The 57,671-nt window shown below is 70.1% G+C and carries 46 protein-coding genes and 1 tRNA gene (2 of these 47 cut by a window edge); 34 read left to right on the top strand and 13 right to left on the bottom strand.

Annotation, left to right across the window (positions count from 1 at the left end; genetic code table 11):
- From nhaA to AC07AB_RS00500, 3 genes are all read right to left on the bottom strand, one after another.
- Window positions 1-1,381: the 5' portion of a Na+/H+ antiporter NhaA gene (gene nhaA, locus AC07AB_RS00510; protein ID WP_478557718.1), read on the bottom strand. Its footprint begins 17 nt before the window's first position; 1,381 of the gene's 1,398 nt are visible here — the first part of the coding sequence; it begins with the start codon at window positions 1,379-1,381; its stop codon lies off the left edge, out of view.
- Window positions 1,382-1,650: 269 nt separating this feature from the next.
- Entirely contained in the window at window positions 1,651-3,618 is a 1,968-nt protein-coding gene (gene acs, locus AC07AB_RS00505; protein WP_478557715.1) for an acetate--CoA ligase, read from the bottom strand.
- A 294-nt stretch (window positions 3,619-3,912) separates the two neighbouring features.
- The gene (locus AC07AB_RS00500) at window positions 3,913-6,495 is read right to left on the bottom strand and encodes a SulP family inorganic anion transporter (protein ID WP_478557712.1); all 2,583 of its coding nucleotides are present in this window, start codon (window positions 6,493-6,495) and stop codon (window positions 3,913-3,915) included.
- A 289-nt stretch (window positions 6,496-6,784) separates the two neighbouring features.
- Here AC07AB_RS00500 and AC07AB_RS00495 point away from each other — a divergent pair, with 289 nt between their 5' ends.
- Window positions 6,785-8,032, top strand: coding sequence for a polysaccharide deacetylase family protein (locus AC07AB_RS00495; protein ID WP_478557709.1), 1,248 nt, complete (start codon window positions 6,785-6,787; stop codon window positions 8,030-8,032).
- Here the strand turns inward: AC07AB_RS00495 and AC07AB_RS00490 are convergent.
- Window positions 8,013-9,005 carry an ATP-binding protein gene (locus AC07AB_RS00490; protein WP_478557706.1) on the bottom strand — a complete coding sequence of 331 codons (993 nt, stop codon included), beginning with the start codon at window positions 9,003-9,005 and terminating at the stop codon, window positions 8,013-8,015. The genes AC07AB_RS00495 and AC07AB_RS00490 overlap by 20 nt on opposite strands.
- A gap of 101 nt (window positions 9,006-9,106) precedes the next feature.
- Here AC07AB_RS00490 and AC07AB_RS00485 point away from each other — a divergent pair, with 101 nt between their 5' ends.
- On the top strand, window positions 9,107-9,928 hold the full coding sequence (locus AC07AB_RS00485) for a Fic family protein (RefSeq protein WP_478557703.1): 822 nt from the start codon (window positions 9,107-9,109) through the stop codon (window positions 9,926-9,928).
- A gap of 331 nt (window positions 9,929-10,259) precedes the next feature.
- Here the strand turns inward: AC07AB_RS00485 and AC07AB_RS00480 are convergent, their stop codons facing one another.
- Complete coding sequence (locus AC07AB_RS00480; protein WP_478557700.1) at window positions 10,260-11,105, bottom strand: HAD family hydrolase; 846 nt, start codon at window positions 11,103-11,105, stop codon at window positions 10,260-10,262.
- A 462-nt stretch (window positions 11,106-11,567) separates the two neighbouring features.
- Between AC07AB_RS00480 and ssd the strand changes: the two genes are divergently transcribed.
- The 7 genes from ssd (at window position 11,568) to AC07AB_RS00445 (ending at window position 16,453) form a co-directional block, all read left to right on the top strand.
- A complete protein-coding gene (gene ssd, locus AC07AB_RS00475; RefSeq protein ID WP_478557697.1) occupies window positions 11,568-12,674 on the top strand; it encodes a septum site-determining protein Ssd in 1,107 nt (368 codons plus the stop codon).
- On the top strand, window positions 12,671-13,828 hold the full coding sequence (locus AC07AB_RS00470) for a TadA family conjugal transfer-associated ATPase (RefSeq protein ID WP_478557694.1): 1,158 nt from the start codon (window positions 12,671-12,673) through the stop codon (window positions 13,826-13,828). Before ssd ends, AC07AB_RS00470 begins: the two co-directional genes overlap by 4 nt.
- On the top strand, window positions 13,825-14,727 hold the full coding sequence (locus tag AC07AB_RS00465) for a type II secretion system F family protein (RefSeq protein WP_478557691.1): 903 nt from the start codon (window positions 13,825-13,827) through the stop codon (window positions 14,725-14,727). The genes AC07AB_RS00470 and AC07AB_RS00465 overlap by 4 nt, the downstream gene beginning before the upstream one ends.
- 176 nt (window positions 14,728-14,903) lie before the next feature.
- A complete protein-coding gene (locus tag AC07AB_RS00460; protein WP_478557688.1) occupies window positions 14,904-15,515 on the top strand; it encodes a type II secretion system F family protein in 612 nt (203 codons plus the stop codon).
- Between the two features lie 69 nt (window positions 15,516-15,584).
- On the top strand, window positions 15,585-15,782 hold the full coding sequence (locus tag AC07AB_RS00455; protein WP_478559651.1) for a DUF4244 domain-containing protein: 198 nt from the start codon (window positions 15,585-15,587) through the stop codon (window positions 15,780-15,782).
- Complete coding sequence (locus AC07AB_RS00450) at window positions 15,769-16,119, top strand: TadE family type IV pilus minor pilin (RefSeq protein WP_478557685.1); 351 nt, start codon at window positions 15,769-15,771, stop codon at window positions 16,117-16,119. Before AC07AB_RS00455 ends, AC07AB_RS00450 begins: the two co-directional genes overlap by 14 nt.
- Before the next feature lie 7 nt (window positions 16,120-16,126).
- Entirely contained in the window at window positions 16,127-16,453 is a 327-nt protein-coding gene (locus tag AC07AB_RS00445; RefSeq protein WP_478557682.1) for an Rv3654c family TadE-like protein, read from the top strand.
- 205 nt (window positions 16,454-16,658) lie between these two features.
- On the opposite strand, the gene AC07AB_RS00440 is transcribed toward AC07AB_RS00445, so the two are convergent.
- Window positions 16,659-19,106 (bottom strand): DEAD/DEAH box helicase, encoded by a 2,448-nt coding sequence (locus AC07AB_RS00440; protein WP_478557679.1) that lies wholly within the window; start codon window positions 19,104-19,106, stop codon window positions 16,659-16,661.
- Window positions 19,107-19,160: 54 nt separating this feature from the next.
- Between AC07AB_RS00440 and bldG the strand changes: the two genes are divergently transcribed.
- The 11 genes from bldG (at window position 19,161) to AC07AB_RS00385 (ending at window position 37,834) form a co-directional block, all read left to right on the top strand.
- Window positions 19,161-19,502: an anti-sigma factor antagonist BldG gene (gene bldG / locus AC07AB_RS00435; RefSeq protein WP_098752640.1), complete on the top strand. Its 342-nt coding sequence runs from the start codon at window positions 19,161-19,163 to the stop codon at window positions 19,500-19,502.
- A gap of 114 nt (window positions 19,503-19,616) precedes the next feature.
- Complete coding sequence (locus AC07AB_RS00430) at window positions 19,617-20,087, top strand: ATP-binding protein (protein ID WP_478557676.1); 471 nt, start codon at window positions 19,617-19,619, stop codon at window positions 20,085-20,087.
- A gap of 722 nt (window positions 20,088-20,809) precedes the next feature.
- Complete coding sequence (locus AC07AB_RS00425) at window positions 20,810-23,203, top strand: sodium-translocating pyrophosphatase (protein WP_478557673.1); 2,394 nt, start codon at window positions 20,810-20,812, stop codon at window positions 23,201-23,203.
- 330 nt (window positions 23,204-23,533) lie between these two features.
- The gene (locus AC07AB_RS00420) at window positions 23,534-24,121 is read left to right on the top strand and encodes a small secreted protein (protein WP_478557670.1); all 588 of its coding nucleotides are present in this window, start codon (window positions 23,534-23,536) and stop codon (window positions 24,119-24,121) included.
- Between the two features lie 283 nt (window positions 24,122-24,404).
- Window positions 24,405-25,937 (top strand): DUF7059 domain-containing protein, encoded by a 1,533-nt coding sequence (locus tag AC07AB_RS00415; protein WP_478557667.1) that lies wholly within the window; start codon window positions 24,405-24,407, stop codon window positions 25,935-25,937.
- A gap of 712 nt (window positions 25,938-26,649) precedes the next feature.
- Window positions 26,650-29,511: a type I DNA topoisomerase gene (gene topA, locus AC07AB_RS00410; RefSeq protein WP_478557664.1), complete on the top strand. Its 2,862-nt coding sequence runs from the start codon at window positions 26,650-26,652 to the stop codon at window positions 29,509-29,511.
- A 252-nt stretch (window positions 29,512-29,763) separates the two neighbouring features.
- Complete coding sequence (tmk, locus tag AC07AB_RS00405; protein ID WP_478557661.1) at window positions 29,764-33,204, top strand: dTMP kinase; 3,441 nt, start codon at window positions 29,764-29,766, stop codon at window positions 33,202-33,204.
- A 145-nt stretch (window positions 33,205-33,349) separates the two neighbouring features.
- On the top strand, window positions 33,350-34,564 hold the full coding sequence (locus tag AC07AB_RS00400; RefSeq protein ID WP_478557658.1) for a DNA polymerase III subunit delta': 1,215 nt from the start codon (window positions 33,350-33,352) through the stop codon (window positions 34,562-34,564).
- Window positions 34,565-34,710: 146 nt separating this feature from the next.
- Window positions 34,711-36,285 carry an alpha/beta hydrolase gene (locus AC07AB_RS00395; RefSeq protein WP_478557655.1) on the top strand — a complete coding sequence of 525 codons (1,575 nt, stop codon included), beginning with the start codon at window positions 34,711-34,713 and terminating at the stop codon, window positions 36,283-36,285.
- A 97-nt stretch (window positions 36,286-36,382) separates the two neighbouring features.
- Window positions 36,383-36,456 (top strand) — tRNA-Thr (locus AC07AB_RS00390).
- Window positions 36,457-36,742: 286 nt separating this feature from the next.
- The gene (locus AC07AB_RS00385; RefSeq protein ID WP_478557652.1) at window positions 36,743-37,834 is read left to right on the top strand and encodes a hypothetical protein; all 1,092 of its coding nucleotides are present in this window, start codon (window positions 36,743-36,745) and stop codon (window positions 37,832-37,834) included.
- A gap of 72 nt (window positions 37,835-37,906) precedes the next feature.
- Here AC07AB_RS00385 and AC07AB_RS00380 read toward each other — a convergent pair whose 3' ends face one another.
- Both AC07AB_RS00380 and AC07AB_RS00375 read right to left on the bottom strand, forming a co-directional pair.
- Window positions 37,907-39,235 carry a tyrosine-type recombinase/integrase gene (locus AC07AB_RS00380; RefSeq protein ID WP_478557649.1) on the bottom strand — a complete coding sequence of 443 codons (1,329 nt, stop codon included), beginning with the start codon at window positions 39,233-39,235 and terminating at the stop codon, window positions 37,907-37,909.
- A 224-nt stretch (window positions 39,236-39,459) separates the two neighbouring features.
- The gene (locus AC07AB_RS00375) at window positions 39,460-40,107 is read right to left on the bottom strand and encodes a helix-turn-helix domain-containing protein (protein WP_478557646.1); all 648 of its coding nucleotides are present in this window, start codon (window positions 40,105-40,107) and stop codon (window positions 39,460-39,462) included.
- Window positions 40,108-40,221: 114 nt separating this feature from the next.
- Here AC07AB_RS00375 and AC07AB_RS00370 point away from each other — a divergent pair, with 114 nt between their 5' ends.
- The gene (locus AC07AB_RS00370) at window positions 40,222-40,446 is read left to right on the top strand and encodes an integrase (protein ID WP_478557643.1); all 225 of its coding nucleotides are present in this window, start codon (window positions 40,222-40,224) and stop codon (window positions 40,444-40,446) included.
- A 170-nt stretch (window positions 40,447-40,616) separates the two neighbouring features.
- Here AC07AB_RS00370 and AC07AB_RS00365 read toward each other — a convergent pair whose 3' ends face one another.
- Together AC07AB_RS00365 and AC07AB_RS00360 are read right to left on the bottom strand one after the other, a co-directional pair.
- Window positions 40,617-40,880 (bottom strand): DUF397 domain-containing protein, encoded by a 264-nt coding sequence (locus AC07AB_RS00365; RefSeq protein WP_478557640.1) that lies wholly within the window; start codon window positions 40,878-40,880, stop codon window positions 40,617-40,619.
- Window positions 40,877-41,842, bottom strand: coding sequence for a helix-turn-helix domain-containing protein (locus tag AC07AB_RS00360; RefSeq protein WP_478557637.1), 966 nt, complete (start codon window positions 41,840-41,842; stop codon window positions 40,877-40,879). The genes AC07AB_RS00365 and AC07AB_RS00360 overlap by 4 nt, the downstream gene beginning before the upstream one ends.
- Window positions 41,843-42,207: 365 nt before the next feature.
- Here AC07AB_RS00360 and AC07AB_RS00355 point away from each other — a divergent pair, with 365 nt between their 5' ends.
- The 13 genes from AC07AB_RS00355 to AC07AB_RS00295 all read left to right on the top strand — a co-directional run bounded on the left by AC07AB_RS00355 (window position 42,208) and on the right by AC07AB_RS00295 (window position 53,982).
- Window positions 42,208-42,576, top strand: coding sequence for an ATP-binding protein (locus tag AC07AB_RS00355; RefSeq protein ID WP_478557634.1), 369 nt, complete (start codon window positions 42,208-42,210; stop codon window positions 42,574-42,576).
- Between the two features lie 35 nt (window positions 42,577-42,611).
- Window positions 42,612-43,061: a hypothetical protein gene (locus AC07AB_RS00350; RefSeq protein ID WP_478557631.1), complete on the top strand. Its 450-nt coding sequence runs from the start codon at window positions 42,612-42,614 to the stop codon at window positions 43,059-43,061.
- Between the two features lie 415 nt (window positions 43,062-43,476).
- Complete coding sequence (locus tag AC07AB_RS00345; protein WP_478557628.1) at window positions 43,477-44,073, top strand: DUF6624 domain-containing protein; 597 nt, start codon at window positions 43,477-43,479, stop codon at window positions 44,071-44,073.
- 62 nt (window positions 44,074-44,135) lie between these two features.
- A complete protein-coding gene (locus AC07AB_RS00340; RefSeq protein WP_478557625.1) occupies window positions 44,136-44,519 on the top strand; it encodes a DUF6415 family natural product biosynthesis protein in 384 nt (127 codons plus the stop codon).
- Window positions 44,516-44,797, top strand: a complete 282-nt coding sequence (locus AC07AB_RS00335; RefSeq protein WP_478557622.1) for a DUF6082 family protein — start codon at window positions 44,516-44,518, stop codon at window positions 44,795-44,797. Before AC07AB_RS00340 ends, AC07AB_RS00335 begins: the two co-directional genes overlap by 4 nt.
- Window positions 44,798-44,809: 12 nt before the next feature.
- Window positions 44,810-44,953, top strand: a complete 144-nt coding sequence (locus AC07AB_RS00330) for a hypothetical protein (RefSeq protein WP_478557619.1) — start codon at window positions 44,810-44,812, stop codon at window positions 44,951-44,953.
- Between the two features lie 575 nt (window positions 44,954-45,528).
- Window positions 45,529-45,660, top strand: coding sequence for an FxLD family lanthipeptide (locus tag AC07AB_RS00325; protein WP_478557616.1), 132 nt, complete (start codon window positions 45,529-45,531; stop codon window positions 45,658-45,660).
- A 33-nt stretch (window positions 45,661-45,693) separates the two neighbouring features.
- Complete coding sequence (locus tag AC07AB_RS00320; protein ID WP_478557613.1) at window positions 45,694-45,852, top strand: FxLD family lanthipeptide; 159 nt, start codon at window positions 45,694-45,696, stop codon at window positions 45,850-45,852.
- 87 nt (window positions 45,853-45,939) lie between these two features.
- On the top strand, window positions 45,940-49,032 hold the full coding sequence (locus AC07AB_RS00315; protein ID WP_478557610.1) for a lantibiotic dehydratase: 3,093 nt from the start codon (window positions 45,940-45,942) through the stop codon (window positions 49,030-49,032).
- A complete protein-coding gene (locus AC07AB_RS00310; RefSeq protein ID WP_478557607.1) occupies window positions 49,019-50,278 on the top strand; it encodes a lanthionine synthetase C family protein in 1,260 nt (419 codons plus the stop codon). Before AC07AB_RS00315 ends, AC07AB_RS00310 begins: the two co-directional genes overlap by 14 nt.
- Before the next feature lie 16 nt (window positions 50,279-50,294).
- Window positions 50,295-52,385 carry a methyltransferase, FxLD system gene (gene fxlM, locus AC07AB_RS00305; RefSeq protein ID WP_478557604.1) on the top strand — a complete coding sequence of 697 codons (2,091 nt, stop codon included), beginning with the start codon at window positions 50,295-50,297 and terminating at the stop codon, window positions 52,383-52,385.
- Window position 52,386: 1 nt separating this feature from the next.
- On the top strand, window positions 52,387-53,532 hold the full coding sequence (locus AC07AB_RS00300) for a hypothetical protein (protein WP_478557601.1): 1,146 nt from the start codon (window positions 52,387-52,389) through the stop codon (window positions 53,530-53,532).
- A 36-nt stretch (window positions 53,533-53,568) separates the two neighbouring features.
- Complete coding sequence (locus AC07AB_RS00295) at window positions 53,569-53,982, top strand: DUF6086 family protein (RefSeq protein WP_478557598.1); 414 nt, start codon at window positions 53,569-53,571, stop codon at window positions 53,980-53,982.
- Window positions 53,983-54,024: 42 nt separating this feature from the next.
- Here AC07AB_RS00295 and AC07AB_RS00290 read toward each other — a convergent pair whose 3' ends face one another.
- From AC07AB_RS00290 to AC07AB_RS00280, 3 genes are all read right to left on the bottom strand, one after another.
- Complete coding sequence (locus tag AC07AB_RS00290) at window positions 54,025-54,729, bottom strand: ISL3 family transposase (protein WP_478557595.1); 705 nt, start codon at window positions 54,727-54,729, stop codon at window positions 54,025-54,027.
- A gap of 283 nt (window positions 54,730-55,012) precedes the next feature.
- Window positions 55,013-56,797 (bottom strand): reverse transcriptase/maturase family protein, encoded by a 1,785-nt coding sequence (locus tag AC07AB_RS00285; protein ID WP_478557592.1) that lies wholly within the window; start codon window positions 56,795-56,797, stop codon window positions 55,013-55,015.
- A gap of 438 nt (window positions 56,798-57,235) precedes the next feature.
- Window positions 57,236-57,671 carry the 3' portion of an ISL3 family transposase gene (locus AC07AB_RS00280; protein WP_478557589.1) on the bottom strand. Its footprint extends 374 nt past the window's final position, so only the last 436 of its 810 coding nucleotides appear in the window; the start codon falls outside the window, past its right edge; it ends in the stop codon at window positions 57,236-57,238.

Genomic DNA, 57,671 nt, shown 5'->3' with positions numbered 1-57,671 from the left:
CCCCGGCGGTGCGCGTGGAGGCGACTTCAGCCAGCCGACGGTGTTCGGCGGCCTTCGCATCGTGGATCGCCGCCATCCGAAGGTGGTAATCCGGATTGTCCTGCTCGTAGACGTCGGGGATGCCGTCCTGGTCCTCGTCGCGGTCCTCGTCCGCGCAGAGTTTCCTGTACTTGTTGTCGCGCATCTTGAGCAGCACGCTGGCCAGCACGGCCGCGATCAGCGAGCCGATCAGCACGGCGGCCTTCGCCTCGTCGGTCAGCAAGGGGTCGTCGGCGAACGCCAGCTCGCTGATCAGCAGGGACACCGTGAAGCCGATGCCCGCCAGTGAGGCGACGGCGAGTACGTCCGGCCACTTGAGGTCCGGGTTCAGTTCGGCCCTGGTGAAGCGGGCGGCGCACCAGGTGCCGCCGAAGACGCCGATCGCCTTGCCGACGACGAGCCCGAGGACGACACCGAGCGTCTCGGGCTTGCTGAACACGTCCGAGAGCGCACCCCCGGAGACGGCGACGCCCGCCGAGAAGAGCGCGAACAGCGGCACCGCGAGCCCGGCCGACAGGGGCCGTACGAGGTGTTCGATGTGCTCGCCGGGGGAGTGCTTCTCGCCGTCCCGGGTGGTGCAGCGGAGCATCAGGCCCATGGCGACGCCGGCGATCGTCGCGTGGACGCCGCTGTTGTACATCAGCGCCCAGTTGACCAGGGCCAGCGGCACGTAGATGTACCAGCCGCGGACGCCCTTGCGCAGCAGCAGCCAGAAGACGACGAGGCCCAGCACGGAGAAGCCGAGGGCGACGAAGTTGAGCTGCGAGGTGAAGAAGACCGCGATGATCAGGATCGCGAAGAGGTCGTCGACGACGGCGAGGGTGAGCAGGAACGCGCGCAGCGCGGAGGGCAGCGAGGTGCCGATGACCGCGAGGACGGCGAGCGCGAAGGCGATGTCGGTGGCGGTGGGCACCGCCCAGCCGCCGAGCGAGCCGCCGCCGATCTTGTTGACGGTGAAGTAGACCAGCGCGGGCGCGGCCATGCCGCAGACCGCGGCGACCACGGGCAGGATCGCGGCCTTCGGCTCGCGGAGCTCGCCCGCCACGAGTTCGCGTTTGAGCTCGATGCCGGCGACGAAGAAGAAGACGGCGAGCAGCCCGTCCGCGGCCCAGTGCTGGATGGACAGGTCGAGGCCGAGCGAGGAGGGGCCGAGGTGCAGGCCGCGGAGGGACTCGTAGCTCTCGCGCAGCGGGGTGTTCGCCCAGACGATCGCCGCGACGGCGGCGGCCAGCAGCAGGACGCCGCCGACCGTTTCGGTGCGCAGTGCCTCGGCGATGTAGTTCCGCTCGGGCAGGGACAGCCGTCCGAGGAAGGTGGAGCGGCGGTTGTTGGGCGCGGTCACGTCGGCGGCCTCCGGTGGGGTTCGGCAGCTGAGGGCACAGCTGAGGCAGTTGCCGACCAGACTTCCCGGCTCACCAGAGTGTTTTTCTTAGCGTTATGTTGACGCGCTGAACACTTTACCTGGTGTAGGCGGGAACGAATCCGGTGATCCGCACCTTACGGGCATAACGGCCGCACGGCCCGTCCTGAGAACGCGAACGGGGCACCCGGCGACAGCCCGGGTGCCCCTCGCTCGTACGGCCCTGATCTGTGACGGACCCTCGGCCCTGCCTAGTCCTCGCTGCCCGCGGACGGGAGCTCGGCCTGGATGAGGTCCATGACCGACGAGTCGGTCAGCGTGGTCACATCACCGAGGGTGCGGTTCTCGGCGACATCGCGCAGCAGCCGGCGCATGATCTTGCCGGAGCGGGTCTTGGGCAGCTCCGCCACCGGCAGGACGCGCTTGGGCTTGGCGATCGGGCCGAGCTGCTTGGCCACGTGCGCCCGCAGCTCCTCCACCAGACCCGCGTCCTCGGCGTCGACGCCGCCGCGCAGGATGACGAAGGCGCAGATGGCCTGCGTGGTCTGCGGGTCGGTCGCGCCGACCACCGCGGCCTCGGCGACCTTGGGGTGCGAGACGAGCGCCGACTCGACCTCGGTGGTCGAGATGTTGTGGCCGGAGACCAGCATCACGTCGTCGACCCGGCCGAGCAGCCAGATGTCGCCGTCCTCGTCCTTCTTGGCGCCGTCGCCCGCGAAGTAGCGGTTCTCGAAGCGGGACCAGTAGGTGTCCAGATAGCGCTGGTCGTCGCCCCAGATGGTGCGGAGCATGGACGGCCACGGCTCGGTCAGGACGAGATAGCCGCCCGAGCCGTCGGGAACCTCGTTGGCGTCGTCGTCCACGACGGTCGCGGCGATGCCGGGGAGCGCGGCCTGCGCCGAACCGGGCTTCGTCTCGGTGACGCCCGGCAGCGGGCTGATCATGATGCCGCCGGTCTCGGTCTGCCACCAGGTGTCGACTACGGGCGTACGGTCCGCGCCGATGTGCTTCCGGTACCAGATCCACGCCTCGGGGTTGATCGGCTCGCCCACCGAGCCCAGGATCCGCAGGCTGGAGAGGTCGAACTTGGCGGGGATGTCGTCGCCCCACTTCATGCAGGCGCGGATCGCCGTCGGGGCCGTGTAGAGCACCGTCACGCCGTACTTCTGCACGATCTCCCACCAGCGGCCCTGGTGCGGGGAGTCCGGCGTGCCCTCGTAGAGGACCTCGGTGGCGCCGTTGGAGAGCGGCCCGTAGACGATGTACGAGTGCCCGGTCACCCAGCCGACGTCGGCCGTGCACCAGAAGACGTCGGTCTCCGGCTTGAGGTCGAAGACGGCGTTGTGGGTGTACGACACCTGGGTGAGGTAGCCGCCCGTGGTGTGCAGGATGCCCTTCGGCTTACCGGTGGTGCCCGAGGTGTAGAGGATGAACAGCGGGTGCTCGGCGTCGAACGCCTCGGGGGTGTGCGTCTCGCTCTGGCGCTCGACGGTCTCGTGCCACCACACGTCGCGGCCCTCGGTCCACGCGACGTCCTCCTGCCCGGTGCGGCGGACGACGAGGACGCTGCGCACGTTCTCGGTGCCGGGGCGGGTCAGGGCCTCGTCAACGGCGGGCTTGAGGGCGGAGGGCTTGCCGCGCCGGTAGCCGCCGTCGGCGGTGATGATGACGCGGGCGTCGGCGTCGTTGATGCGGGTGGCCAGCGCGTCGGCCGAGAAGCCGCCGAAGACGAGCGAGTGCGGGGCGCCGATCCGGGCGCAGGCCAGCATCGCGACGACCGCCTCGGGGATCATCGGCAGATAGATGGCGACCCGGTCGCCGGTCTCCACGCCCAGCTCGATCAGGGCGTTCGCCGCCTTGGAGACCTCGCGCTGGAGCTCGGCGTAGGTGAGCGTACGGGTGTCGCCCGGCTCGCCCTCGAAGTGGATGGCGACGCGGTCGCCGTGGCCGTTCTCGACATGGCGGTCGACGCAGTTGTACGCGACGTTGAGCTTGCCGTCCGCGAACCACTTGGCGAACGGCGGGTTCGACCAGTCCAGCGTCTCGGTGGGCTCGGTCTCCCAGCTCAGGCGGCGGGCCTGCTCGGCCCAGAAACCCAGCCGGTCAGCCTTGGCCTGTTCGTACGCCTCCGCCGTGACGTTGGCGGCTGCGGCCAGCTCGGCAGGCGGTGCAAATCGGCGCTCCTCCTTCATGAGGTTGGCCAGGCTTTCTTTGCTCACGACATCTCCCATTCCCAGGGTGCCCGTTGTGTCCCGGGCCTAGCTCATCAGCCTGCGGCATGCCCTGACAAGGGTTGTCGGTAAAATTGGTTTAGACCTGTTATGCAGTCCGCCCCCGCCGGAGCCCGCCCGCGCCCGGCCGATGGCTGATCGGCGTCCCGCGAACGGGTGAACCAGCGAACGGGCGAGGGGCGAGGACCGGCGGCGGGAGAGAGGCCGAGGGCGGGCCGCTCGGGGACGAGTGGAGGCCGAGTGGAGGCCGAGCGGAGGCCGGGCGGAGTCCGAATGGCGTGGTCAGACCGGGTCGAGGACCTCGGGCCGTACGGCCGTGAAGGTCCTCTCCCGCTCGTCCAGCACATACGCCTGAGCCTCGGCCACATGGAAGTACATGCCGTGGAGCTGGAGCCTGCCCTCGGCCACCCGGCGGGCGACGCAGGCGTGCGCCATCAGGTGATCGAGCTGCTGCATCACGTTGACGAGGGCGAGCCGCTCCACGTCATCGCTCACCGGGCGGTCGGTGAGCGCGACTTCACCGCGCCCCAGCCGGCCGATGCGCTGGAGCCGGGCAAGGCTCGGGCGCCCGTGCCGCAGCCACCGGTCGAGCGGGGTCGGTTCGGACAGTTCGACGGGTGCGGCCGACTCGACTGGCGGGGCCGGCCCGAGCCGTACGGCTGCTGCGGGCTGCACGGTTGGCTCGGGCCGAATCGCCGGGACGGACTGCGCGATGGACGCGGGCTGCTGTGTGGCCGGCTCGGGTTGTGCGGTGGGGATGGGCTGCTGTGTGACTGGCTCGGGTTGTGCGGTCGGGACGGGCTGCTGTGTGGCTGGTCCGGGCTGCGTGGCAGGCCCGGGAACGTGAGCTGCCCCGGGCTTCCGGCCGGCCGGAGCCTTCGGCTCCGCGCTGGTCGCCGAGGTGCTGAGGAGCGCCTGCATCGCACCGCACCCGGAGTGGCCGCACACGGTGATGCTGTCGACCTTCAGCACCTCCACCGCGTACTCCACGGCGGCGGCGACGGAGTCGCAGGAGGCGTCGCTGCCGGGCGGCGGCATCAGATTGCCGACATTGCGCACGGTGAACAGATCGCCCGGCCCGCTGGAGGTGATCATGCTGGTCACCAGACGGGAGTCGGCACAGGTGAGGAAGAGCTGGGTGGGCCGCTGCCCCTCACGGGCCAGCCGCGCCAGTTCGGGCCGTACGAGCGCCGCCGTATGCCGCTGGAACGCGCTGACGCCGCCCAGCAGCTGCCGCCCGCCCCCTTGCGCGGGCGGGGAGCCGCTCGGCCGTACGCAGTGGTGGTTGTGCCAGGGCGTCCAGGGCCGGCAGGCGTGGGTGCTGGCCGGCTCCGCGATCGGCTGCCCGGCCCGGCCGCCCAGCCGGACCCAGCCGCCGCGCGCCGTGTGCCCGTTGGACCAGGAGTGCAGCGCGTCGTACGCGGCGTGGTCCATGAAGGAGCCGCTCAGCTCGATCACCGTGTCCGCGCCCGCCGGCACCTGCGCGAGCGCCCGGGTCAGCCTGGGGACCGCCAGAAACGTCAACTGCCCGTCGACCAGCACGCGGTGGCGTCCGTCCTCCTGCGTCACGGTGATACGGGTGTGGGCGAGGCGCCGCAGCGCGGTGAGAGCGGCCACCGCGATCCCGGCCGCCACGCCGTGCAGTACCCCGAAGACGACCACGGAGCCGAGCGTGGTCGCGTACACCGGGAACTCCCGGTGCCGCTGGACATGTCTGATGTGCGCGAAGCTCACCATCTGCACGCCGACCACCATGACCAGCGCGGCCAGTGCGGCCAGCGGGACCAGCTCCAGGACCCAAGCCGCCAGCCCCGCGCCTCCTACCACCCAGATGCCGTGCAGCACCGTTGAGTTGCGGGAGGCGGCACCGGCCTTGACGTTGGCGGAGCCCCGGATCGCGCCGCCCGCGATCGGCAGCCCGCCGAGCAGCCCGGACACCACGTTCGCCGCGCCCTGCCCGGCCAATTCGCGGTTCAGCCCGGAGCGGCCCACGCCGGGCCCGGGCCGTTCGGCCGCGAGCTTGTCGACCGCGACGGCCGAGAGCAGCGATTCCATGCTCGCGACGATCGTGACCGTCAGGACGGCCGCGACCACCCCCAGCACCGGCCCCGACGGGAGTGCGGGCAGCGCCTGGAGCTTCCAACCCGGCAGCGATACGCGGGGCAGCGCCATCCCGGCGCTCGCGGAGGTGGCCACGGCGACGGCGGCGAGCGGCGCCGGGACCGTACGGGCCCACCGGCCGATCCGGCCGGGCAGGCGGGGCCAGGCGACGAGCACGGCCACGGTCACCGCCCCGATCAGCACGGTGGCGGACTGCGGGTGCGACAACTCTCCGGGGAGGGCGGCGAGATTGCTCAGCGCCGAACTGTTCGGGCTGTCGCCGAGCACGACGTGGAGCTGGCCGATCGCGATCGTGACGCCGATGCCGGCGAGCATCGCGTGCATGATCGCCGGACTGACGGCGAGCGCCGCGCGGGCCACTCTCAGCGCGCCCAGGGCGAGTTGGGCCAGGCCGGCGAGGACGGTGATCGCGCAGGTGGCGCGCCAGCCGTACCGCTGGACCAGCTCGGCGGTCACCACGACGAGCCCGGTCGCCGCCCCGCTGACCTGAAGCGGCGCCCCGCCGAGCAGCCCGGCGACGATGCCGCCCACCGCGGCGGCGACGAGGCCGGAGCGGAGCGGCGCGCCGGTGGCGAGCGCGATCCCGAGGGAGAGCGGGACGGCGATCAGGAAGATGGTGACCGAAGCGGACAGATCCCGGCGCCAGCGGACCGCTGAAGGCCGGCGGCGAGGCTGTGGGAGACCGTGGGCCGGTGGGGAGTGGGCCGGGGAGGTGTGGGTCGGCTGAGGCGGCTGAGTCTGCATGGTCGTTCCCGTCTTCGTCGGGGCGGCGCGGTCGCGTGTGGGCGCGGCCGTGTGTCACGGCGTGCAGCGGCGGGAGCGGCTGCAAGGCTGGGTGAATCTCAACGCTCGGTAAACAGACCGTAATGGAGAGTAAAGGCGAGCGGAAGTCTCGCAGGTCGTTCGGGGGGCCTATTCCTCCTATCGGGTGAAGTTCCCTTGGTCGTAGCTTGTCGTCATCTTTTCCTTTTGTCATATATGTGATTTTTGTTCCCTCTGGCTCAACGGAGCGAACAAAGGAAGAGGTGGGCCGATGGCTACACCATGGAGAGCCGCAGTGGGGGTTCTCGTGACAACAGCACTGGCTACGGGGGCAGTCGGCTGCTCGGGAGACCCCGGTACCAAGGACGACGCACCACGCAAGGGCCCGGCCGCGCCCAAGGCCGCCCCGCGCCCTGCCCGGCTCATCGGCGACGGTTCGACCGCCGACACCGGGTCCCAGCCGCACCAGCCCAAGCCGCAGCGGCTGAAACCCGGCGAAAAGCCCCCGCAATTCATCGTCTTCTCGTGGGACGGAGCCGGCCAGGACAGGCAGCGGCTGTTCTCCCACTTCCGCGAGGTGGGCAAGAAGTACGACGCGACGATGACGTACTTCCTCAGCGGCGTCTATCTGCTGCCCGGGGCCAAGAAGGAGATCTACCACCCCCCGAAACACGCGGCCGGCGCCTCCGACATCGGCTTCAACGACGTCAAGGGAATCAAGGACACCGCTGAACAACTCGGCGGAGCCTGGCGCGACGGCAACGAGATCGGAACCCACTTCAACGGCCACTTCTGCGGGCCCGACCGGGGGGTCGGCACCTGGTCGCCGGAGGAGTGGAAGAGCGAGATCCGGCAGGCCGAATCACTCGTCCGGAACTGGAAGTCCAACTCCGGGCTCAAGGGCGAACAGCCGCTGCCCTTCGACTACAGCACGGCGCTCGTCGGCGGTCGGGCCCCCTGCCTGGAGGGCCAGCGCAACCTCATCCCGGCCGCCAAGTCCATGGGGTTCCGCTACGACTCCAGTTCCGTCGGCGGCCGCCAGGTCTGGCCCGACCGGATCGACGGGGTCTGGGACTTCCCCCTCCAGGAAATCCCCGTGCCCGGGCGGGCCTTCGAGACGCTCTCGATGGACTACAACTTCCTCGCCAACCAGTCCGGTACGACCCGCGGTGACCCCGCCCGCCACGCGGCCTGGGGCAAGCAGATGCACGACGGGCTGATCAAGGGGTTCAACCGCGCCTACAACGGCAACCGCGCGCCGATGTTTATCGGCGACCACTTCGAGTCGTGGAACGGCGGCACATACATGCGTGCCGTCGAAGACACGATCAAGACCGTCTGTCCGAAGGCGGGCGTGCGCTGCGTCTCCTTCAAGCAGCTCGCCGACTGGCTGGACGTGCAGGACCCGAAGACCCTCTCCCACCTGCGGAAACTGGACGTGGGAGAGCGGCCGAAGACCGGCTGGGAGCGGTTCCCCGACTCCCGGCCGCAGCGCCCGCTCAAGCAGGCTGCGGAGTAGCCGAACGCTCCTCGCCGAGCACAAAGGAGGGGTCGACCTGCGCCGCCAGGTCGGCCCCCGTCCGCTCGTTCCCCCAGCTCTCGGCGTTCTTCAGGTGGAAGTGCACCATCTGACGCGTGTACCGCTCCCAGTCGCGGCCCTCGTACGACCCGTCCGCGGAGTCCCGAAGGGTTTGCAGCGCAAGCCGGTTGGGCTCCTCAAGGGACTCGAAGCGGGGCGGGCGGCCCTTCTCCATGGCGCGGACCCAGTCGGAGTGGCCGACCGTGACGAGCAGGTCGTCGCCGACCTCGTCACGCAGAAAGGCGAGGTCGTCCGGGCCCTGCACCTTGTTGCCGACGACCTTCAGGCAGACGCCGAAGTCCCGCGCGTACTCCCGGTACTGGCGGTAGACCGAGACGCCCTTGCGGGTGGGCTCGGCGACCAGGAACGTCATGTCGAAGCGGGTGAACATCCCGGAGGCGAAGGAGTCGCTGCCGGCCGTCATATCGACGACGACGAACTCGTCGCGGCCGTCGACGAGGTGGTTGAGGCACAGCTCCACCGCCCCGACCTTGGAGTGGTAGCAGGCCACGCCCAGATCGGACTCGGTGAACGGTCCGGTCGCCATCAGCTGGACCTCGGCGCCGTCGTCCAGGTGCACGGTCCTGGCACACGCCGCGTACACCGGGTTGTCCTCGCCGACGCGCAGCAGCCGCGAGCCCCCGCCCGGCGGGGTCGTCTTGATCATGGTGGCGGCGGAGGCGATACGCGGATTCGTGCCGCGCAGGTAGTCCTTGATCAGCGGTAGCTGGGCGCCCATCGCGGGCAGCGCGGCGGCCTCCGCCTCGTCCAGCCCCAGGGCCGCCCCCAGGTGCTGGTTGATATCGGCGTCCACGGCCATCACGGGCGTACGGGCGGCGGCGAGGTGGCGGATGAACAGCGAGGACAGCGTGGTCTTGCCGCTGCCGCCCTTGCCTACGAAAGCGATCTTCATGTTCACCAACAGTAGGTGGGCACTCGCGGAAAGTGAGAGTGGTGAGTGAAGAAGACCACTCGTTCGGGGGGCGCGGGCGCAAAGTGCGTAGGGTCGTACCCATGAGTACGACAGTCGATCCGCTCGCCACTCTGGGCTCCCTCCCGGGTGTCGCCGACGCCGTGGACACCGTCCGCAAGGCCGTGGACCGCGTCTACGGACACCGCGTCATGCGCCGCCGCAGCAACGAGGTCACCTCGGAGGCGGCGCTCCGCGGGGCGCGTGGCTCCGCGGCGTTGTCCGGCGCCGACTGGGCGCTCGAAGAGGTGCGCCGCCGCACGGATTTCGGGGTCGGGGGCGAACCGCGCACGGTGGGCGCGGCGCTGCGGCTGACCGCTGAGGCCGGCACGCTGCTGAGCGTCTGGCGCCAGTCGCCGCTGCGGGTCCTCGCCCGGCTGCACTTGGTGGCGGCAGGCGGCGCGGAGCCGGACGACATGGTGGGGCGGCCCCGGCTCGCGGGCGAACCGGTCGAGGAGCCGCTGATCGAACTCGCCCTTCCCGGCGCGGACGAGGTGGCGGGCCGGCTCGACGGGCTGGCCGGGCTGCTGATCGCCGGGAGCGAGGCGCCGGCGCTGGTGACGGCTGCCGTGGTCCACGGCGAACTGCTGGCGCTGCGCCCCTTCGGTTCGTGCAACGGCCTCGTCGCCCGGACCGCCGAGCGGATCGTGCTCGTCGGCAGCGGTCTGGACCCGAAGTCGATCTGCCCCGCCGAGGTGGGCCACGCGGAGCTGGGGCGTGCGGAGTACGCGGCGGCGCTCGACGGTTATGTGTCCGGCACCCCGGAGGGCATGGCGGCGTGGATCGCGCACTGCGGCCGGGCCGTCGAGTTGGGGGTGCGGGAGAGTACGGCCGTGTGCGAGGCGCTGCAGCGCGGCGCGGCCTGAACATCCCCGGCACCCGAATTCACCCTGTCGTACACAGGGTTGCGGCGGTACCCATAAAGCTCTGGTACCGCCGCTGGCACGTCCGCCGGGTTACCAGTGCGTGCTCGATATTTGCCCATCAGGTCGGGGAACTTCGCCCGTTACCTGGTGCGGCTGGCCCGTAATCGACGGGTCGGCGTCGCGTGGGTGCCCGGAATTCGTGCTCGGTCCGTGGGGCCTTGGTGCGTTGAGGGCTTCCTCTCGGATGTCCCTGGTCTCGCGGGCCGTAAGTCCTTTCTACTCCTCTCGCGCCGCAAGCGGAACCCCTCGCCGCAGATATCTGCATTTGGATTCAAATGCTATGGATACGGGCATTGGGTGCCCGGCGGCGGCTGGCGTACCAGACCAGCCCCGCGGTGGCGGCTGCGGCGCCCACCGCGACCGCCGTGGCGAGCGCCGGGCGCGAGGGCACGGACAGCGCGGGAACGCGCTTCTTCAGCCGGACCGGGCGGGTGAAGGAGAGGACCGGCCAGTCGCGGGCCAGAGCTTCGCGGCGCAGCGCCCGGTCCGGGTTGACGGCGTGCGGGTGCCCGACGGATTCGAGCATCGGGACGTCGGTTGCCGAGTCGCTGTAGGCGTAGCAGCGCGAGAGGTCGTACCCCTCGGTCTCGGCGAGCTCCTTGATGGCCTCGGCCTTGGTCGGGCCGTAGGCGTAGTAGGCGATCTCACCGGTGAAGACGCCGTCGGCCATGACCATCCGGGTGGCCACCACCCGGTCGGCGCCGAGCAGCTCGCCGATCGGCTCGACGACCTCCGCGCCGGAAGTGCTGACGATCACCACATCGCGCCCGGCGGTGTGGTGCGACTCGATGAGGGAGGCGGCCTCGTCGTAAATGATCGGGTCGATGAGTTCATGCAGGGTCTCGGCGACGATTTCCCGGACCTGCTGTACGTTCCATCCTCGGCAGAGAGCGGAGAGGTACTCCCGCATCCGCTCCATCTGATCGTGGTCGGCTCCGCCCGCCAAGAACACGAACTGGGCATAGGCGGTTCGCAACACGGCACGCCTGTTGATCAAGCCACCTTGGTAGAAGGACTTGCTGAAGGTGAGAGTGCTTGACTTCGCAATGACCGTCTTGTCCAGATCAAAGAAGGCGGCTGTCCGGGGCAGCGAGTGGTTTTCCACGAGGCTGAGCATAGAGGCCCTCCATTCGGCGTAAGCTGGGGCGTGTGGGTTTGCCTGAGAAGGGTCTCGGGTACACCATGGAAGTCACGGATCGTTCGCGACCGTGTCTAACCCGGTCCGACTCCTCCCCCCCCGAGTCGGCCGTGGGGACGACCCCCGCTCTCCCCCCCGGCGGGGGTCGTCGCATGTCCGGACGTGTTTTTGCCGTCTGCGCCGACCCGTTGGGCCCCTCTCTCGCCTGGCTCCGAGCCTGTCGGCCGGGTGCTGTTTCTCAGTCATACCCGTCACGGACCGTAATCGCCATGCTGCACTCCGGAAGTCACTGGTATAGGTGACTGGGATATTCACAACGGCTGAGTTGTCCACAGTTTTGGAGCAAGATCCACACAATTTCCCACTTCGCTGCACGGTGATTCCTCGCGGCGTTCCGCGGAGTTCGCGGATGCGAGAACGCGTAGTGAGAGGGGATGGATCGTGGCCGGAACCAACACGTCCGATCAGAGGGCTGCCAGCGGCGGAGGGCCGGGCGCACCGCTGATCATCACCGAGGACGAGGAGCTCCTCGACGATCTGCTGCGCCTGTGCGCGGCGGCCGGCGCCGTACCCGAGGTGGCGCACGGGGCGCCCGCTCGGAGGGGCGGCTGGGAGGGCGCGCCGCTGGTTCTCGTCGGGGACGACTGCGCGCCGGGGCTGGCCGGAGCCGCGCGTCGTGAGGGTGTCGTCCTCATCGGGCGGGACCTCGACGACCCCGGCGTATGGCGCCGGGCCGTGGTGATCGGCGCCCGCAACGTGGTGCTGCTGCCCGACGGCGAGAGCTGGCTCGTGGACCGTATCGCCGATGTCGTGGAGGGGGTGGGCCGCCAGGCGCTCACCGTCGGGGTCATCGGGGGCCGGGGCGGAGCGGGCGCGAGCACCCTCGCGTGCGCGCTGGCTCTGACCGCGGCCCGCACGGGGCACCGGACCATGCTCATCGACGGTGATCCGCTGGGCGGCGGGTTGGACGTCCTTCTCGGCGGTGAGAAGGCCGAAGGTCTGCGCTGGCCGGCCTTCGCCCGCTCGCGCGGCAGGGTGGGCGGCGGGGCGCTGGAGGAGTCACTGCCCGAACTGCATTCGCTGCGGGTGCTCAGCTGGGACCGCGGCGATGCCACCCTCGTGCCGCCCGAGGCGATGCACGCCGTGCTGGCCGCCGCGCGGCGGCGCGGCGGCACCGTGGTGGTGGACCTGCCGCGGCGCGGCGACGACGCGACCATGGAAGCGCTCCGGCAGGTGGACGTGGGTCTGCTGGTGGTGCCGGGGGAGCTGCGGGCCGTCGCGGCGGCGCATCGGGTCGCGTCGATGGCCGGCATGGTGCTGGACGACCTGCGGGCGGTGGTGCGCACCCCGTGTGGGCCGGGGCTGGACGACGATGAGATCGCGCGGCTGCTGGGGCTGCCGCTGGCCGGGGAACTCCCGCCGGAGCCCGGACTGCCGGACGCGCTGACGGCCGGTGCGCCGCCCGGCAGCAGCGAGCGGGGGCCGTTGGCGCTGTTCTGCGGGGAATTCTGGGCGCAGGCGCTCGCCGACGGGGGCGTGGCCGCATGAGCGCCGAGCTGTTGGACGCGGTGCGGCTCAGGCTCGCGGAGAGCGGCGCGGAGCCGACGCCCGCGCGGGTCGCGGCGGCCCTGCGTCAGGAGGGGCGGCTGCTGGGGGACGCCGAAGTGCTCCAGGTCGTCGCGCGGCTGCGGTCCGAACTGGTGGGGACGGGCCCCCTGGAGCCGCTGCTGGCGGAGTCGCAGGTCACCGATGTGCTGGTCACCGCGCCGGACGAGGTGTGGGTGGACCGGGGGTCGGGGCTGGAGCGTACGAACGTGGCCTTCGCCGACGCCGCGGCGGTGCGCAGGCTCGCCCAGCGCCTCGCCGCGGTCGCCGGGCGGAGGCTGGACGACGCCCGCCCCTGGGTGGATGCCCGGCTGCCCGACGGCACCCGGCTGCACGCGGTGCTACCGCCGGTCGTCGTGGGTTGCACGTGTCTGTCGCTGCGCGTGGTGCGGCCGAGGGCCTTCACGCTGTCGGAGCTGGTGGCGGCGGGGACGGTACCGCCGGGCGGGGAGCGGCTGCTCCGCTCGGTCCTGGCGGCCCGTCTCTCGTACGTCATCAGCGGCGGGACGGGCTCGGGCAAGACGACGCTGCTGAGCACCCTGCTGGGTCTGGTCGGGCCGGGCGAGCGGATCGTACTGGCCGAGGACTCGGCCGAGTTGAGGCCGGACCATCCACATGTGGTGCGCCTGGAGACGCGGCCCGCGAACCAGGAGGGCATGGGGCAGGTCACCTTGCGGGATCTGGTGCGGCAGGCGCTGCGGATGCGCCCGGACCGCCTCGTGGTCGGAGAGGTCCGTGGGCCCGAGGTCACCGACCTGCTGGCGGCGCTCAACACGGGGCACGAGGGCGGTTGCGGAACGGTTCACGCGAATGCGGCGGGCGACGTTCCGGCGCGGTTGGAAGCGTTGGGGTCGTCGGCGGGCCTCGACCGGGCGGCGCTGCACAGCCAGTTGGCGGCTGCGCTGGCAGTGGTGATCCATCTGGTGCGGGGCGTCTCGGGGCGGCGGCGGATCGCCGAGGTGCATGTCCTCGACCGTGACGCGGCGGGGTTCGTCACGACCGTACCGGCCGCTCTGTGGGGCCCGGACGGGTTCCGGCGGGCGCGCGGCTGGGACCGGCTCGCGGCGCTGTGCGAGCGGGGCGGGGGCGTGTCATGACGGGGCCTGGGGCGGTGCCCGGGGCGATGCCGGTGTGCGCGGCGGCGCTCTGCGCGGGAGCGGCCCTCTGGTCGTTGGCGGGGCGTGACGAGAGGGTGCGGCGGGCCAGGCTGCTGCTCGTGGGCGGCGGCGAGGTCCCGCCGGTTGCGGGGGCTGTGCCGCCGTGGGCGAAGGAGTGGCTCCACCGGCTGCGGGACCTGTGGCGTACGAGGCGTGAGGTGGTGTGTGTGCCGGTCGGGTGCGTAGTGGCGCTGCTGGGCGCCTCGCTGTTGCCGCTGTTGGGTGCCGCGGCGGCCATGCCTCTCGTGCGGCGGTGGCTGCGGGCCCGGCGGCTGGAGCGGGAGCGGGAGCGGCGTGAGGCGGCGGTGATCGAGGTCTGCGGGGCCCTGGCCGGGGAGCTGAGGGCCGGGCGGCAGCCCGGAGAGGTGCTGTCGGGGCTCGCACCGCCGGAGCTGGGGGTGTCGTGGCCGGAGGTGGCGGCGGCAGCGCGGTTCGGCGGGGATGTGCCGGGCGCGCTGCGCGCGGTGGGGCGGCAGCCGGGGGCCGAGGGGCTGCACGGGGTGGCGGCGTGCTGGCGGGTCGCCGTCGACGGCGGGGCCGGGCTGGCGGACGGACTCGACCGGGTGGCGGGGGCCCTCAGAGCCGAACGGGATCAACGGGAGGAACTGCACGCGCAGTTGGCGGGCACGAGATCGACGGCCGTGATGCTCGCTCTGCTTCCGGCCTTTGGGCTGCTGATGGGGAGCGCGCTCGGCGCTTCGCCGCTGCGGGTGCTGCTGCACACCCCGGCCGGCCTGGGGGCCCTCGCCGTCGGCGGCCTCCTGGAATGTGCCGGGCTGCTGTGGACGGCGCGGATCGTACGGCAAGCGCGTGGGGTCAGTGGGGAGGGACAGGCGTGAGCGGAGAAATTATCCACAGGGTGGGGATAAGTATTGCGTTGGCGGCCGTGGTGGTCTGCGGAGTGGTCTCGGTGCTTGAGGCTCGACGGTGGCGGGCGGCGCGGCGGAGGCCGGCGGCGCTGAGGTTCGCGGAGGGCGGATCGGCGGGGGCGTGGAGCCGGTTTCGGGGATGGTCCGTGCGGGACGCGCGGATCTCGGGGCACTTGCCGGTGATCGGCGCTGGGCTTGCCGTGTTCATTCTCCTCGGTGGGGTGGTCGGCTGTGCGGCGGGACTCGCCGCGGCCTACGGTGCCCGGCGCTGGCAGCGGCGGCGCCGCGACACCGAGGGCGCCCCGTGTGCGGCGGAGGTGGAGCGCCAACTCCCGTTGGCGGCCGATCTCTTGGCCGCGTGTCTGGCCGCCGGCGCGGGCCCCGGAGTGGCGGCCGATGCGGTCGGTTCCTCCCTCGGCGGCCCGGTCGGCGAACGGTTGGTGCAGGCCGCCGCCGAGGTCCGGCTCGGCGGCGAACCCTCCGTCGCCTGGGGGCGCGTGGGTGCGTTGCCCGGTGCGTACGGCATGGCGCGCGCCCTGGAGCGGGCCCAGGCGACGGGCGTGCCGGGGGTGCGGCCCATGGCCCGGCTCGCGGGCGAGTTGCGGGCGGCGCAGGGCAGGGCGGCGGGCATACGGGCCCGGCGCGCGGGCGTGCTGGCGACGGCTCCGCTGGGGCTGTGCTTCCTGCCCGCGTTCCTGATGGTCGGCGTGGTGCCGGTGGTGATCGGGCTGGCCGCTGGGCTTTCGGCCGGCGGCTGAGGGACTGGCGGGACTGAGGGGTGGTTCGCGATGGCTGATGACAAGCGAGACGTGGGGAGCGCGACAGTGATGGTCATGCGGTGGTGTGCGCGGCGCTGTGCCGCGGCGAGGGAACAAGCCGAGGCCGGGATGACGACGGCGGAGTACGCGATGGGGACATTGGCGGCGTGCGGGTTCGCCGCGGTGCTCTACAAGGTGGTGACGAGTGGAGCCGTCAGTGCGGCGCTTCAGTCGCTGATCGAGAAGGCGCTCCATGCGCAGTTCTGATTCCGACGGGGGGTATGTGACGGCGGAGGCCGCCATGGTGATGCCGGCTCTGACGCTCTTCGGGGTCGCGCTGGTGTGGGGGCTGATGGCCGTGTCCGCCCAGATGCAGTGTGTGGACGCGGCGCGGGCCGGGGCGCGGGCGGTGGCCCGGTCGGAGCCGGAAGCCGCCGCCGAGTCCGCCGCCCGCTCCGCGGCCCCGCGCGGCGCCAGGGTCGCGCTGGGCCGGGAGGGGGACCTGGTGCGGGTGCGGGTGGAGACCCGCGCGACGGGGCCCGGCCCGCTGGCGCTGCGGCTGAGCGGGGAGGCGGTGGCCCTTGCGGAGGAGGCGGTGGGGTGAGGAGGGGATGGCGACGCTGTGGGTGACGGTGACCGTTACGGCGCTGTGCGCGGTGTTCGCGGCGGTGCTGGTCATGGGCCAGGTGATGCTGGCCCGCCACCGGGCCGGTGGGGCGGCGGACCTGGCGGCGCTGGCCGCGGCGGACCACGCCCTGGAGGGCGAGGCGGTGGCGTGCGCTCTCGCGCGGCGGGTGGCCGGGGCGCAGGGCGCGGAAGTCGTGCGGTGCGTGGTGCGAGGGGAGGTGTCGGACGTGGTGGCCGAGGCCCGGGCGGGGCCGTACGCACCGCGGGTGCGGGCCCGTGCGGGGCCCGCGACAGGCGGTGGGACCCACTGACGGGCGTCGGGCCCGCCCGTCGGGCGGGCGGCGGGGGCCTGACGGAGGCATGGCCGTCTCTGATGGTTCTTGGCCGGCCGTCCGGTGGCCGATCGGGGTGGCGCAAGCCGCCTTGTGAGGTGCCGAACGACTCGGCGAGCGCGTCCCTTCCGGTCTGGCTTCAAGAGCTGTCAGGGAGAGGCCCGGCCCTGGGCCTGACGGAAGCTCAGCCCGCCTGGGGCGGGGCGGCCTTCAGGAGGGTCGCCAGGAGCCGGATGGCGGCCTTCTTGTCCAGGGGGTCGTTGCCGTTGCCGCACTTGGGGGACTGGATGCAGGACGGGCAGCCGGAGTCGCACTCGCAGGCGGCGATGGCCTCGCGGGTGGCGGTGAGCCAGCGGGCGGCCGTATGGAAGGCGCGTTCCGCGAAACCCGCGCCGCCGGGGTGGCCGTCGTAGACGAACACCGTCGGCAGCAGGGTGTCCGGGTGGAGGGGGACGGAGACGCCGCCGATGTCCCAGCGGTCGCAGGTGGCGAAGAGCGGGAGGATGCCGATGGAGGCGTGTTCGGCGGCGTGCAGGGCGCCGCCGAGGGCATCGGGGTGGACGCGGGCGTCGTCGAGTTGGTCCTCGGTGACCGTCCACCACACGGCGCGAGTGCGCAGGGTGCGGGGCGGCAGGTCCAGTTTGCTCTCGCCGAGCACCTCGCCGGTGATGAGTCTGCGGCGGAGGAAGGAGACGACCTGGTTGGTGACCTCGACCGAGCCGAAGCAGAGCCGGGCGTCCCCCCAGGGGATCTCGGTGGTGGTCTCCAGGATGGAGATCGCCGTGGTGTCGCGGGCGGTCGTGGAGTAGGGCGGGGCGGCCTCTTCGACGAGGGCGACCGAGTCGTCGAGGTCCAGGTGCTTCACCAGGTACGTACGGCCCTGGTGGAGGTGGACCGCGCCGTCGTGGACGGCGGTGTGGGCGGCGGAGGCGTCCACCGTGCCCAGGAGCCGTCCGGTGCCGGTCTCGACGACCTGGATGGGGCTGCCGCCCTCGCCCCGGATGTCGGTGAGGTCGGCGGCGCGCTCGCGGCGGGTCCAGTGCCAGGCGGTGGCGCGGCGCCGGAGCAGCTTGCGGGCTTCGAGCTGGGGGAGGAGGTCTGCGGTGGCGGGGCCGAAGAGGTCCAGGTCGCTTTCGGTGAGGGGGAGTTCGGCTGCGGCGGCGCAGAGGTGGGGGGCGAGCACGTAGGGGTTGTCCGGGTCGAGGACGGTCGACTCGACGGGCTGCCGGAAGAGGGCCTCGGGGTGGTGGACGAGGTAGGTGTCCAGCGGGTCGTCGCGGGCGACGAGGATGGCGAGTGCTCCTTGGCCCGTACGCCCGGCGCGGCCGGCCTGCTGCCACAGGGAGGCCCGGGTGCCGGGGTAGCCGGTGAGGAGGACGGCGTCCAGGCCGGCGACGTCCACGCCGAGTTCGAGGGCGGTGGTGGCGGCGAGGCCGAGGAGGTCGCCGGTGTGCAGGGCGCGTTCTAGGGCGCGGCGTTCTTCGGGGAGGTAGCCGCCGCGGTAGGCGGCGACACGCTGGGGGAGGGAGTGGTCGATTTCCGCGAGCCGCTCCTGGGCGATGACGGCGATGAGCTCGGCGCCGCGCCGGGACCGCACGAAGGCGACCGTGCGGACGCCCTGGACGGCGAGGCCGGTGAGCAGGTCCGCGGTCTCCGCCGTGGCGGTGCGGCGGACGGGGGCGCCTTGCTCGCCGTGGAGTTCGGTGAGCGGCGGCTCCCACAGGGCGAAGACGAGTTCGCCCCGGGGGGAGGCGTCCTCGGTGATTTCCGCCACTGTCAGGCCGGTCAGGCGGGTCGCCGCGCGGGCCGGGTCGGCGGAGGTGGCGGAGGCGAGGAGGAAGACGGGATGTGAACCGTAGCGGGCGCAGAGGCGGCGCAGCCGGCGCAGGACCTGGGCGACGTGGGAGCCGAACACGCCGCGGTAGGTGTGGCACTCGTCGATGACGACATAGCGCAGGGCGCGCAGGAAGGAGGCCCAGCGGGGGTGGGCGGGGAGTACGGACCGGTGGAGCATGTCCGGGTTGGTGAGCGCGTAGTTCGCGTACTGGCGGACCCACTCGCGCTCTTCGACCGGGGTGTCGCCGTCGTAGACGGCGGGGCGGATGCGGGTGCCGAGGGGGGCGGAGAGTTCGCGTACGGCGCGCCGCTGGTCGTGCGCGAGCGCTTTGGTGGGGGAGAGGTACAGGGCGGTCGCGCCCCGCCCGTTGGGCGCCTCGGACCCGTCGAGCAGTGCGCTGAGGACCGGCGCGAGGTAGGCGAGGGACTTGCCCGACGCGGTGCCGGTGGCCACGACGACGGACTCGCCGCGCAGCGCGTATTCGGCCATACGCGCCTGGTGGGCCCAGGGGCGCTCGATGCCGGCGGCCCGAATGGCATCGATCACTTCCGGCCGGATCTGCGAAGGCCAGGGGGCATGACGGCCGACGCGTGGGGGCAAGTGCTCCGTATGAGTGATGCGTGCAGCGCGGCCCGCCCCGGCGGCGAGTCGGTCCAGGACCGTGCGGGGAGAGGGGCGTGCGCCCGCGCGCGGCGGGAGTTGGTCGGCGGCCATCGACACCGAGTGTGTCACCGGCATGACGGACAATGGCGTCAAGGCGTCGTGCTCGCCTGCCGGTAAGTGATTGAATGCCATCGCGGCTGCCGATCCATGGGGGGCGACCGCTCGATGCAAGGTGCTGGAGGATCCGTGGACCTGTCCCTGTCGACCCGGACCGTAGGCGACCGAACGGTCGTCGAGGTCGGTGGCGAGATTGATGTATACACCGCGCCCAAGCTGCGTGAGCAGCTGGTCGAGCTTGTCAACGACGGTAGTTACCACCTGGTCGTGGACATGGAGGGCGTCGACTTCCTCGACTCCACCGGGCTCGGCGTGCTGGTCGGTGGCTTGAAACGAGTGCGGGCCCATGAGGGCTCGCTGCGCCTGGTGTGCAATCAGGAGCGCATTCTGAAGATCTTCCGTATCACCGGTCTGACCAAGGTGTTCCCGATTCACACCTCGGTGGATGACGCGGTGTCGGCTACCGACTGACGGTTGCCGGAGGAAGACTGCCGCGCCGGGGTTCCGGGCCGAGGCCCGGTCCCCCTGCGAGTTCGCCCTTTTCCGGAAGGCGGGAAGAGGGCACGTACGACCGAGGGGGATGGCATGGCCACCGTCGAACTGCTCTTCAGCGCCCTGCCCGAGCACGTCCGTACCGCTCGCCTCGTGGCGGCTGCGGTGGCGCGCCGGGCCGGGGTCGACGAGGCCGTGCTGGACGAGGTGCGCCTCGCGGTCGGAGAGGCGTGCACACGCGCGGTCGGGCTGCATCTCACCTATGGGGTGACCAGCCCGGTCCGGGTCGTGCTCATCGAGGACGAGAAGAAGTTCTCCATCGAGGTCGGCGATGACGCGCCCCGTGCCTCCGCCGGTCTGGTGCCGGGGGCTCGCGGGGAGAGCGCCGACGGCGGCGCGCCCCGGATGCCCGTGGTGCCGGAGGAGACCGGCGCCGAGGGCGACGACGAAATGGGTCTCGCCGTGATCAGCGGCCTCGTCGACGACGTCGAGGTGACGTCGGACGAGAGCGGCGGCCTCATCCGCATGACCTGGCCGACGACGCCGGCCTCCGTACTTCCGTAGCGCCGCCTTCCGTAGAGGTGGCACCGCAGAGGCGGCGCCGCCTTCCGTAGCGCGGCCGTACGCCCCGGCTCAGTACGCCCTCGGCGGCCCCGTATGCCCCGGTGTCTCGTACGCCCCCGGCGGCCTCGTACGCCGTCCCCGGTGTTTCATACGCCCGTAGCGCCTCGTACCCCCGTGGCGGCGCCGAATCCCCCTGGCCCGCTGCGGTGCGCCGAAGTGCGAACCGTACGCCGGGCAGGGCCGTCGGCCCCGTCCGGCAGTCGTGCGTGCCCGGAAGGCGTACCTGTCCGGCGGCTCTGTCTGTCCGGTAGTTGTACCTGCCCGGCAGCGATGTGTGTCCGGAAGTCGTCCCCGCCCGGCAGCGGGGCCCGTTGGGCGGCCGCACCCGTCAGGTCGTCGTGAGCGACCTCGTCGCGGGGACGCCGCCGGCCCCTCTGATCAGGGGCGTTCATAGGATTCTGAGATCCTTTTATAGATCATTTTCGGTGCGTCAGTGAATTCCGTACTTTCCTTCGTCCGGGCGAATTTGCGGGCGTACTCCTTTTGATCTTCCCAGGTGCAGGCTAATTCCCTCCACGGCGCACTGTTTTGATCTCGCTGGGCTCCCTACAATCCGTCCACATCTTGAGCTCAGGACGCCTGAGCGTGGCGGCTGTTCCGCGGTCGTTCTCTACGGTCGCAGAACAGCTTCGCGCCCATGTGCCAAACGTCAAGGAGGACGAATGGCGGGGCCTTTTACCCCTCATCAGCTCGGCTTCACCACCCCACTGGCCGCAGAGCTGACCGACGACAACCGCACGCTGGTGATGGTGATCGCGGTGGTCGCGATCGCGGCGCTGGCGCTCGCGGTGGTGCTGGTGCGCCAAGTGCTCGCCGCCGGTCAGGGCACGGACAGCATGAAGGAGATCGCCGCGGCCGTACAGGAAGGCGCCAATGCCTATCTGGCCCGGCAGATGCGCACCCTCAGTATTTTCGCTGTGGCCGTGTTCTTCCTGCTCATGCTGTTGCCGGCGGACACCTGGTCACAGCGCATCGGGCGCTCGGTCTTTTTCTTGATCGGCGCGCTCTTCTCGGCGGCCACCGGCTATATCGGCATGTGGCTCGCGGTGCGCAGCAATGTGCGGGTCGCGGCGGCCGCCCGTGAGGCGACGCCCGCCGAGGGCGCACCGGCCAAGGACCTCACCGAGGTCGCGCACAAAGCCACGAAGATCGCTTTCCGTACGGGCGGCGTCGTCGGCATGTTCACCGTAGGGCTGGGCCTGCTCGGCGCGTCCTGCGTAGTGCTCGTCTACGCGGCCGACGCCCCCAAGGTCCTGGAGGGCTTCGGCTTCGGCGCCGCGCTGCTGGCGATGTTCATGCGCGTCGGCGGCGGCATCTTCACCAAGGCCGCCGACGTCGGCGCGGACCTCGTCGGCAAGGTCGAAAAGGGCATCCCGGAGGACGACCCGCGCAACGCCGCGACCATCGCGGACAACGTGGGCGACAACGTCGGCGACTGCGCGGGCATGGCGGCGGACCTCTTCGAGTCCTACGCCGTGACCCTCGTGGCCGCCCTCATCCTCGGCAAGGTCGCCTTCGGCGACGCCGGCCTCGCCTTCCCGCTGCTGGTCCCCGCGATCGGCGTGCTCACCGCGATGATCGGCATCTTCGCGGTGGCGCCGCGCCGGTCCGACCGCAGCGGCATGACGGCGATCAACCGCGGCTTCTTCATCTCGGCCGTCGTCTCCCTGGTGCTGGTGGCGGTCGCGGTGTTCGTGTACCTGCCGTCCACCTACGCGGACCTCAAGGGCATCTCCGATGCCGCGATCCGCTCCCATGAGGGCAATCCGCGCGTCCTGGCGCTCGTCGCCGTAGCCATCGGCATCGTGCTCGCGGCCCTCATCCAGCAGCTCACGGGCTACTTCACCGAGACCAGCCGGCGCCCCGTGCGGGACATCGGCAAGTCCTCGCTGACCGGACCCGCCACCGTCGTGCTGTCCGGGATCTCGCTCGGCCTGGAGTCCGCGGTCTACACGGCGTTGCTGATCGGCCTCAGCGTGTACGGGGCTTTCCTGCTCGGCGGCACCTCGATCATGCTGGCGCTGTTCGCGGTCGCGCTCGCCGGTACGGGCCTGCTGACCACCGTCGGCGTCATCGTCGCGATGGACACCTTCGGCCCGGTCGCCGACAACGCGCAGGGCATCGCCGAGATGTCCGGCGACGTCGAGGGCGCGGGCGCGCAGGTGCTGACCGACCTCGACGCGGTGGGCAACACCACCAAGGCGATCACCAAGGGCATCGCCATCGCCACAGCGGTGCTGGCGGCCTCCGCGCTCTTCGGCTCGTACCGCGACGCGATCGCCACGGCGGTCGGCGAGGTGCACGCGAAGGCCGGTGAGATGGGCCTGAGCCTGGACATCTCACAGCCCAACAACCTGGTCGGGCTCGTGCTCGGGGCCGCGGTCGTCTTCCTGTTCTCGGGGCTGGCGATCAACGCGGTGTCGCGGTCGGCGGGCGCGGTGGTCTACGAGGTGCGGCGGCAGTTCCGCGAGCACCCCGGGATCATGGACTACACCGAGAAGCCGGAGTACGGGCGCGTCGTCGACATCTGCACCAAGGACGCGCTGCGCGAGCTCGCCACGCCCGGCCTGCTCGCCGTCATGGCCCCGATCGCGGTCGGCTTCTCACTCGGCGTCGGCGCGCTGGGCTCGTATCTCGCGGGCGCGATCGGCACCGGCACGCTGATGGCGGTCTTCTTGGCCAACTCCGGTGGCGCGTGGGACAACGCCAAGAAGCTGGTCGAGGACGGGCACCACGGCGGCAAGGGCAGTGAGGCGCACGCGGCGACGGTGATCGGCGACACGGTCGGCGATCCGTTCAAGGACACGGCCGGACCGGCGATCAACCCGCTGCTGAAGGTGATGAACCTGGTGGCGCTGCTCATCGCGCCGGCGGTGGTGAAGTTCAGCTACGGCGACAACGCCAACGCGGGCCTGCGGGCCGGCGTCGCGGGGGTGGCCATCGTGGTGATCGTCGTCGCGGTGTACGTGTCCAAGCGGCGCAGCATCACCGTGGGCGAGGAAGAGGACGGCGCCGAACGGGTGGCGACCACCGTCGATCCCGCGGTGGTGTCCTGACGGCGGAATCTTCTCGCGAAGGGACGGGCGGGTGGTGCGCGCGGGCGCACCGTCCGCCCGTCCGCGTTTCCGCCGCGGCGCGGATGCCGGTACGGGCGCCGGTACGGGCGGGCTACGGGCTCGCGTACGGAACCCCCGTTACGGGCTCGGGTGCGGAACCCCGCTACCGGCTCGGTCACGTGGCCCGGCCGCTGGCTCAGGTGCGGCGAACGCCACGGCCAGCTTGGTGCAAATGGCTATAAAAGCCATCGTGCCGGGCGCTCGGCTCATGGCCTTCACACCTTGGACGTGTAAGTTCCGGGGCCGAAGGCCATGGAAGGGACCGATCCGGTGAACAAGAAACTTGTGGCCGCGCTGTCCGGCAGTGCGGCGCTCGTACTAATGCTGACCGGCTGCGGCGGCGACGACGGGAACAAGAAGCTCGACGACTGGGCCAAGAAGGTCTGCGGTCAGATGCAGCCCCAGGTCAAGAAGGTCTTGGACGCCAACAGCGCGATCGCGTCGGTACAGCTGGAAACAGACTCCAAGAAGATCCAGCAGACCGACCTGGCAGCCTTCCAGGACAACGCCGACGCCTACAAGTCGCTCGCCACGTCGATCGACAGCGCGGGAGCGCCGCCCGTCAAGGACGGCGACACCACCCAGAAGAACGCCGTCAAGTCGCTCAACAACCTCTCCGCGGCCTACGAGGGCCTGAAGAAGCAGGTAGCCGGTCTGAACACCTCCGACAAGCAGAAGTTCGCCGACGGCCTCAACGGCATCGTCGGGAACCTCCGCAAGCTCAACGACAAGAGTGAGGACGCGCTGAAGAAGCTCCAAGCGGGTGATGTCGGCGAGGCGATGAAGAAGCAGCCCGGCTGCCGCAAGACGTCGACTTCCGCGTCCCCCTCCGGTTCCCCCTCCGCTTCGAAGAAGTAGCGGCCGAGAGCTCGGAGCGGCCGAGAGCTCGGAGCGGCTGAGAGTTCGAGGCGGCCGCGAGTTCAGGGCGCCTGCGAGCTTGGGATGTCTACGAGCTTGGGACGCCTACGGGCTCGGGGCGTCCGCGAGCTCGGAAGGGCTACGAGCTCGCGGGCGTCTCCGTGTGTAGGGCCGTGCGCCTGCTCCGCGGAGAGCCCACCGGACGCTTGTCGGCAGCCCGGTCGCACCGCCCCGCGCGGGCGTGGCGCCGGGCTGTCGCCAATTGTCAGTGGTGCCCCCGACAATGGGTCCCGTGAGTACGCACCGCCTTCCCGCCGCCGGCCCCGCGCGCACCGACCGCCTGCGCGAGGCACTCCTCGCCGCCGCCTTCACCGCCGACGGCCTCCTCGACCTGCTCGGCGCGCCCGCCTACGCCGCGCTCGCCCGCAGCGAGACCGTGCCCGCGCTGCGGGCCACCCGTGGCGAGAGCCCGCTGGACACGCTCGTCAGACTCTTCCTCCTCCAGCGCCCCGTGCCGTACGAGCGGGCCGCCGCCGCCCTCCCCGTCGAGGACTGCCTCATCGACGGCTGGCTGACCAGGGAGGGCGCCGACGTACGGGCGACGGTCGACGTGCGTCCGTACGGCGGGCCGGAGGGGCAGGACTGGTGGGTCGTCGCCGACCTGGGCTGTGCGGTCGGCGGCGCCGGCGGCCTCGCCGATACGTCCGGCGTCGACCGTTCACAACTGGTGCTGGGCATCGGCGGCGCGTCCACCACGCTCGCCGGGATCACCGTCCGTACGCCCGTCGAGCGCGCCCTCGACCTCGGCACGGGCTCCGGCATCCAAGCCCTGCACGCCGCCCAACACGCCACCCGGGTCACCGCCACCGACCTCAACCCCCGCGCCCTGCACGTCGCGCGGCTCACCCTCGCCCTCTCCGGCGCGCCCGCCGCCGACCTCCGCGAGGGCTCGCTCTTCGAGCCGGTCGGCGACGAGACGTTCGATCTGATCGTCTCCAACCCGCCCTTCGTCATCTCGCCCGGCGCGCGGCTCACCTACCGCGACGGCGGTATGGCCGGGGACGACCTGTGCCGCACGCTTGTGCGCCGGTCCGCCGAGCACCTCAATGACGGGGGCTACTGCCAGCTGCTCGCCAACTGGCAGCACGTGGAGGGCGAGGACTGGCGGGAGCGGCTCTCCTCCTGGGTGCCGAGCGGCTGCGACGCGTGGATCGTGCAGCGCGAGGTGCAGGACGTGACGCAGTACGCGGAGCTGTGGCTGCGCGACGGGGGCGACCACCGCGCGGACCCCGCCGAGTACGCCGCGCGGTACGACGCCTGGTTGGACGAGTTCGAGGCCCGTAAGACCAAGGGGGTCGGCTTCGGTTGGATCACGCTGCGCAAGTCCGGCGCCGACCAACCGTCCATCGTGGCCGAGGAGTGGCCGCACCCGGTCGAGCAGCCGCTGGGGGAGGCCGTACGGGCGCATTTCGAGCGGCAGGACTTCCTGCGCTCGCACGATGACGCGGCGCTGCTCGCGGCGCGGTTCCACCTCGCGGCGGAGGTCGCGCAGGAGCAGGTCGGCGCGCCCGGCGCGGAGGACCCCGAGCATGTGGTGCTCCGTCAGAACCGGGGCATGCGGCGGGCGACGAAGGTGGACACGGTGGGCGCGGGATTCGCGGGGGTCTGCGACGGGACGCTCAGCGCGGGCCGCATCCTCGATGCCATCGCGCAACTCATGGAGGAGGACCCGGTATTGCTCCGGGACCGTACTCCGGAGTCCATTCGACTCCTGGTCGAACAGGGGTTCTTGACTCCGCTGGGCCCGGCGGCCTGAACGCTCGGCGGGGGCGCCTGAGAGGGGTGCCTGAGAGGGGTGCCCCCGCCGAGCGCCTGAGAGGTGCCCCGGGGCGCTCGCAGGGGCTCGGCGGGGGAGGGGAGAAGGGCGCGTATCACTGGTGGGCGATATGAGTTACGCCACCGTGCCGGGAGGTGTGGACGCGCGCTCGGTGGTTTGCCGGGCATTTCGGTCCGGCTGATCCGGCCAGGGCGCGGGGCGGCTTCGCCGGTCGCATGCCGGCCGGACCTCGGCGCGAGCGCGTGAGGAACAGGAGCACGTACGGGCGTGAGCGCTTGCGCTTCTGGAGAGAGCGGCGGCCTCCGACCGGAATCCCGGCCGAACCCTCCTCGCACAAATGGCCGCACCCACGGTCGTACGCCTGACCTGCCCGTACGCCTGAGCGCCCGTCCGCCGCCCCCGCCCGATCCGGAGTCGGCCGGTCCGCGGCCCCTGGCCAGGCCCGGGCTCCGGCTCCGCGCCGGACCCTTGGCTGATGCGAACCGCTGCCGCCGGGCTCTGCCGGTCGGCCCCGCCGGGCTCTGTCCGTCAGCCGTGTGCCGGTCCGGGCGGCAGACAGGACGCTTGTCGGGTTACCGTTCGAGTGGCGTTGCGGGCTTTTTCCGTTTGACACGGGGGCGGGATGTACCGTCACACTCCGCAGCGTCACCGCAGCGCCTACACCGAGTGTCGACCGGAGAGAAGAGCGAAGTTGTCCCCGACCAGCGAGACCGCACACGGCGGCCGCCGACTCGTCATCGTCGAGTCGCCTGCCAAGGCGAAGACGATCAAGGGTTACCTCGGCCCCGGATATGTCGTCGAGGCGAGCGTCGGGCACATCCGCGACCTGCCGAACGGGGCCGCCGAGGTCCCGGCCAAGTACAAGGGCGAGTCATGGGCCCGCCTCGGTGTGAACGTGGACGCCGAGTTCCAGCCCATCTATGTCGTGAACCACGACAAAAAGGATCAGGTCAAGAAGCTCAAGGAGCTGCTGGCCGAGTCCGACGAACTTTTCCTCGCCACGGATGAGGACCGGGAGGGCGAGGCGATCGCCTGGCACCTCCAGGAGGTGCTCAAGCCCAAGGTCCCGGTCCGCCGGATGGTCTTCCACGAGATCACCAAGGACGCGATCCGCGACGCCGTCGCCCATCCGCGCGAGCTCAACAAGAAGCTCGTCGACGCCCAGGAGACCCGCCGCATCCTCGACCGCCTCTACGGCTACGAGGTCTCGCCGGTCCTGTGGAAGAAGGTCATGCCGCGGCTGTCCGCGGGCCGTGTCCAGTCGGTCGCGACGAGGCTCGTCGTCGAGCGGGAGCGCGAGCGCATCGCCTTCCGCTCCGCCGAGTACTGGGACCTGACCGGCACGTTCGCCACCGGCCGGCCCGGCGACGCGAGCGACCCGAGCACCCTGGCCGCCCGCCTCACCACCGTCGACGGCCGCCGCGTCGCCCAGGGCCGCGACTTCGGGTCGACCGGCACGCTCAAGGACGGCTCGCAGGTCCTGCACCTCGACGAGACGAACGCCCGCGCGCTGGCCGCGGCCCTCGCGGACACCGCGTTCGCGGTGCGGTCCGTCGAGTCGAAGCCGTACCGCCGCTCGCCGTACGCGCCGTTCCGTACGACGACCCTCCAGCAGGAGGCGTCGCGCAAGCTGGGCTTCGGCGCGAAGTCCACGATGCAGGTGGCCCAGAAGCTGTACGAGAACGGCTTCATCACCTATATGCGTACGGACTCGACCACCCTCTCCGACACGGCCGTGCAGGCCGCGCGGGCGCAGGTCACGCAGTTGTACGGGTCCTCCTACCTGCCGGACAAGCCGCGTACGTACGCCGGGAAGGTCAAGAACGCGCAGGAGGCGCACGAGGCGATCCGCCCTTCGGGTGATCGTTTCCGCACTCCGGCCGAGACGGGCCTGCGCGGCGATCAGTTCAAGCTGTACGAGCTGATCTGGAAGCGGACCGTGGCCTCCCAGATGAAGGACGCGGTCGGCGACTCCGTCACCGTGAAGATCGGCGGCACGAGCTCCGACGGCCGGGACGCCGAGTTCAGCGCGTCCGGCAAGACGATCACCTTCCACGGCTTCATGAAGGCGTACGTCGAAGGCGCCGACGACCCCAACGCCGAGCTCGACGACCGCGAGCGCCGGCTGCCGCAGGTCGCCGAGGGCGACGCGCTGAGCGCCGAGGAGATCTCGGCCGACGGCCACTCCACCAAGCCCCCGGCCCGCTACACCGAGGCGTCGCTCGTCAAGGAGCTCGAAGAGCGGGAGATCGGCCGCCCCTCGACGTACGCCTCGATCATCGGGACCATCCTCGACCGCGGCTACGTCTTCAAGAAGGGCACGGCGCTCGTCCCGTCCTTCCTGAGCTTCGCCGTGGTCAACCTGCTGGAGAAGCACTTCGGCCGGCTCGTCGACTACGACTTCACCGCCTCCATGGAGGACGACCTCGACCGCATCGCGCGCGGTGAGGCCCAGGCCGTGCCGTGGCTCAAGCGCTTCTACTTCGGGAAGGGCGCGGACGGCGGCGCGGCCGGCGCGGGCGGCGCGGCTGACGCGGGCAACGGCGACGGCGACCACCTCGGCGGCCTCAAGGAGCTGGTCAGCGACCTCGGGGCGATCGACGCCCGAGGGATCTCCTCCTTCCCGGTCGGCGACGGCATCATGCTGCGCGTCGGGCGGTACGGCCCGTACGTGGAGCGCGGCGAGAAGGATTCCGAGGACCACCAGCGGGCGGACGTGCCCGACGACCTGGCGCCCGACGAGCTGAGCGTCGCGTACGCGGAGGAACTGCTCGCGAAGCCGAGCGGCGACTTCGAGCTGGGCACGGACCCGGAGTCCGGGCACGAGATCATCGCCAAGGACGGCCGCTACGGCCCGTACGTGACCGAGGTGCTGCCCGAGGGCACTCCGAAGACCGGCAAGAACGCGGTCAAGCCGCGCACCGCCTCGCTCTTCAAGTCCATGTCCCTCGACACGGTGACCCTCCAGGACGCGCTCAAGCTGATGTCGCTGCCGCGCGTCGTCGGCAAGGACGCCGAGGGCGTGGAGATCACCGCGCAGAACGGCCGCTACGGCCCGTATCTGAAGAAGGGCACGGACTCGCGCTCCCTGGAGCGTGAGGAGCAGCTCTTCACCATCACCCTCGACGAGGCGCTCGCCATCTACGCGCAGCCCAAGCAGCGCGGGCGGGCCGCCGCCAAGCCGCCGCTCAAGGAGCTGGGCACCGACCCGGTCAGCGAGAAGCCGGTGGTGGTCAAGGACGGCCGCTTCGGCGCGTACGTGACGGACGGCGAGACGAACGCGACGCTGCGCCGCGACGACGAGGTCGAGACGATCACGCCTGAGCGCGGGTACGAGCTCCTGGCGGAGAAGCGCGCCAAGGCCCCGGCCAAGAAGACCGCCAAGAAGGCGGCGAAGAAGGCCCCGGCCAAGAAGGCGACGGCCGCGAAGAAGGCCGCCCCGGCGAAGAAGACGGCCGCCAAGAAGACGACGACGGCGGCGGCGAAGAAGACCGCGGCGAAGAAGGCACCCGCGAAGAAGGCCACCGTCAAGGCGACGGCCGCGGAGGACTGAGGTCCGTTCGGCTGAGCGCCCGGGTGTACGACGGCCCGTTCCCACCGCAGGGCGGTGGGGGCGGGCCGCGGCGTTGTGCGGGGCCGGACGAGGGGTCCGGGGCGCCTCGGCGCGCGTCGGGCAGGCCGAGGCGAGCGGGGCGGGACAAGCGGGTGTTTCGGCCTGATGGCCGCCAGAATGGCCGGTTTCCGTATCCCGGTCACCTGTTCGGGCAGGCCGCGTAGATCCGCGCGCTGCGGATAGGCTGGCAGGATGACGCGTGCCGAGCAGCCAACGGTCGTGACCCCCACATCCGGCGCCCTAGCAGCGGACTCCCGCGAGCGCGCCGTGCGGGCACTGCTGCGCATCCCCCCGCTGAAGCGGTTGTGGAGCGCCCAGTTCGTCGGTGGTGTCGGGGACTCACTCGCCCTTCTTGTCCTTGTCCTTCTGTCGCTCCAGGCGGCTGTCACCCACGGTTCCCTGGGAGGTGGCTATCGGGGTGCGGCCTTCGCGGTCGCCGCCGTCTTCGGCGCGCGGCTGCTCGCGACGCTGCTCTTCGGCGCGGTCCTGCTCGGACCGCTCTCCGCACTGATCTCGCCAAGCGGTCCGCTCGACCGCCGCTGGACCATGATCGGCGCGGACGGCGTCCGGCTCGCGCTGCTGATCGTCGCCCCCCTGTGGGCCGATCTGACCCCCGACAGCGCGTTCGCCTGGCTGCTGGTCACGGCGTTCCTCGTCGGGGTGGCCGAACGTTTCTGGACCGTCGCCAAGGACGGCGCGGCCCCCGCGCTGCTGCCGTCCCCGCCCCCCGAGGGCGCGGCCGTACGGCCGCTGCCGGACCACTACGACGCGCTGCGGCGGCTCTCGCTCCGTACGAGCTTCGTCTCGCTGCCCATCGCCGGGGCGGCGCTCGTCGTCGTCTCGCTCATCGGGAAGCTGATCGGTACGGGCGTCGACTGGTTCGACACCCACCAGGCGGCCATCGGCTCGTACGTGGCCGCCGGACTGTTCGCGGCCTCCGTCTCGATCCTCTACCTCCTGAACCTCCCCGGCGCGCAGACCCCCCGCGCGCGCTCCCCGCTCGAAGGAATGCGCCGCCCCAAGACCGCGGAGGGCCCCGACCGGGGCCGTACGGGCGCGATCCCGGTGCTGGTGCTGGCGTGCGCGGCCATCGCGGGCGCGATCGCCGCGGCCGTCGCCGTCGCCGCGCTCCAGGCCATCGACCTCGGCGGCGGCCCGGTCGCCTACGGGATGCTCGTCCTCGCGCTGTCCGGCGGCCCCGTCATCGGTATCCGCAGCGCGACCAAGATCCTGCCCGGCTTCTCCCGCCGTCGGCTGCTGGCGCTCGCCGTCGCGCTGACCGGCCTCGCGATGCTCGTGGCGGGCCTGGTGCCCGACACGACGACGGTCCTGCTGCTGATCCTGCTGGCGGGCGTCGCGTCCGGCGTCGCCGCTGGGACCGGCCACGCGCTCCTGGACCAGGAGACCGAGGAGGGGCGGCGGGCCCGTACGACCGAGCATCTGCACGCGGTGGTCCGGGTGGCCATGGCGCTCAGCGCCGTCGTCGCCCCGGTGCTGGCCGCCGCCATCGGGCCGCACCGGCTCATCAGCGGCAGCTTCGTCTTCGCGCACGGCGGCGCGGCGTTCACCCTGATGCTCGTGGGCGCGCTGCTGCTGCCTGTCGCGGCGCTCGTGCTCGGCAAGACCGACGACCGGCACGGTGTCCGGTTCCGGCGCGATCTGCTCGACGTGCTGCGCGGCGGCGACCCGGTGCAGGCCCCGTCCGGCACCGGCTTCTTCCTCGCCCTTGAAGGGGGCGACGGCGCCGGCAAGTCCACGCAGGTGGAGGCGCTCGCCGAGTGGATCCGCGGCAAGGGCCACGAGGTGGTCGTCACGCGCGAGCCGGGCGCGACCGCGATGGGCAAGCGGCTTCGCTCGATCCTCCTCGACGTCTCCTCCGCCGGGATCTCGGACCGTGCCGAGGCGCTCCTGTACGCGGCGGACCGCGCCGAACACGTCGACAGCCTCGTCCGCCCCGCCCTGGAGCGCGGCGCCGTCGTCATCACCGACCGCTACATCGATTCCTCCGTCGCCTACCAGGGCGCCGGCCGCGACCTGTCCCCGACCGAGATCGCCCGTATCTCGCGCTGGGCGACCGACGGTCTCGTGCCGCACCTGACGGTGCTGCTGGACGTGTCGCCGGAGACGGCGCGCGAGCGGTTCACCGAGGCGCCGGACCGGCTGGAGTCGGAGCCCCCCGAGTTCCACCAGCGGGTACGGTCCGGCTTCCTCGCCTTGGCCGCCGCGGACCCCTCCCGCTACCTCGTCGTCGACGCCGGGCAGGAACCGGAGTCGGTGACCACGGTCGTACGGCACCGGCTCGACCACCTTCTCCCGCTCTCGGAATCCGAGATCACGGCCCAGGAAGAGGCCCGCAAGGCCGCGGAAGAGGAGGCTCGCCGCAAGGCGGAGGAAGAGGCGGCCCGCAAGGCCGAGGAGGAGCGGCTGGAGCGCGAGCGCCAGGAGCAGCTCGCCAAGCTCCGCGCCGAGGAGGAGGAGCGCAAGCGCCGCGAACTCGAAGAGGCCCGCCGCCTCGAAGCCGAGCGCCAGGCCGAGGAGGCCCGTAAGGCGGAGGAGGAGGCGGCCCGCAAGGCCGAGGAGGAGCGCAAGCGCCGCGAGGCGGAGGAGCGCGCCCGCGCCGCTGAGCAGGAACGCCTGCGCAAGCAGCACGAGGAGGAGGCGCGGCTGCGCGCCGAAGCGGAGGTGCGCCGCTTGGAGAAGCAGCGCAAGGCCGAGGAGGCGCTGCTCCGGGCGGAGCAGGCGCGGGTGGCGGCCGCTGAGGCGGCGGCTCGGAAGGTGCCGGAGGTCTCGGAGGTCTCGGAGGCCGCGACTGGTCCGGCGGGTCCGGTGGGTCCGGCGGGTCCGGAGACGGATGCTCCGACTGTTGAGACGCCGGCTGTGCGGGTGGCTCCGGATTCGCGGGATTCGGGCTCGGGGCCGGGCTCGGATTCGGGTTCGGACTCGGACTCGGAGAAGACGCAGACGGTGGAGACGCCGCGGGTGGATCCTCGGGCAGGGTCGTCGCGGGCGGATTCCCGGACGGATTCGCGTACGGATGCCGATGGCGAAGCGCGGCCGATGGACGAGACGGCGGTGCTGCCGGCCGTGCGGCCGGAGGGGGACGGCCCCGCCGGTAGTTCGGGTGGTTCCAGTACTTCCGGTTCCGGCACTTCCGGTTCCGGTCCGTCGGACTCGGAGGAGACGGCCGTACTGCCGCAGCCGCCGCAGGGCGCGATGGATGAGACGGCGGTGCTCCCGCCGGTCCGTCCCGAGCGGTCGGCGGACCCGGCCGACCGGGTGCCGCCGTGGCTCTTCCGGCCGGGGAGCGAGGGGTCGCGTCCCGTCTCCCCGGAGTCGGAGAACGAGCGGACGCGGGAGCTTCCGCAGGTGGGCCCGGACCAGCCGGCGCAGCAGCGGGCATCGCAGGGACGAGGCCACCAGGGGCAGGGGGCACGTGCGCCCCAGCCACCCCAGTCATCGTGGGGGACACAGCCGTCCCAGCCGTCCCAGGCGGCCCAGTCGTCGCAGGAAGGGTACGGCGACCGGAAGCGGCGCCGTCCGGAGTGGGCGGAGGAGACCCCGCTCGACGATCTGCCCACGCTCGCGGACGAACTCCTCGGCGGGCAGGACGAAGACCGGCGCAGGGGCCACTGAGTCGGTGATGTGTAAGGGGGGGCGCATGGCGCTCCGCCCCTTACTTGTGCCCCTTACTCAGGCCGCGCTCCCGCCGCCGCGGGCCGGACTGTCGGACCCATGACCCACAATGGGTAGCCGCAGGGCAAACGGCGCGGAGGACAGCATGGCGGTGTGGGACGACCTGGTCGGCCAGGACCAAGTGACGGCGCAGCTCGCCGATGCCGCCGGCGACGCGGACCGGCTCGTCACCACCGCGGCCGACCGCTCCGCGCAAGAGATCACCGCGTCCAAGATGACCCACGCCTGGCTCTTCACCGGCCCCCCGGGCTCGGGGCGTTCCACCGCCGCCCGCGCCTTCGCCGCCGCCCTCCAGTGCGTCAGCCCCGACCGGGCACTGGGCGCCGCGCCGGGCTGCGGTTTCTGCGACGGCTGCCACACCACGATCGTCGGCACGCACGCCGATGTCGAGATCGTCCGGACGGACCTCCTGTCCATCGGCGTCAAGGAGACCCGAGCCCTTGTGCGCCGCGCCCAGCTGTCGCCCGCGGGCGGCCGCTGGCAGGTGATCGTCCTGGAGGACGCGGACCGGCTGACCGAGGGCGCGGGCAACGTGCTCCTGAAGGCCATCGAGGAACCCGCGCCCCGCACCGTATGGCTGCTGTGCGCGCCCTCTTTGGAGGACGTGCTGCCCACCATCCGCTCCCGCTGCCGCCTCCTCACGCTCCGTACGCCCCCGGTCGACGCCGTGGCCGAAGTCCTGGTCCGGCGCGACGGCATCGAACCCGAACTGGCCGCCCAGTCGGCCCGCGCCACCCAGGGCCATATCGGCCGCGCCCGCCGCCTGGCCACGGACGAGCGGGCCCGCGCCCGCCGCGCGGCCGTGCTCAAACTGCCGCTGCGCGTGGACGATGTCGGCGGCTGCCTCAAAGCCGCGCAGGAGCTGCTGGACGCGGCGGGGGAGGACGCCAAACAGGTGGCCGAGGACGTCGACGCGAAGGAGACGGAGGAACTGCGCGCGGCGCTCGGCGCGGCGTCGGGCACCGGGGGCCGCCTCCCGCGTGGCACGGCGGGCGCCATGAAGGAGCTCCAGGACCGCCAGAAGCGCCGCTCGACCCGCACCCAGCGCGACAGTCTCGATCTCGCGCTGATCGACCTGATGAGCTTCTACCGCGACGTGCTGGCGCTTCAGCTCGGCTCACGGGTGGCCCTGGCCAATACGGACGTACGGGCCGCGGTCGAGCGCATCGCGTCGGCGACGAAGCCGGAGCAGACGCTGCGCCGCATCGAGTCGGTGATCGCGTGCCGCCGCGCCCTGGACCGTAACGTGGCACCGCTTTTGGCGGTGGAGTCCATGACGATGTCCCTGAGAGCCGGCTGAGCACCTCTCCCCGCTGCCGGTCTCACTCGTACGAGGCGTAAACGACCGTGGAGCGGAGGCTCACCGCACTTTGCCCGATACGCTCCGAATGTGCTTGGTCACCAAGTGCGTTCGAATCGACCACGGCAAGGGCAAGGGATCAGCCGATGACCAGCAGCCGCCTGCTCCGCACCTCCGGTACCGTCGCGGCGGTCGCCGCCCTCCTGATCTCCGGTTGCACGACGGGCAGCTCCGCGTCCCAGCAGGGCAAGGCCGTCGGCTTCGCGCAGGACGAGGTCACGCCGCTCCGGCCGCTGCCGGCGACACCGCCGGCCGCCCTGAGGCCGTATTACGGACAGGGGCTGACCTGGCACGCGTGCCGGGCGCGCGGGTTCGAGTGCGCCACGATGGAGGTCCCGCTCGACTACACCCGGCCGGGGGCCGGCGATGACGTGAAGCTCGCTGTGGCCCGTAAAAAGGCGACAAGCCCGGGGAAGCGGCTCGGCTCGCTGCTGGTCAACCCCGGCGGCCCCGGCGGCTCGGCCATCGGGTACCTCCAGCAGTACGCGGGGATCGGCTATCCGGCCTCCGTCCGGGCCCGGTACGACATGGTCGCGGTGGACCCGCGCGGAGTGGCGGCCAGCCAACCCGTCACCTGCCTGTCAGACCGGCAGATGGACGAGTACACGGCGACCGACCAGACCCCGGACGACAGGGCCGAGGAGGCCCGCCTGGTGGCGGCGTACAAGAAGTTCGGCCGAGGCTGCGAGACCCGTTCCGGCCGCATCCTGGGCCATGTCTCCACCATCGAGGCCGCCCGCGACATGGACGTACTGCGGGCCGCGCTCGGCGATGGGAAGCTCAGCTACGTCGGCGCGTCGTACGGCACCCTCCTCGGCGCCACCTACGCCGGCCTCTACCCGAGCCGCGTCGGCCGCGTGGTCCTCGACGGGGCGATGGACCCTTCGCTGGACGCGGAGCGCATGAACCGCGAGCAGACCGGGGGCTTCGAGACCGCGTTCACCTCGTTCGCCAAGGACTGCGTCAAGCGCAAGGGCTGCCCCCTCGGCACCAAGAGCCCCGCGGACGCGGGCCGCCGCCTGAAGGCGCTCTTCGACCGCACCGACCAGCACCCGCTCCGCACCTCCGGCCCCCGCCGCCTCACCGAGAGCCTGGCGACCACCGGCGTGATCTCCGTGATGTACGACCAGAGCGGCTGGCCCCAGCTCCGTACGGCCCTGAAATCCGCCGGCAAGGGCGACGGCAGCGCCCTGCTGGCCCTCTCGGACCACTACTTCGAACGGAACAGCAAGGGCGGCTACGCCAACCTCATGTTCGCCAACCCCGCCGTCAACTGCCTGGACCTCCCCGCCGCCTTCCACGGCCCGGACGACGTCCGCGAGGCGGTCCCCGCCTTCGAGAAGGCGTCCCCCGTCTTCGGTCGGGGCCTGGCCTGGTCCGCCCTGAACTGCGCCTACTGGCCCCGCCCGGCCACCGGCCGCCCCCACCGCATCGAGGCCAGGGGCGCGGCCCCCATCGTCGTGGTCGGCACCACCCGCGACCCCGCCACCCCCTACCGCTGGGCCCGCGGCCTGGCCACCCAGCTCGCCTCCGGCCGCCTCCTCACCTACAACGGCGACGGCCACACCGCGTACGGCCGCGGCAGCACCTGCATCGACACCGCCATCAACACCTACCTCCTCAAAGCCACACCCCCCACCCGCCACAAAACCTGCACCTGAGCCCGGCTCCCGCCCCCTCCCCGCACCGCGTACGGAGCACCCCTCGGACCTGTGTAGACTTGGCGACGCCGCAAACGCCATCCCGGCAACGCGGCGCGCCGCCTTAGCTCAGCTGGCCAGAGCAACGCACTCGTAATGCGTAGGTCTCGGGTTCGAATCCCGAAGGCGGCTCGGAAGAACCCCAGGACTCACTCGCCGTGACCTGGGGTTTTTCATGTTCCGGAGTCGGATCAAGTTCTGGCTGGGTGATCGTCCTATGTCTGCGTGAGCCCTGATTGGACAAGGGTTGGACGAGCGTGCAGCGCGTGTGCCGGGAGTTGGACACGGTGTGCCGTGGACGGTTGCTCTCCGGCGTGACGGCTCTTGTGGAACCCTGACAAGAAACCGTCCGTTCCCGCTCTGTTGATCCGAAGCCGGGAAGCCGGGTGGCACCGGCCTGTACGGACTGGGGTGGCGAATGAGCCGGGCAGAACAACTGCAGGACCCGCTTGCGACCGACCTCGCCTGGATGATGGGGGGTGCCGTCTACGGCCTGCTGGTTGCACCGACGTTGGTGCGGTGGGCCTACATGGCGTACGTGTGGGTGGTGCTGCGGCGGCGACGTCGCCGTGGTGCTCCGCACGCACTCGGAGGCCGGTTGCGGATGCGGCCCCGGCTGGAGGAAGCCATGGCGGAGTTCCGGCTGCCCTTCGCTCTTCGCGCGGCGCTGCGAGAGCGGCTGCTGAAGGCACAGGTGCTCGCTACGGCAACAGCCGTCGTCATCGGCTGTCCCGCGCTCATCCTCTTCAACCTCACCACCCTGGACGCGCATGCCGCGGACGGGAAGATCCCAGGGCTGACCGCGCTGATCACGACCGTTGCCGCAGTGCTGCTCTTCGCTCTGACCGCCGTCGGTGGCGCTGCGCGCGTCTATGGACCCCGCCTGGGACTGCCGGTAACCAGGATGGTGTGCAACGCGCTGATCACCGCACACCGGGTCCGGCGCCAGGAGGCTAGCCCGTCCCGGCTGGCCGGTGCGGTCGACGGGGTGGCGGCCGTCCTGGTGCATCGAGCGAAGAAGTACCACGTGCGGCAGGAGCGGGCCGCAACCGTCGAGCACGCGAAGAGGGTCCGGGAAGCGCTGCGTTGGGACGCGCGGCGCGTGCAGCGCGGTGAGGGGGACGCCGTGGACGCACTCGCCGGGAAACTGGTCACCGTTCTGCACGGTCTGTGCGCCGGCACCCCGCAGAACCTGCTCCCGGAAAGCCTCCTGCCGTCGCCGCAGGTGGCTCAGAGCGAGCCGCGCAAGCGGGCGGCCGGTCTCGCTGCTCTCGGCGTCGTTCTCGCCTCCGCCCTCGCCTGCCTCCTGTCGGCGGTGGGCGTCCCCGGGGAGGCGGTGGCTCCCCTGACCATCGTCACCTTGGTCCTCCCGTTGAAGCTGGGAGGTCGCTCGGAGCCGCTGCTGCGGGCAAGGGACCTGCTCGACTTCGCCCGGGGTGGCAGCGAGCCGCCTGTCACCGCTCAGCAGGAACCCGAGGAGCGTCAGCCAGCCACCGCCAATCGTGAGTAGGCGCTGCCGGTTCCCCCACGCTGACGGGGCCGGTCAGCGTTGGCTGACCGGCCCCGTCGTGGTTCGTGAGCGTCAGGCGCTCTGCGTGTCCGTGTTGATGGCCTGAGCCGGAGCCGCCCTGCGGGCTCGGGGTACGAGCTTGACGACGGCTTCGGCGGCGGCGCGGGCGAGGTCGTCCAGGACGGCCTGGTAAATGTCCCGGGTGATGCGGGTATCGCTGTGGCCGAGTGTCTCGGAGACGACCTTGATGTCGACGCCAGCGGCGAGCATGAGGGTGGCAGCCCCGTGCCGCAGGTCATGGAGGCGGACCGGCGGGAGGCCGATCTCCGCCACGAGGCGGTCGAAGAGGTCGGAGACCTTGCCCGGGTGAAGGATGGAGCCGTCTTCCTCCGTGAAGAACCGGCCGGTCTCCTGCCATGCGGCCCCCCATTCGTGGCGCTCTTCCTCCCGTTGGTGGCGCCGGGCGTAGAGTCCCTCGTTGGTCTCCTCGTCGAGAGCGATGACCCGGATGCCACTGTTGGTCTTCGGCGGGCCTTCGAGGACCTCCCAGCCGTCCTGGACAAGCTGGGTCGCGACGGTCAGGGACGCGTTCTCGTAGTCGTGGTCGACCAGGCGGGGAGCGACGGCTTCCCCGCGCCGCATGCCCCGGAAGCCGATCAGTCGCCACATGGTCTTCAGCCGGGTGCCCTCGACGTGGTCGAAGAACTGCCCGGTGTGCTCCGGGGTCCAGACCATGACCGGAGAGGGCTTCTCGCCGGTCTCCAGCCAGTGTGCGATCCGTTCCCGGGTCCAGATCAGGGCCTTGGGCTTCGTGCCCGGCAGCAGCTCGACGTGCTCGGCCGGGTTGAAGTTGGGCATGCGCTGCTGCGCGATGGCGACGTTCAGCGCGGCGCGGAGCGTGGCCTTGATGTGGGGCTGGGTGTTGAGCCCCGTGATGCGTCGGAAGGGGGGCATCTGATCGATGGACGCCTTCAGCCACTTCCGACGAGCCCGGTTCTCCGCGCCCTTCCAGGGGATGGTCTTCAGCTCTTCGAGAGCGGCCCGCCGCTGGGTGTTCTGCTCCTCGATCTCGATGTTCGCCTCGTTGATCGCGTCGAACATCTTGTTGATGTGGCTGACACGCAGCTTGTCCAGCCGGACGTCCCCGAGATGTGGCTTGAGGTGGATCCGTATGTCCACGGCGTAGCGCTTCTCGCCGCCCGGCCTGAGCTGCTTGCGGCCTTCGATCCACTCGTCCAGCCACTCGCCGACCGTGATCTTCGAGTTGAGCTGTTCCCCAACCTGGAAACGGCGCCGTGTCTCGTTGTAGTCCGGGAGCGGAGTCCTGTCCCGGCGGCATTCTTCCAACAGATCGCTGATCGCGATCTGGCCGGGCTGATCGTCCTCCTCCGGTATGGACATGAGGGCGCGTACCTTGTTCAGCTCTTCCGTCGCCTCGTTGGATGAGGTGAATCCTTGACGGCGGAACCTGCGGCGTGTCCCGTCCTTCCGGGGTACCAGTTCCTGGAATACGCTCCAGTTCCCGTGTCGCCGGTTGCTGGTCAGCTTCGGGCAGGAAGCTCCGTACAGGGTGCCGGTCTCGGGATTCCGGCACGAGCAGACCCTGCTGGTGGAACCTTTTTTCACTAAGTGTCCTCGTTGTCCTCGGTCGACTCATCGACAAACTGCAGATCCACAGGAAGCGCCGGGAGTGCGAGACCGCGCTCGCGCATCCTGTCCCTGAAGTCCCGCAGCTCTCTGCAGTCGTCGAAGGCGACTTGTTCGTACGAGGCGGCGGCCGAGTGGAGCGACTCCCGCCGCTGTGGGTCGAGCGTGGTGTTCGCCTTCCGGCGACGCTCCTTGGCGAGGCGGCTGGAGGTGAGGGCGGTCACGACGGCGTCGCGGTGGGCCCGGAAGGTATCCAGCACTTCGCGGGCAGAGCCTTCCGTAGGAGGCGAATCCTGCTCTGCCTCGCCGGTGAACCAGGCCACCGCGTCCCAGGTGGGCACCTCCCGCCCTGGAAGCACAGCGACCGTGGCCTCGGCGCCCAGGGGGAATAGCAGGGAGATCGGTGGCACGCCGTAGACCTCGGCCAGGACGAGGAACTCGGCGAGGTCGATCGAGGTTCGGCGGCCGGTCTCCAGGTTCGTGATCGTCGTCTTGGGCACTGGCAGGCCGAGCCGAGCGCACGCGTCAGAAGCGCCCGCTGCGGTGAGGCCGGCAGCCCTACGAGCCGTGCGCATCTGCTCAGTGACCCGTGCGGTGAAGGTGGGCGACCAATCGCTTGTTGTCATGGCTGCAAGTTAGGCAGAGAAAACGGGTCGCTGCAACATCCGTGCTACACGTTCTCTCGTAGCTGCACGCCTGAGCGATCGGAGAACATCGTGACAACAACTGACGCTCGCGGGATGACGCGGGAAGAGCTGCTGGCTCTGCCTGTGGCGGTCGACCTGGACACGGCGAACCGGGCACTCACGATCGGCAGGAGCACGGGCTACCAGTTGGCCAAGCGAGGTCAGTACCCGGTCAAGGTGCTCCGCCTGGGAAACACGTACCGCGTAGTGACGGAAGAGCTGCACCAGCTCCTCGGCGTTCAGCCCGAGCAGGCGGAAGGGCGAGAGCTGTGTGCGTAGCCGCGTTCGGGCTGTCGTGGCGGCCTCTGCGACGCGCCCATGCCTGCGGATGGCGTGGCTGATGCGTTATGCACCCTGGCGGCTGTCAGTGTCGTCCGCCAGGGTGGCTAAACGCGGAGTGGTCCTCCCCACATGCCCTGGGGAGGGCCACTCCGCATCCGGTGCGCTGATCAGTTGTCGACGGCGCCGAAGTCGACCTCTCCGGAGTTCACAAGACCCACGAATCCCGTCCAAGCGGCATGGGTGAAGGTGATGGCGGGCCCACCCTTTTCCTTCGAGTCACGCACGCCGACCAGTCCGGACCGCGCGATGGCTGTCGACTGTGCAGTTGTCTCAACGCAGTTGCCGTTGTCCTGCGAGCTGTACGAGGACTTCGTCCACTCCTCGTCTGGGGCCAGGTCTGTGGAGACGGGGAAGCGCTTCTGATGTGTCATGTCCATAGTTTCTTTTCGAGAGCGTGCAGGATTTGCGGCGTCTGATTCGGTCCGGGCGCTGCCTTGACCATGGCATCGAACTGCCGCTGGTACTGCCCCACATCCGAGGCCTTCGACCACATAGTCGTGGCCTTGGCGCTGTCACTCTGAACCACCGGGGCGAGATCCACGAACTCCAGAACCGTGAAGTTGAACGCTGCTCGGTAGGTGGGCAGGTCTTCGGGGATGATCTGGACCTCAACGTTGTCCAGGTCGTTGAGGCGGATGATCTCCGCGTACTGGGCTCGCATCACGTCGGGTGCGCCGACGACCGTGCGCAGCGTGTTTTCCGTCAAGACTATGTGCACCTCGGCGCTACCTGACGAAAACAGTTCCTTGCGTTCCATCCGCGTTCGCACTCCTCGTTCCACGAACTCGGTGGTTCGCTCCTCCACGACCTTCGCGGATGCCCCGAGAGCCTTGGCGTAGGACTCCTCCTGGAGGAGGCCGTGCACGACGTTGTTCTCGTACCCGCGAACCTTGACCGCATCGCGCTCCAGACCGAGATACATCGGCAGACCCGACGGCAGCAGGTTCCTGTAAGAGGTGAAGGGCTCCTTGCTCAAGGAGTCGCGTTGCATCTTGAGGAGTTCGGCGCGGTCGTCCGGGTCCTCGACCTTGTAGTGGTCCATCAACTTCTCAAGGTCCGCGAGCTTGGGCAGCGGGATGTCGCCGGCCTCTACGCGGCTGATCTTCGAGCGGGAGAAGCCGAGGGCCGTCGACACCCCCTCGGCGGTCCGACCTGGTACACGCTCGCGCAGAGCGCGGAGTTCTTTGCCGAGCATGACCCGGAGGTATGTCGGTCCTCGTCGTGCGGCCACCTGTCCCCTCACTTCGGTGTGCTGTTCGTCGGATCGAGGCCCCAGCCCGGCAATACAGGTTATCTGTCGGGTTAACGAGGGCTTCAGCTCGGAGTTTGGCACGCGCTGCCTCCCATGCAACACCCTCTGCTGGTTACGAGGCACATGCCAATGTGGGCGCTGAAGCATCCGCATGCGCGCACTCCCTTGAATGTTAATTGGAGTGTGCGCAAGGCTGGTTGGGCCGCCGAGGACTTGCCTCGTCAAGGGGGGAGGGGCTTGTGCGGTGAACCCGAGTGCGCCTGCCGCGTGAGGCCGACGGGATGCCACCCGTCTGACCGCGCTGATCGTAGCAGCGTGCTTCGGCCGCAGGCTCGCGTACCGCCAACTGTGACAGGTGCCGGACGATGACTAAGACAACCAACCGAGCGATCCGTCAACTTTGCGCCACACCCGCCCGCTTGGGCATGCATAGGTACCGACAGGAGATGACGCCGCATCCGATGCGGCTCGGGCCCGTCAGGCGCATCCTCGCCGCATATGTCCGTTCCTGGGGGTGGCCCGAGGTCGTCACCTCCACCGTCATGTGCGCGACGGAGATGCTCGCCAACGTCCACCATCACGCGGGAGGCGAATGCGTCCTGTTGCTTGAAGCGACGCCTCACGGGGTCCGCATCACCATCAGCGACACCAGCATGGAGCTGCCCGAGGTACGTCAGCCGGATTGGTTTTCCGATAGCGGGCGCGGTATGTGGCTCCTCAGTCACACGGCATACGACTGGGGGGTCACGGTCACGCCGACCGGCAAGGACGTGTGGGTCGAACTGCGCCCCTCCGACGAACAGCTCGCGGCATGAATGGGCCGGGCCTGGCGGATGCAAGCGTCGAAACCATGGCCAGCGTTCTGGATCGGTTGCACGAGGCGTTCCTTCACGACGATGATCTGGACGCGATCCTCTCGGACGGGCCGACCGGCTTGAGCCATAGGCCCCGGCAGTCCGGTTGGTGGGAGCGACTACGCGGTTCCGCCCGGCGACGAGGCGAGTCGGAGCTGGCATCGGACCCTGGTCTCGCGGGTCGCATCGAGCGCCTGGGCCGGATGCTGGGGCAGCTCGTGAACATCGCGGGGCAGCGTGACTCCTCACCGGAGCTTGATGCGGCCATGTTGCAAGCCAAGGCTCTCGGTGACCAGACACCGGTCCGGGAGTTCGCAGGCGAGCGTGTCCATCTGCGGCGCATGGCGCTGGCGGCCCTCGAACTCCTCGAACTGCTCAGTAGTGACGAGGCGGACGCGGCCCCGACGTTCGGGGAACCGGGGCGGGCAGATTGGAGCAGAGCATGACGGTTCTGCCACGCACCTACTGGTGCCACGTCGATGTCGCTCCCGCCTCGGGGGCGCTGGCCGGAGGCTGCACGACTAGCAGCCCAGGAACAGCCGTTGAGTGGGTCCGCGAGGCTGTCCGCGAAATCAGCCTCGCCCTCGACCGCAAGAGCTTCCACCTCGTATGGGGATGGCTAGGTGATCACCGCGCCGTTCAGGCCGCAATCGAAGACCTGCGCAAGGGGCAGCCATGCGTCTTCTCGGTGACGGCGCTCGCTGGCCACTGGACCATCACCGCGTACCCGGTGTCCGTACTGCCAGTTGTCGAGCCCCGCTGCATCCACCAGGACCGCTCGTTGGCCCGCGCCGGTTCAGGAGGCGGATGTTCGGGAGTCCTGACTGCCCCCACCCTTTCCGTCCCGTACGGAGCCTGATCATGACCGACGACGCTGAGCCAAGCCGCCCCGACCTTGCTCGGGACTTGATTACCCGCGCCGCGCAGGCCAGTAAGCACCGGGCCTGCCTCATCCGGCTCCAGCTCTCCGACGCCGAGGTCGGCATGGGCCGTCACGCCGATCATGCCAACACCGCGGTATTGCGTCGCGTCGTGGCCGACCATGGTTGGCCCGGCCGAAGCCTGGTCGGAGACGACGGCGCCCGTGCGGCATGGCAGATCGCACTGAACGCGGACCACCAATCCGACTTCCAACGACTGGTGTTGCGGCTACTCCGTGACGCGGTTGCGCAAGGTGAAGCTGCCGTTTCGCAGTGGGCCCACCTCCACGACCGTTGCCTCCTGCGTTCTGGAGACGCCCAGGAGTACGGCACGCAGTACGTGCTCGGCCCACGTGGGCTGGAGATGCCGCCAGTCCCCGATCCGGACAGCCTCGATGTCCGACGCGCGAAGGTGGGGCTGCCCACTGCGGCGCTCGCACATGAGGCCCTGCGCCGCCGCCTCGCGACCGATCGGAAGCACGAGGACGAAGAGCCCGACGACTCCGAGTCTTCTGACGCCCTCGCGAGTGCAGCGTGAACGGCTTCGACGCGGGCACACCGAGCCCGCAAGTCGGGGAAGTTGTCCGCCCTCCGTCCTGTATGGACGATGCTCGCGCGCTTTCGGCGATAGTGCTCGGCTGGGAACAGGCCGGCGAGCTGCCACATCTCGAAGAGGCCGAAGACGCGGTGGTGCGGTTCACCGCCCACGGGATGGATCTACGCGCCGCTGTGATCGCCGTGTGCCGAAGCCTCCCCAGGGACTCGTACCTACACGCCATCACCCAGGCCACGCTCGGGGAGGCCGAACGACGGCTCAACCTGCCGCTGCCGGCCAGAGACGCAAAGGCTGCCACCAGCAGAGCCCAGAACCTCGCGCGTCTCGTTCAGGCCCTCATCGGCGCCGTCGAACGCGCGTCACACCTCCGCTCGGATCCCACGGGCGGAGCCCTTCACCAACCAACTGCGAAAGGTCACCCGGAATGAAGACTCGGCACGTCCTGCTGTTCATCGCCGCCGTCGGAGCTGCCCGGCTCGCGTTGTCCGAGAGGCAGCACCGACAGCGCCTCGCGGTTGAGGCCGAGCCCATGCACCAGCAGTGGATCAGGGAGCTGGTGGGAAATCCGGAGACTCTGGCGCGCTGGACTCCCGGGGACATCTCGCCCGAGGAGTACGGACTTCTTCTCCATGCCAACTCGATCATCAGCCAGGTGTCAGTGCGCTTCCGCGCCGGGCTTATCGACCAGGCCGCCCTGCGCGAGTAGGCGCGCTTTCTGATGGAGCGAGAGGTCGTTCGCGTTTACTGGAAGCGGTTCAGCAGTTTCCGCGAGGCGGAGGCAGTCGACCGCAGGGACGAGGTACTCAACAAGATCTTCTCCGACGAGTACGCCGCCGTCGCCGACGAGGTACTCGCAGCGTAACCCCCGAGCCAGCCTGCCCGCCCAACCAGGGTGAGCGGGTGCAGCACCCCCCACCCAGCAGCCGGGTCGGCAAGACGGCCCGGGGCTGGATGCGTCGCCTCGGGGCACGACGGTCGCACCGGAGCCGCGGTCGCCCCGAGCGGCAAGCACATCTCCGTTCTGCGCCGAGCCGCAAAGCGGACGGCTGGCCGAGAACTGCTCGGCAGGCGGAGCGTACGACTACCGTCCGCCGAGCAGAGTTCGGCCATCCAGGGTTTCCCGACCAGCAACTACGGACTGATCAGAAGGACTTGCTGTGTCCTCTGCTGTGAGTAAGCACCCGTCGCCGCACCTGTCGGCGGTCTCGACTGACCTCTTCGACTTGGACATCGTCATCATCCAGTCGAGCCAGCCGTTCAGCGTGGTGGCCGCGACCCGGGCTGGTTGCGGTGCGACCTGCGGGGGTCACTCCTGCATCTCCAGCAGCGCCTGACTCACCAGCTTCCGGCATGGCCACAGGCCAGACCGGACGCCGTCGACCGGCGGCACTCGAATCACGGCCCTCGGGCCGTACAGGTTCAAAAGGAGAAGTCCCCATGGAGACAGAAGAGTTCGATCTCGACATCCGCGTTCTGGAGTCCGGCGACGGAGCCGCCACGTTGATCAACCTGACTGACGACGGGTGCGGCAGCACCTGCTCCAGCCCGTGCGCGACGAGCGTCGCCTGAGCCCACCGGCCCGCGACGAGTGAGGAGATCTACATGGTTGACACGACGGCCCCGCCGAGCCCGGTCGCTGACCCGTTCGATCTGGACATCAGCGTTCTGGAGTCCGGAGATGGCTCCTCAGCCCTGATCAACCTGACCGACGACGGGTGCAAGCCGAGTTGCGCGGGGTCCTGCGCCACCAACGTGGCCTGACCCTCTCGGCACCAACCGGTGCTGGTCCCGCAGCAGTACGCGCTGCGGGACCAGCACCATCCGACGGAGAACGAAAGGGCTCAGAACGTGAGGCGCGACTTGCAGTACCAGTGCTCGGACGCCGCGCTCGTGCGCGCGGCACGCTACGCGCGGTTAGAGCTGCCGCCGTTGCCGGATGTCTCCGGAGACGCCCCCGACCAGGTATGGCAATCGCACCGGTGGCTCCAGGAAGTCTGGAGGCGCGAGGAGATCTCCGAGGTTGTGGAGCAGGCCAGCCCCGGCTTCGCCCGCCACATGGACGCGCTGTGCGCATCCACCGATCTCCGAGCCCGGCAAGTGCGTCGGACGTTGGTGTCCTTCGTCCGGTACCTCCAGCGGATCACCGGCCGTGCGACACCGAACGGGCTGTTCGCCGGCATCGCGCCGGTCGCCTTCGCGCACAGCGCTGAGGTGCGCACGGGTCCTTGGCACCGCGCCGTAGCCAGCGCTGACGCCACCTGGCTCACCGAAGTGATCGAGCGCCTGGAGACATGCCCAGACCTGATGCGTCGGCTTCCCCTGGTGGCGAGCAACACGCCGTTCGTCCGGGGGGATCGCCTGATCGTTCCCTACCCTCCGCGCTCGCGGGGCCGTGGCCGCCCCACGTCGGAGGTATCGCTTCGCTTCACCTCCGCGGTCCAGGCCGCGCTGGACTCCGCCCGCGCTCCGGTTCCCTACGAGCTGCTCATGGACAAGGTGCAAGCAGCGTTCCCCCACGTCCCGGCGGGGCGTATCCGGGGCCTGATCACGAATCTCGTGCGGAACGGCGCACTCATCAATTCCCTGCACGCAGCGTCCACCACCCTCGACCCCCTGGACCATCTCGTACGGCAGCTCGAAGCTGTCGACGCGGGAGAACTGCCCTCCGTGGCACACATGGTGGACGATCTGCGGGCCGTCCGTGACGGCGTGCGCCAGCACAACCAGGCATTGGCCCCCGCCGATGGGCGCCGCCTTCGCCGCGCCCTGCACGAGAAGATGACGGCCGTCGCCGTGGCCGACCGTCCTCTGGCGGTCGACCTGCGATTGGACTGCTCGCTCGACCTGCCCCGTGAGATTGCCCGCGAGGCGGAGAAGGCGGCCACGGCGTTGGCCCGCCTCACGCCAGCACCGTTCGGCACGCCGGGCTGGAAGGACTTCCACGTCCGCTTCTTCGAGAGGTACGGCATCGGCTCGCTGGTGCCGCTGCGCGACGTGACGGACCCTGACGTCGGGCTCGGGTTTCCCGCCGGCTACCTGGACAGCGACTCGGAGCCGCGCGAAGGAGTGACCACACGGGATCAGCGTCTGCTCGCTCTCGCCCAGGCCGCCGCCCTCGACGGACGCGAGGAGATCCTTCTGGACGAGGAGCTGCTCACCGCGCTGCACGTCGGTGAGCAGGACGATATGCAGGTGCCGCCGCATCTGGAGCTGAACCTTCAGATCGAGTCTGCCACCGTAGACGACCTGTGTCGCGGGGACTTCACGCTCTGGTCCGTGCACCCCTCGCGGGGAATCGGCACCACCACCGGCCGTTTCCTCACGCTTCTGCCTCCCGAAGCCCGAGCTACTGCCACCGCATCGGTGGCGCAGATCCCGGCCAATACGCCGGGAGCGGTGCCCGTCCAGCTCTCCTTCCCGCCACTGAATCGTGAGGACGCCACGGTCATCCGAGTACCGGAGCTGCTGCCGAGCGTGCTCAGCGTCGCCGAGCACCGCAGCCCGGACGAGCGAACCATCGACCTGGACGACCTCGTCGTCGGCTGCGACCGCCGCAGGCTGTACCTGGCCTCCCTCTCGCGGCAGCGCCTGGTCGAACCGCACGTCCTGCACGCGCTCGACCTGCGAGCCCACACCCCGCCCCTTGTACGGTTCCTCGCGGAGATCAGCCGTGCCCAGTCCGCCGTGGTCACCGAGTTCGCGTGGGGCGTCGCCACGGCGCTGCCCTACCTGCCCCGCGTGCGCTACGGCCGCACCGTTCTCGCCCCAGCCCGCTGGCGCCTCGACGCCTCCGATCTCCCCGACCCGTCCGCCTCATGGACCGAGTGGCACGCGGCCGTGAAGGAGTGGAGAGCCCGACGTCGAGTGCCCGAGATCGTAGCGCTTGCCGAGGGCGATCAGTTCCTGCCGCTACACCTGGACACGAGTGCCCATCGCGCGATCCTGCGATCTCACCTGTCCCGGTCCGAGACCGCCGTGCTCACCGAGACCTCCAACAACGGGGGCTGGTTCGGCGGACGGGCCCACGAGATCGTCCTCCCCATGACGGCCGCCCGCCCAGCACAGTGGCCCGTCGTTCCCCCAGTGACCGAAGACCGCGTGCTCTCCCGTGACCACGGGCACCTCCCCGGTGCCCGCCCCTGGCTTCTCGCCCAGCTCTACGGCCACCCGGAGCGGCAGGCGGAGATCCTCTCCCGCCACCTTCCCGATCTGCTGGCCCGCTGGAAGACCCCGCCGCAGTGGTGGTTCATGCGCTACCGCGACCCACACCCACACCTGCGCCTCCGGATCGCAGTCCCCGACGACGCAGATGCGGGAGCGGCAGCAGCTCACGTCAGAGAGTGGGCAGCCGGACTCCGCCGGGCCGGACTCGTCAGCGACCTCAAGTTCGCCACCACCTATCCCGAGACCGGGAGGTGGGGAACCGGACCCTTGATGGGCCTGGCTGAGGACGTCTTCGCCGCCGACTCCCGGGCCCTCGCTGTGCAGCTCGCACAGACAGGGCGACCAGGCCCGCAGGTGATGGCAGCAGCGAACTTCGTGTCCATCGCGACGGCGTTCACCGGCAGCGTGCCCGGCGCGATGGAGTGGCTGACCCGGTACGGGCAGATCCGCGATCCGCGTCCCTGCGACCGGCAGGTTCTCAACGACACCATCCGGCTCGCGGACCCGGACGACGGGTGGGCAGCCCTGCGCTCACACATCGGCGGTGAGGCCATCGCCGCAGCATGGGCGGACCGTGACCAGGCCATCGCCCTTTACCGCTCGCGGCTGAGCAATGCGGCCCTCGATCCGGACCTGGTCCTCGATTCGCTTCTGCACGCCCACCACATCCGTGCTGTCGGCATCGACAAAGCCGACGAGCGCATGTGCGTGCGCCTCGCCCGCGCTGCAGCGCTGTCCTGGCAGCACCGAGGAGGACATGACCATGGAACTGCGTGACACCGCTCGTGCGGCTGCTGGCGCCATCGCGGACCGACTCGCATCCCCGGACGATGCCCGGCGGCTCGACCTCGTTCAGGGCTGGTGGCCACAGTCCATGGCTCACGGGGCGGTAGGAGTCGCGCTCCTGCACATCGAGCGCGCCCGCTCCGGTCACGGACCCTGGCAGCGGGCACACGACTGGCTTGCGTGCGCCGCCGAGGGCGGAGCAGTCGGCGGTCCGGACGCCCACCTCTACTACGGGGCGCCCGCGCTCGCCTTCGCCCTCCACTCCGCAGCCGACCGGCCGGGACGCTATGCCCGCGCACTGGACACCCTCGATACCCACGTCACCGAGCTGGTTCGGCAGCGTCTCCGCGTCGCGCACGCCCGCATCGACGACGGCGACTACCCGGAGCTGGCCGAGTACGACGCGATCCGCGGACTGAGCGGTCTGGGCGCTCTCGTCCTACGCCGCAGGAAGCACACCGAGCTGCTGCGCGAAGTCCTCACGTACCTGGTGCGCTTGACCGAACCGGTCAAGCACGACGGAGAACTGCTGCCCGGCTGGTGGACCCACCTCGCCCCCTCCGGCAAACCGTCCCCGGACTATCCCGAGGGGCATGCCAACAACGGCGTCGCGCACGGCATCGGCGGCCCCCTGGCGCTCCTGGCCCTCACCGTGAGCGCGGGTATCACCGTCCCGGAGCAGGTCGAGGCGATCACCCGAGTCCTCGTGTGGCTGGACCGATGGCAGCAGGCTGGGCCAGCCGGCCCCTGGTGGCCGTACTGGGTCACTCGGGAGCAGTTTCGCAGCGGAGTTCCTGGCCCAGGACCCTCTCGGCCCTCGTGGTGCTACGGCACCGCCGGATTCGCACGCGCCCAGCAGCTCGCCGCCGTCGCCACCGGAGACGCCCACCGGCAACGGGTGGCCGAAGTGGCGTTGCTCCGGTCCATGAGCGACCCGGGGCAGCGGGACGCCACGGTCGACCTCTCCTTGTGCCACGGCTTCGCGGGACTGGCACACATCACGCGCATTGTTGCCGCCGACGCCATCACACCGGGACTCACCGACACCTTGCCGATCCTTCTTGCCCCGATCACGGGCACCCCGCCCGAAGGTCTCGTCCACACCCTGTGCGAGCCGGTCGGCGGCGGAGACATCGGTCTCCTCGAAGGCGCGGCCGGCACCGCCCTCGCCCTCCACGCCTTCGCCGCCGACGGCCCGTCCCTCTCCGGCTGGGACAGCGCCTTCCTGATCACCTGACCGAAGAGAGGACCACATGGCACCCGAGGAGTGGCCGCAGCGCGTGCTGACTTTCGCGGCATGGGAACGCGCCGAACCCATCGTCATAGAGCACCTTCTCCCCCTGCTTGTTGCTGAGGGCGACCGGTTGGGGCCCTGGGCGTTCCTCCGCAAGTTCCCGACCTGGCGGCTGCGGTACCGGCCTGTGGACCCGGCCGCCGCAGCCCGTCTGCACGGCGCGCTGGAGGACCTGGTCGCAAGCGGCCCGCTCACCGCATGTGTGCCGGGCATCTACGAGCCGGAGGCGACCGCCTTCGGCGGCCCGGCCGCCATGGCCGAAGCCCACCTCCATCACCACGAGGACAGCCGCCAGGTCCTGGACCATCTCGTCCGGCAGCGCACCGACAGCACCGACGCCCTCGGTCGGCGGGAGCTGGCCGTCGTCACCATCAGCACCGCGCTCCGCGCGGCCGGGCTCGACTGGTACGAGCAGGGCGACGTCTGGGCCAAGATCGCTGACGAGCGCGACGGCGGCATCCGTCCACCAGCCCGCACGCGAGCGGCCATCCACCGGCTGATGACCGTGGACGCCAGTTCCTCCAGCACTCTCGTCCGCGATGGCCGACTCGCGAGCGTGAGCCCCTGGATCGCGGCCTTCGACCAACTCGGCCGCCGCCTGGCCGACCTCGACCGGAACGGGCAGTTGGAGCGCGGGCTGCGCTCCGTCCTCGCCCATCACGCCCTCTTCCATTTCAACCGCCTGGGCCTTCCCCGGGAGGACCAGCACACCCTGTCAACACTCGCGAAAGAGGTAGTCATGGGAACGAGCGACAACGCCGCGTCCACCCCCTCCGCCAGCGCGTCGGCCACTACGGTCAGCAGCGTGAACAGCGACACGTTCGAAGCCGGCGATGCTGACCGCCTGCGTGCCCAGCTCGTCGACCAGTTGAGGGCCGACGGCTGTATCCGCACCCCCCGTGTGGAGGAAGCGATGCGGACGGTCCCGCGCCACGTCTTCGTCCCCAAGGCGACTCTGGACAAGGCGTATGGCAACGCCCCCGTCAACATCAAGCACGACGAGACCGGGGCATCCATTAGCTGCGCCTCGCAGCCCGACATCGTCGCCACGATGCTCGAACAGCTCGACGTCGAACCTGGCCACAAGGTGCTGGAACTCGGCGCCGGGACCGGCTTCAACGCCGGACTGCTCGGCCACCTCGTCGGGGAGAAGGGCCACGTCACCACAGTCGACGTGGACGACGACCTTGTGGAGGGAGCCCGCGCAGGGCTCGAAGCAGCGGGAATCGACAATGTCGAGGTGATCCTCGGCGACGGCGCGCTCGGCCACGCCCCCAACGCGCCGTACGACCGTATCGAGGCCACCGTCGGTGCCCACGGCGTTCCCCACGCCTGGCTCGATCAGCTCGCACCCGGAGGGCGCCTCCTGACCCCTCTGCGTCTGCGCGGCAGCGTGTCCCGGTCGATCCTCTTCGAGCAGGACGACCACGGTCGCTGGCGCAGCATTGGTTCCGAGATGAACACGTTCATGCCGCTGAGGGCCGGCATCGCGGACGACCCGCGTCGCTTCGTGAACCTCGCCGACGACGGTTCCGTGACGCTGGTGACCAATGGCGACCAGCCCGTGGACGCCGATGCGCTCACTGGCGTGCTCTCCCGGACTCGCTCCGAAGCGTGGACCGGCGTGAACTTCCGCGGGCCGGAGTCGGCGGAGTGGCTGGAGCTGTGGCTGACATGCACGATGCCCAACGGCCTGAGCCGGATGCCCGCGCAGAAGGAAGCTATCGAGCGGGGTGTGGTCACTGCCCCGTACGCCAGCTCAACCGCGGTCTTCGACGGCGGCACCCTCACCTACCTCACCCGCCGCAAAGCCACGGAGAAGGCCCCGGACGGCGCCACCCTCTACGAGTTCGGCGTGATTGGACACGGCCCCGAAGCGCAGGAACTCGCGGACCGAGCCGCTGAGCAGATCCGGATCTGGGACCGCGAATACCGTGGTCGCGAGGTGCAGTTCGAGATCCAAGACCTCGGCACCGCGCAGCCTGCGCCCCGGCCTAGCCGCTTCGCCTTCGACAACCCCCTCAACCGCATGATCATCGAGTGGCAGTGAGATGGACATCGGTCGGATAGCCCAGCGGTTCCCGCTGGTCGCACGTCCGCGTCCCGCCTGCCCGCCGCTCGCGGAGCGAGTCCGGGAAGTCAGCACGCTGGCTGAGGCCGCCGATCATGACGGCGGCCTCAGCTCCGCATCCACGGCCCTCAACCGGGCAGCCCTCATCGCGAGCGACTGCGGGCTGCCCGACCTGGCGCGCGAACTGTGCTGGCGCCACGTGGACACGTACCTGCCTGCGCAGCCCCTCGGCGGACAACAGGCACGCTTGGCTCTCGAACCGCTCGTCAACCTCGCCCGGCTCCGCCTCCGAGACGGCGATGGCGACGGGGCCTACCAGGTGCTCGCCTCCCTGTACGAAGGCGTCAGGGCCCAGGCGCAGGCGGACATCGATGGCCGCTCGCTCTCGTTCGCACGCCTGACCTCAAGTCCCGACGATCGTCGGACGGTGTGCCAGTGGCTGTGGAGCGTGCTCCTCGGCGACGGAACCCGCGCGCTCGTCGCGGCCCAGCGGTGGGACCGTGCGAGGGCGCACGTCGCCCGGCACAAAGGCGTCGGCCGTCGCCTGCTCGACGGGCGCCAGGTGGAAATCGTGAGCCGGTGCCTCAACGGTGGCGCGGCGACGGCACGGCACGTACTGGGGGAGAGCACGCTGTCAGAAGCCTGGGAGACCCCCGTCGCGTCGTGTCTGGACTTGTTGTGCCGCACAGCCGGGGGCGAGCCCATCCGGCAGGCCACCGTAAAGGTCACGGCGGAGTACCTAGGACTCGAAGGCACACCTGAACTGGCCGTATTCCGGACACGCCTCGGCTTGACCGTGCTTGGTCTCTCATCCACCAGGGGCGCCGAGGTCGCCCGCCGACTGGTGCATGACGCGATGCTCTCCCCGGACGGCTACGTGGCCCGGGACATCCTTGCGAGCGCCGTCTGCTCAACAGAGATGACCGCTCAGCAACGAAGCCGCCTACGCGACGTGGTTACCTCGGGGGGACTCGACCTGGGCACCATGCCCTCCGACTTGGAGGAAGCCCTCCTGGGGGCGGTGGAGGTCAGCACAGCAGCGGCTGCAAGGTACCTAGCGCTTGAATGGCTTTGTACGCGAGAACGGGCTCTGGCTCACTTTCCGTGGAGGGCTGACGGACCGTAATGTCGCCCCCCCTATGACCAGCAGTGAGAGGCTGACGTGAGCCAGTACTACGACTTGGGCGACCAAACCCTGTGGAACCCGTCCAACGGGGCGTCCCGGCTGTTCATGAGCCAGGTCACCGTCTATCAAGTCGAAGTGGGTCTGCCATCCGGCATCGGCCCCATGGAAGCTGACGAGTGTCAGGTCGACCCCGTCGCATTCGCAGCGTTCGTCGATGCCCTGCTCGTCTGGCATAGCAAAACCAGGCACGCCGTCATGGCCACCCTGTCCGAAGGGTTCGTTGCCACGGTGCTGGCCTTGGCTGAGATAGCGAACATCGAGGTGAACTGGCAGGCGGCCGAGCGTGCCGAGAGCGGCTATCACAAGACGGCTTTGGATCCCCATGCAAAGGAATGGACAGCCGCACTGCGGCAGAAGTCACGCGAGCTCACCCGACACATGGTGACCTGAGGCTCGTCTGCCAGCACCCGCGACAGGCCCGCAAGCGTTGCCCTACGTGTAGAGCAGGACACGCTTGCGGAGGAGATCGAAGCCGGCTCGGCCGAACATCTGGCGTTTGAGCATCTTGATCCGGTTGACGTGTCCTTCGACCACGCCCGAACTCCAGGGCAGGGTGAGGCCAGCGATGACGGCGTCCCGGTCGCGGTCGATGCCTGCGGCGAGGGTGTGGAGAGTGGGCAGGTCGTCTTGCCGGACGGCGTCGAGCCACTCCGGCAATCGCTCGCCCTCGCGCTCGGTGAGCATCTGGGCGAAGGACCGGACGTGCCCGGTGAGGGCGTCCAGCTCCCTGCAGTGGGCCAGCACAGCCTTGAGCCGCAACTGTTCTCTCTCCGAGAGGCTTTCGGGGTGTCGCAGAATCCACCCGGAGACCGTTCGAGGTGTCGGCGGCCTGGCGGAGACCGGTCCAGGTGAGAGGCGTTTCTCTCGCAGGTAGGCGCGAACTCGCTGGTAGCTGCCTTTGTAGCCGAACGGCACGATCTCCTCCCACAATGCCCAGGCGTTGGTGCATCCCTGGTTCCAGCGGTCGTCCAGGTAGGGCTTGTACTCGTCGAGGATCGTGGGGCGGTTTTGCCACTGCCCCTGGAAGAGGTCTTCGGGAGCAACGGCGTCGGCCAGGCGCTTGACGGTGCGGTGGGTCATGTGGAGCTGGCGACCGATCGAGCGTCGGCTGTGGCCGGCCGCCAGCAGCCTGTGCACGATGGCATGCCTGTCCCGAATACGGTCGGCGAACCGGTGCCCTGTTGGCCATGGCGAGCCGGTCGTCTCGGGTGGTGCCGCGACTGCGGACTCGGCTGGCTCGCGAACCAGGACCCCAAGGCAACTGCGGTGCTGGGCGACGCAACGCTCCGCCGCCTCGCTCAGGTTGTGCCACAAGGTACTGGTGGGCCGTCGGCGAGGTGCCTGCTGAGCAGGTCCTTTTCCCACGGCCCCCAGCCCGAACGACGCATGCGAGCTTTCCCCGCACGTCGCTCTCCAGTGACTACTCCGTGAGTGCTGGTACAGGTCTTCTGCCGTGGATGTCCACGTGGCAACTTCCGCAGACCACAAGGGTTTTGCGGTGCCTCGCGGCCATGAGATCTGCCCACGGCGGCCGGTCGCCGGATCTTCCGAGGTCTGCGAGCTTGGCGACGTGGTGGACTTCCACCTCGTCGACACGCCCACATGCCTCGCATCGTCCCGCGAGGAGCCGGGTGACCAGCTCCTTGCGTTTGATGTCGACCGGGGCCAACTGGCGGTCGGTGACGACCACCTTCTTGTTCTGTCTCAGCGGGATCCCGCCGAACCGTCCGACCAGAGGCTTCCTGCCTGGCTGTTCGACGCGGGCCTCGAAGCACTTGCGCAGCCCGTGCGGCGTCTCGATGGTGGCCGCGTAGGTGCGGGCCATCTTCGACACCGTCGAGCGGTGCTTGTTGGCAAGCGTCATCAGCATCGAGGTCTCCATGACCCATTGCAGCCGGGCGAGTCGAAAGACGTCGCCGGCCAGCAGGTAGTACTGGACGATGCCGCGGTACTCCGACCCATAGGTGCTGATGATGACGTGGTCGTCCTGGTTCAGCACTTCGGGCCGACGCGCGGGTTTGCCGCGCTGCATGTACTGGGCCTGCTTGGCAACTACCACCGAACGGGGGACACGCAGACCGATCGTCCCATTGACAGACCGACGTCTGCCGGAGATCTTGCGGTCGTTGTGGTGCACGGTGATGTCGTAGCCGAGGAACCGCGCTGCCCCGGTACGGGCGTGCGTGATGAGAGTCTTCTCCGGCGACAGTTCCAACTTGAGTTCGTCACGCAAGAATTGCGCCAGACGCTTCTTGATGTCCTCGGCCTCTACCTTTGGTCCGGCGAACCCGAGCAGGGTGTCGTCGGCATAGCGCACATACTTCAGCCGCCGATACCCAGGGTCCTGCGTATCTATGCTGGGCATGTTGTGGAGTTGCTTGCGCAACTCCCGCACCTTGGCGCGGTCTCCGCGCTTTTGGGCGCTCCCCATTGCCGCCCACACCCGGTGAAAGGCGCGGTTCGGCTTCCTGACTCTTCCCCGGGTGTATTCAGGGATCAGAACCTTCTCGACGTACTCATCCATCTTGTGCAGGTAAATATTGGAGAGGATGGGTGAAACAACCCCGCCCTGCGGACTCCCGCTGTGCGTGGCGTTCCAGATCCAGTCTTCCATGTATCCGGCCTTGAGCATGTTCCGCACTAGCCGAAGGAACCGGTTGTCGTGGATTTTCTCACCCAGGATTCGAAGCATGACCGAATGGTCAAGCCGGTCGAAACACCGGGAAATATCGCCCTCGATAAACCAGATCGACCCCGTCCAGGTGTGAGCCACCTCGCGCAGTGCGGTGTGGCAGCCCCGGCGGGGACGGAAACCGTGTGAGGAGTCAGAGAACGTCGGCTCGTAATACGCCTCAAGAATCAGGCGGATCACTTCGCCGACGAGCTTGTCACTCCACGGAGGCAGGCCGAGCGGCCGCAGCTGTGAGCTGCCCCGCCCCTTCGGGATGTAGACCCTTCTGGCTGGGCTCCACCGATACCGCTCGCGACGTAGCGCGTCGATGACGTGCTCAATCTTGCCCAGCGACATGCCGTCCACGGTCTCCCCGGTGACCCCGGGCGTCATTGCTCCCTTGTTGGAATACAAACGCCCGTAAGCCAGCAGATACAACTGCGGATTGAAGAGTTGTCTATACAGTTCGTCGCACGGCAGGCCAAGCCTGCCGCGTTCACGGAGGACACCCAGAACTGTTTCGGCGCTCTGCATTTCGCATACCTCCCGATTCTGTGGTGTCCAATCACCTGGCCCCCTTCGCCCGTTGTGAACGGCTTTCCCGTTCTCCTTGGCCGGTCGCGACTCCGGCGACTACTACGGGGCCTCCGTCGCCGTAGGAAGATCTCTTCCCGTAGGCGATCCCATGTTCGTCCTTGTCGTACGTACTAGCGTGACGTAGGCGCCCCACTCATACCCTTGAATACCCTCACTGGGCATCGCTCCGTTCCCCGAAGGTTGCCCCAGGCGTGGCACTGGCCCGCGGCAGAGGACGGCACCGGTTTCAGATGACTTTCCGGTGGATTTGACCTTCAATCTTCTGGGCATTGGGGTTCAGGCAATCCAGCTTTCGCCATATCACGCGGGTCCCCCGACGCACCGTTTCTGACATCTGAACCCGGCCGTCGGTTTTCTGGCATGCTGTTTTCCCCTTCACCGTTTCCGGGTTGGGTAAGCCATCGGACCCAGGAACCTCCCTTCAATTCCTCCCGGCTGAGCCGGGGATACGACAAGGCGCCTCATGGCGCACTGCCACCTGTCTGCGACTTGAATCGCCTGGGGCGCCCCAATGGTGGCTCCTTCCGCGAAGAACGGAGCACGGTCGCGGCAGATGACCTCAACGCTGGGGCGTTCAGCCAGCCACACGGCCAGGCTGGAAGACTCCCGATCGGGCAGCAGGTCGACCGGGCGCCGGGTTTCGACGTCGACCAGAACGGTCCCGTAGAAGCGGCCCTTGCGCGTCGCGTACTCGTCGACGCCGACCACCCGCGGCACCGGTGCTTCGGGATCAGGAAGGGCCTCGACCAGCCGAAGAACAGTGCTGCGGCTGACTGCCACTCCGAAGACACCGGCCATGCGGGCGCCCGCC

The sequence above is a fragment of the Streptomyces sp. NPDC044033 genome, from assembly GCF_056434425.1.
The sequence above is the reverse complement of the archived record's forward strand: the minus strand, read 5'-3'. Positions and strand labels throughout refer to the sequence as shown.

What these genes read in the sequence shown, in the direction of transcription:
- AC07AB_RS00500 (WP_478557712.1), bottom strand. Translation starts at nt 6,495, where the DNA reads ATGCAGACTCAGCCGCCTCAGCCGACCCACACCTCCCCGGCCCACTCC.
- AC07AB_RS00495 (WP_478557709.1), top strand. Translation starts at nt 6,785, where the DNA reads ATGGCTACACCATGGAGAGCCGCAGTGGGGGTTCTCGTGACAACAGCA.
- AC07AB_RS00490 (WP_478557706.1), bottom strand. Translation starts at nt 9,005, where the DNA reads ATGAAGATCGCTTTCGTAGGCAAGGGCGGCAGCGGCAAGACCACGCTG.
- AC07AB_RS00485 (WP_478557703.1), top strand. Translation starts at nt 9,107, where the DNA reads ATGAGTACGACAGTCGATCCGCTCGCCACTCTGGGCTCCCTCCCGGGT.
- AC07AB_RS00480 (WP_478557700.1), bottom strand. Translation starts at nt 11,105, where the DNA reads ATGCTCAGCCTCGTGGAAAACCACTCGCTGCCCCGGACAGCCGCCTTC.
- AC07AB_RS00470 (WP_478557694.1), top strand. Translation starts at nt 12,671, where the DNA reads ATGAGCGCCGAGCTGTTGGACGCGGTGCGGCTCAGGCTCGCGGAGAGC.
- AC07AB_RS00465 (WP_478557691.1), top strand. Translation starts at nt 13,825, where the DNA reads ATGACGGGGCCTGGGGCGGTGCCCGGGGCGATGCCGGTGTGCGCGGCG.
- AC07AB_RS00455 (WP_478559651.1), top strand. Translation starts at nt 15,585, where the DNA reads ATGGTCATGCGGTGGTGTGCGCGGCGCTGTGCCGCGGCGAGGGAACAA.
- AC07AB_RS00450 (WP_478557685.1), top strand. Translation starts at nt 15,769, where the DNA reads ATGCGCAGTTCTGATTCCGACGGGGGGTATGTGACGGCGGAGGCCGCC.
- AC07AB_RS00445 (WP_478557682.1), top strand. Translation starts at nt 16,127, where the DNA reads ATGGCGACGCTGTGGGTGACGGTGACCGTTACGGCGCTGTGCGCGGTG.
- AC07AB_RS00440 (WP_478557679.1), bottom strand. Translation starts at nt 19,106, where the DNA reads ATGGCATTCAATCACTTACCGGCAGGCGAGCACGACGCCTTGACGCCA.
- AC07AB_RS00430 (WP_478557676.1), top strand. Translation starts at nt 19,617, where the DNA reads ATGGCCACCGTCGAACTGCTCTTCAGCGCCCTGCCCGAGCACGTCCGT.
- AC07AB_RS00425 (WP_478557673.1), top strand. Translation starts at nt 20,810, where the DNA reads ATGGCGGGGCCTTTTACCCCTCATCAGCTCGGCTTCACCACCCCACTG.
- AC07AB_RS00415 (WP_478557667.1), top strand. Translation starts at nt 24,405, where the DNA reads ATGGGTCCCGTGAGTACGCACCGCCTTCCCGCCGCCGGCCCCGCGCGC.
- tmk (WP_478557661.1), top strand. Translation starts at nt 29,764, where the DNA reads ATGACGCGTGCCGAGCAGCCAACGGTCGTGACCCCCACATCCGGCGCC.
- AC07AB_RS00400 (WP_478557658.1), top strand. Translation starts at nt 33,350, where the DNA reads ATGGCGGTGTGGGACGACCTGGTCGGCCAGGACCAAGTGACGGCGCAG.
- AC07AB_RS00395 (WP_478557655.1), top strand. Translation starts at nt 34,711, where the DNA reads ATGACCAGCAGCCGCCTGCTCCGCACCTCCGGTACCGTCGCGGCGGTC.
- AC07AB_RS00385 (WP_478557652.1), top strand. Translation starts at nt 36,743, where the DNA reads ATGAGCCGGGCAGAACAACTGCAGGACCCGCTTGCGACCGACCTCGCC.
- AC07AB_RS00380 (WP_478557649.1), bottom strand. Translation starts at nt 39,235, where the DNA reads ATGTCCATACCGGAGGAGGACGATCAGCCCGGCCAGATCGCGATCAGC.
- AC07AB_RS00375 (WP_478557646.1), bottom strand. Translation starts at nt 40,107, where the DNA reads ATGACAACAAGCGATTGGTCGCCCACCTTCACCGCACGGGTCACTGAG.
- AC07AB_RS00370 (WP_478557643.1), top strand. Translation starts at nt 40,222, where the DNA reads ATGACGCGGGAAGAGCTGCTGGCTCTGCCTGTGGCGGTCGACCTGGAC.
- AC07AB_RS00365 (WP_478557640.1), bottom strand. Translation starts at nt 40,880, where the DNA reads ATGACACATCAGAAGCGCTTCCCCGTCTCCACAGACCTGGCCCCAGAC.
- AC07AB_RS00355 (WP_478557634.1), top strand. Translation starts at nt 42,208, where the DNA reads ATGACGCCGCATCCGATGCGGCTCGGGCCCGTCAGGCGCATCCTCGCC.
- AC07AB_RS00350 (WP_478557631.1), top strand. Translation starts at nt 42,612, where the DNA reads ATGGCCAGCGTTCTGGATCGGTTGCACGAGGCGTTCCTTCACGACGAT.
- AC07AB_RS00345 (WP_478557628.1), top strand. Translation starts at nt 43,477, where the DNA reads ATGACCGACGACGCTGAGCCAAGCCGCCCCGACCTTGCTCGGGACTTG.
- AC07AB_RS00340 (WP_478557625.1), top strand. Translation starts at nt 44,136, where the DNA reads ATGGACGATGCTCGCGCGCTTTCGGCGATAGTGCTCGGCTGGGAACAG.
- AC07AB_RS00335 (WP_478557622.1), top strand. Translation starts at nt 44,516, where the DNA reads ATGAAGACTCGGCACGTCCTGCTGTTCATCGCCGCCGTCGGAGCTGCC.
- AC07AB_RS00330 (WP_478557619.1), top strand. Translation starts at nt 44,810, where the DNA reads ATGGAGCGAGAGGTCGTTCGCGTTTACTGGAAGCGGTTCAGCAGTTTC.
- AC07AB_RS00325 (WP_478557616.1), top strand. Translation starts at nt 45,529, where the DNA reads ATGGAGACAGAAGAGTTCGATCTCGACATCCGCGTTCTGGAGTCCGGC.
- AC07AB_RS00320 (WP_478557613.1), top strand. Translation starts at nt 45,694, where the DNA reads ATGGTTGACACGACGGCCCCGCCGAGCCCGGTCGCTGACCCGTTCGAT.
- AC07AB_RS00310 (WP_478557607.1), top strand. Translation starts at nt 49,019, where the DNA reads ATGGAACTGCGTGACACCGCTCGTGCGGCTGCTGGCGCCATCGCGGAC.
- fxlM (WP_478557604.1), top strand. Translation starts at nt 50,295, where the DNA reads ATGGCACCCGAGGAGTGGCCGCAGCGCGTGCTGACTTTCGCGGCATGG.
- AC07AB_RS00300 (WP_478557601.1), top strand. Translation starts at nt 52,387, where the DNA reads ATGGACATCGGTCGGATAGCCCAGCGGTTCCCGCTGGTCGCACGTCCG.
- AC07AB_RS00285 (WP_478557592.1), bottom strand. Translation starts at nt 56,797, where the DNA reads ATGCAGAGCGCCGAAACAGTTCTGGGTGTCCTCCGTGAACGCGGCAGG.